Source organism: Psychrobacter sp. DWR1-2-3 (assembly GCF_049896465.1).
Lineage (GTDB): Bacteria > Pseudomonadota > Gammaproteobacteria > Pseudomonadales > Moraxellaceae > Psychrobacter > Psychrobacter maritimus.
In genome coordinates this window covers 1-57,671 of sequence record NZ_JAFCUJ010000005.1, presented here as the reverse complement: position 1 = coordinate 57,671, position 57,671 = coordinate 1, and the positions used below count along the sequence as shown (strand labels likewise).

The 57,671-nt window shown below is 44.0% G+C and carries 45 protein-coding genes and 2 pseudogenes; 31 read left to right on the top strand and 16 right to left on the bottom strand.

Annotation, left to right across the window (positions count from 1 at the left end):
* Positions 1 to 224 precede the first annotated feature (224 nt).
* Positions 225 to 1,880: pseudogene (locus ACP7AA_RS09800) on the top strand (BCCT family transporter).
* Between the two features lie 201 nt (positions 1,881 to 2,081).
* Here the strand turns inward: ACP7AA_RS09800 and ACP7AA_RS09795 are convergent.
* The 9 genes from ACP7AA_RS09795 to dnaQ form a co-directional block, all read right to left on the bottom strand.
* The gene (locus ACP7AA_RS09795; protein ID WP_426223447.1) at positions 2,082 to 2,447 is read right to left on the bottom strand and encodes a hypothetical protein; all 366 of its coding nucleotides are present in this window, start codon (positions 2,445 to 2,447) and stop codon (positions 2,082 to 2,084) included.
* Between the two features lie 253 nt (positions 2,448 to 2,700).
* Positions 2,701 to 3,054: a DUF3144 domain-containing protein gene (locus ACP7AA_RS09790; RefSeq protein WP_426223526.1), complete on the bottom strand. Its 354-nt coding sequence runs from the start codon at positions 3,052 to 3,054 to the stop codon at positions 2,701 to 2,703.
* A gap of 136 nt (positions 3,055 to 3,190) precedes the next feature.
* Positions 3,191 to 4,357, bottom strand: coding sequence for a methionine adenosyltransferase (gene metK / locus ACP7AA_RS09785; protein WP_201563554.1), 1,167 nt, complete (start codon positions 4,355 to 4,357; stop codon positions 3,191 to 3,193).
* A 144-nt stretch (positions 4,358 to 4,501) separates the two neighbouring features.
* Positions 4,502 to 5,098 (bottom strand): DJ-1/PfpI family protein, encoded by a 597-nt coding sequence (locus ACP7AA_RS09780; protein WP_426223446.1) that lies wholly within the window; start codon positions 5,096 to 5,098, stop codon positions 4,502 to 4,504.
* Positions 5,099 to 5,203: 105 nt separating this feature from the next.
* Complete coding sequence (gene nth / locus ACP7AA_RS09775; RefSeq protein ID WP_296175675.1) at positions 5,204 to 5,899, bottom strand: endonuclease III; 696 nt, start codon at positions 5,897 to 5,899, stop codon at positions 5,204 to 5,206.
* 53 nt (positions 5,900 to 5,952) lie between these two features.
* On the bottom strand, positions 5,953 to 6,804 hold the full coding sequence (locus ACP7AA_RS09770; protein WP_426223445.1) for an RnfABCDGE type electron transport complex subunit B: 852 nt from the start codon (positions 6,802 to 6,804) through the stop codon (positions 5,953 to 5,955).
* A 123-nt stretch (positions 6,805 to 6,927) separates the two neighbouring features.
* The gene (gene nudC, locus ACP7AA_RS09765) at positions 6,928 to 7,971 is read right to left on the bottom strand and encodes an NAD(+) diphosphatase (RefSeq protein ID WP_426223444.1); all 1,044 of its coding nucleotides are present in this window, start codon (positions 7,969 to 7,971) and stop codon (positions 6,928 to 6,930) included.
* Between the two features lie 132 nt (positions 7,972 to 8,103).
* Positions 8,104 to 9,786, bottom strand: coding sequence for a hypothetical protein (locus ACP7AA_RS09760; RefSeq protein ID WP_426223443.1), 1,683 nt, complete (start codon positions 9,784 to 9,786; stop codon positions 8,104 to 8,106).
* A 177-nt stretch (positions 9,787 to 9,963) separates the two neighbouring features.
* Positions 9,964 to 11,568 carry a DNA polymerase III subunit epsilon gene (gene dnaQ / locus ACP7AA_RS09755; RefSeq protein WP_426223442.1) on the bottom strand — a complete coding sequence of 535 codons (1,605 nt, stop codon included), beginning with the start codon at positions 11,566 to 11,568 and terminating at the stop codon, positions 9,964 to 9,966.
* A 317-nt stretch (positions 11,569 to 11,885) separates the two neighbouring features.
* Between dnaQ and ACP7AA_RS09750 the strand changes: the two genes are divergently transcribed.
* Both ACP7AA_RS09750 and ACP7AA_RS09745 read left to right on the top strand, forming a co-directional pair.
* Entirely contained in the window at positions 11,886 to 12,446 is a 561-nt protein-coding gene (locus tag ACP7AA_RS09750; protein ID WP_426223441.1) for a hypothetical protein, read from the top strand.
* 121 nt (positions 12,447 to 12,567) lie between these two features.
* The gene (locus ACP7AA_RS09745; protein WP_201565338.1) at positions 12,568 to 12,873 is read left to right on the top strand and encodes a hypothetical protein; all 306 of its coding nucleotides are present in this window, start codon (positions 12,568 to 12,570) and stop codon (positions 12,871 to 12,873) included.
* Between the two features lie 108 nt (positions 12,874 to 12,981).
* On the opposite strand, the gene ACP7AA_RS09740 is transcribed toward ACP7AA_RS09745, so the two are convergent.
* On the bottom strand, positions 12,982 to 13,392 hold the full coding sequence (locus ACP7AA_RS09740; RefSeq protein WP_201565337.1) for a YkvA family protein: 411 nt from the start codon (positions 13,390 to 13,392) through the stop codon (positions 12,982 to 12,984).
* Between the two features lie 283 nt (positions 13,393 to 13,675).
* On the opposite strand from ACP7AA_RS09740, the gene ACP7AA_RS09735 reads away from it, so the two are divergent.
* Positions 13,676 to 14,959 (top strand): LD-carboxypeptidase, encoded by a 1,284-nt coding sequence (locus ACP7AA_RS09735; RefSeq protein WP_426223440.1) that lies wholly within the window; start codon positions 13,676 to 13,678, stop codon positions 14,957 to 14,959.
* 79 nt (positions 14,960 to 15,038) lie between these two features.
* Here ACP7AA_RS09735 and ACP7AA_RS09730 read toward each other — a convergent pair whose 3' ends face one another.
* Positions 15,039 to 16,061 (bottom strand): GlxA family transcriptional regulator, encoded by a 1,023-nt coding sequence (locus ACP7AA_RS09730; protein ID WP_426223439.1) that lies wholly within the window; start codon positions 16,059 to 16,061, stop codon positions 15,039 to 15,041.
* Positions 16,062 to 16,242: 181 nt separating this feature from the next.
* Between ACP7AA_RS09730 and ACP7AA_RS09725 the strand changes: the two genes are divergently transcribed.
* From ACP7AA_RS09725 to ACP7AA_RS09710, 4 genes are all read left to right on the top strand, one after another.
* On the top strand, positions 16,243 to 18,048 hold the full coding sequence (locus ACP7AA_RS09725; RefSeq protein WP_426223438.1) for an acyl-CoA dehydrogenase: 1,806 nt from the start codon (positions 16,243 to 16,245) through the stop codon (positions 18,046 to 18,048).
* 220 nt (positions 18,049 to 18,268) lie between these two features.
* On the top strand, positions 18,269 to 19,288 hold the full coding sequence (locus ACP7AA_RS09720; protein WP_426223437.1) for an NADP-dependent oxidoreductase: 1,020 nt from the start codon (positions 18,269 to 18,271) through the stop codon (positions 19,286 to 19,288).
* A 3-nt stretch (positions 19,289 to 19,291) separates the two neighbouring features.
* A complete protein-coding gene (locus tag ACP7AA_RS09715) occupies positions 19,292 to 20,074 on the top strand; it encodes an SDR family NAD(P)-dependent oxidoreductase (protein WP_426223436.1) in 783 nt (260 codons plus the stop codon).
* Positions 20,075 to 20,192: 118 nt separating this feature from the next.
* A complete protein-coding gene (locus ACP7AA_RS09710; protein WP_426223435.1) occupies positions 20,193 to 20,957 on the top strand; it encodes an SDR family oxidoreductase in 765 nt (254 codons plus the stop codon).
* Positions 20,958 to 21,076: 119 nt separating this feature from the next.
* Here ACP7AA_RS09710 and uvrA read toward each other — a convergent pair whose 3' ends face one another.
* Positions 21,077 to 23,689 carry an excinuclease ABC subunit UvrA gene (gene uvrA, locus ACP7AA_RS09705; protein WP_426223434.1) on the bottom strand — a complete coding sequence of 871 codons (2,613 nt, stop codon included), beginning with the start codon at positions 23,687 to 23,689 and terminating at the stop codon, positions 21,077 to 21,079.
* Positions 23,690 to 24,019: 330 nt separating this feature from the next.
* Here uvrA and arfB point away from each other — a divergent pair, with 330 nt between their 5' ends.
* Positions 24,020 to 24,433 carry an alternative ribosome rescue aminoacyl-tRNA hydrolase ArfB gene (gene arfB, locus ACP7AA_RS09700; protein ID WP_426223433.1) on the top strand — a complete coding sequence of 138 codons (414 nt, stop codon included), beginning with the start codon at positions 24,020 to 24,022 and terminating at the stop codon, positions 24,431 to 24,433.
* 105 nt (positions 24,434 to 24,538) lie between these two features.
* Here the strand turns inward: arfB and ACP7AA_RS09695 are convergent, their stop codons facing one another.
* Entirely contained in the window at positions 24,539 to 25,738 is a 1,200-nt protein-coding gene (locus ACP7AA_RS09695) for a sugar transporter (RefSeq protein ID WP_201565330.1), read from the bottom strand.
* 416 nt (positions 25,739 to 26,154) lie between these two features.
* Between ACP7AA_RS09695 and ACP7AA_RS09690 the strand changes: the two genes are divergently transcribed.
* From ACP7AA_RS09690 to ACP7AA_RS09665, 6 genes are all read left to right on the top strand, one after another.
* Positions 26,155 to 27,120, top strand: a complete 966-nt coding sequence (locus tag ACP7AA_RS09690; protein ID WP_426223432.1) for a LysR substrate-binding domain-containing protein — start codon at positions 26,155 to 26,157, stop codon at positions 27,118 to 27,120.
* A gap of 269 nt (positions 27,121 to 27,389) precedes the next feature.
* A complete protein-coding gene (locus ACP7AA_RS09685) occupies positions 27,390 to 28,661 on the top strand; it encodes a 2-aminoadipate transaminase (RefSeq protein WP_426223431.1) in 1,272 nt (423 codons plus the stop codon).
* A 179-nt stretch (positions 28,662 to 28,840) separates the two neighbouring features.
* A complete protein-coding gene (gene hglS / locus ACP7AA_RS09680; protein WP_426223525.1) occupies positions 28,841 to 30,241 on the top strand; it encodes a 2-oxoadipate dioxygenase/decarboxylase HglS in 1,401 nt (466 codons plus the stop codon).
* 170 nt (positions 30,242 to 30,411) lie between these two features.
* Positions 30,412 to 31,902 (top strand): L-piperidine-6-carboxylate dehydrogenase, encoded by a 1,491-nt coding sequence (locus ACP7AA_RS09675; RefSeq protein WP_201565327.1) that lies wholly within the window; start codon positions 30,412 to 30,414, stop codon positions 31,900 to 31,902.
* Positions 31,903 to 32,192: 290 nt separating this feature from the next.
* Positions 32,193 to 33,653: a Na+/H+ antiporter NhaC gene (gene nhaC / locus ACP7AA_RS09670; protein WP_426223430.1), complete on the top strand. Its 1,461-nt coding sequence runs from the start codon at positions 32,193 to 32,195 to the stop codon at positions 33,651 to 33,653.
* A gap of 17 nt (positions 33,654 to 33,670) precedes the next feature.
* Complete coding sequence (locus tag ACP7AA_RS09665; RefSeq protein ID WP_201543901.1) at positions 33,671 to 34,957, top strand: L-pipecolate oxidase; 1,287 nt, start codon at positions 33,671 to 33,673, stop codon at positions 34,955 to 34,957.
* Between the two features lie 137 nt (positions 34,958 to 35,094).
* Here ACP7AA_RS09665 and ACP7AA_RS09660 read toward each other — a convergent pair whose 3' ends face one another.
* Positions 35,095 to 36,030 (bottom strand): LysR substrate-binding domain-containing protein, encoded by a 936-nt coding sequence (locus tag ACP7AA_RS09660; protein ID WP_426223429.1) that lies wholly within the window; start codon positions 36,028 to 36,030, stop codon positions 35,095 to 35,097.
* A 106-nt stretch (positions 36,031 to 36,136) separates the two neighbouring features.
* Between ACP7AA_RS09660 and ACP7AA_RS09655 the strand changes: the two genes are divergently transcribed.
* From ACP7AA_RS09655 to ACP7AA_RS09590, 14 genes and pseudogenes are all read left to right on the top strand, one after another.
* A complete protein-coding gene (locus tag ACP7AA_RS09655; protein ID WP_426223428.1) occupies positions 36,137 to 36,865 on the top strand; it encodes a cupin domain-containing protein in 729 nt (242 codons plus the stop codon).
* A gap of 1 nt (position 36,866) precedes the next feature.
* Positions 36,867 to 38,030: a flavin monoamine oxidase family protein gene (locus tag ACP7AA_RS09650; protein ID WP_426223427.1), complete on the top strand. Its 1,164-nt coding sequence runs from the start codon at positions 36,867 to 36,869 to the stop codon at positions 38,028 to 38,030.
* 606 nt (positions 38,031 to 38,636) lie between these two features.
* On the top strand, positions 38,637 to 39,209 hold the full coding sequence (locus ACP7AA_RS09645; RefSeq protein ID WP_201565322.1) for a TetR/AcrR family transcriptional regulator: 573 nt from the start codon (positions 38,637 to 38,639) through the stop codon (positions 39,207 to 39,209).
* A 190-nt stretch (positions 39,210 to 39,399) separates the two neighbouring features.
* Entirely contained in the window at positions 39,400 to 40,917 is a 1,518-nt protein-coding gene (betB, locus tag ACP7AA_RS09640) for a betaine-aldehyde dehydrogenase (RefSeq protein WP_426223426.1), read from the top strand.
* A gap of 118 nt (positions 40,918 to 41,035) precedes the next feature.
* Positions 41,036 to 42,736 carry a choline dehydrogenase gene (gene betA, locus ACP7AA_RS09635; protein WP_426223425.1) on the top strand — a complete coding sequence of 567 codons (1,701 nt, stop codon included), beginning with the start codon at positions 41,036 to 41,038 and terminating at the stop codon, positions 42,734 to 42,736.
* A 353-nt stretch (positions 42,737 to 43,089) separates the two neighbouring features.
* Positions 43,090 to 45,135 (top strand): choline BCCT transporter BetT, encoded by a 2,046-nt coding sequence (gene betT, locus ACP7AA_RS09630; RefSeq protein WP_426223424.1) that lies wholly within the window; start codon positions 43,090 to 43,092, stop codon positions 45,133 to 45,135.
* Positions 45,136 to 45,894: 759 nt separating this feature from the next.
* The gene (locus tag ACP7AA_RS09625) at positions 45,895 to 46,809 is read left to right on the top strand and encodes a hypothetical protein (protein WP_426223423.1); all 915 of its coding nucleotides are present in this window, start codon (positions 45,895 to 45,897) and stop codon (positions 46,807 to 46,809) included.
* Between the two features lie 57 nt (positions 46,810 to 46,866).
* Positions 46,867 to 47,451 (top strand): YqiA/YcfP family alpha/beta fold hydrolase, encoded by a 585-nt coding sequence (locus ACP7AA_RS09620; protein ID WP_426223422.1) that lies wholly within the window; start codon positions 46,867 to 46,869, stop codon positions 47,449 to 47,451.
* A gap of 436 nt (positions 47,452 to 47,887) precedes the next feature.
* Complete coding sequence (locus ACP7AA_RS09615; protein ID WP_426223421.1) at positions 47,888 to 48,523, top strand: hypothetical protein; 636 nt, start codon at positions 47,888 to 47,890, stop codon at positions 48,521 to 48,523.
* Positions 48,524 to 48,820: 297 nt separating this feature from the next.
* A complete protein-coding gene (locus ACP7AA_RS09610) occupies positions 48,821 to 49,471 on the top strand; it encodes a glutathione S-transferase (RefSeq protein ID WP_426223420.1) in 651 nt (216 codons plus the stop codon).
* A gap of 190 nt (positions 49,472 to 49,661) precedes the next feature.
* Positions 49,662 to 49,863: pseudogene (locus ACP7AA_RS09605) on the top strand (IS1595 family transposase); the annotation flags it as partial.
* Between the two features lie 46 nt (positions 49,864 to 49,909).
* Positions 49,910 to 51,229 carry a short-chain fatty acid transporter gene (locus tag ACP7AA_RS09600; protein ID WP_426223419.1) on the top strand — a complete coding sequence of 440 codons (1,320 nt, stop codon included), beginning with the start codon at positions 49,910 to 49,912 and terminating at the stop codon, positions 51,227 to 51,229.
* Positions 51,230 to 51,674: 445 nt separating this feature from the next.
* A complete protein-coding gene (locus ACP7AA_RS09595) occupies positions 51,675 to 52,277 on the top strand; it encodes a hypothetical protein (protein WP_426223418.1) in 603 nt (200 codons plus the stop codon).
* Positions 52,278 to 52,362: 85 nt separating this feature from the next.
* A complete protein-coding gene (locus tag ACP7AA_RS09590; protein WP_426223524.1) occupies positions 52,363 to 53,076 on the top strand; it encodes a DarT1-associated NADAR antitoxin family protein in 714 nt (237 codons plus the stop codon).
* A gap of 214 nt (positions 53,077 to 53,290) precedes the next feature.
* Here the strand turns inward: ACP7AA_RS09590 and ACP7AA_RS09585 are convergent, their stop codons facing one another.
* The gene (locus ACP7AA_RS09585) at positions 53,291 to 54,286 is read right to left on the bottom strand and encodes a diaminopimelate dehydrogenase (protein WP_426223417.1); all 996 of its coding nucleotides are present in this window, start codon (positions 54,284 to 54,286) and stop codon (positions 53,291 to 53,293) included.
* 534 nt (positions 54,287 to 54,820) lie between these two features.
* On the opposite strand from ACP7AA_RS09585, the gene rluF reads away from it, so the two are divergent.
* Both rluF and ppiC read left to right on the top strand, forming a co-directional pair.
* Complete coding sequence (gene rluF / locus ACP7AA_RS09580; protein WP_426223416.1) at positions 54,821 to 55,819, top strand: 23S rRNA pseudouridine(2604) synthase RluF; 999 nt, start codon at positions 54,821 to 54,823, stop codon at positions 55,817 to 55,819.
* 165 nt (positions 55,820 to 55,984) lie between these two features.
* Positions 55,985 to 56,263: a peptidylprolyl isomerase PpiC gene (gene ppiC, locus ACP7AA_RS09575; protein ID WP_426223415.1), complete on the top strand. Its 279-nt coding sequence runs from the start codon at positions 55,985 to 55,987 to the stop codon at positions 56,261 to 56,263.
* A gap of 310 nt (positions 56,264 to 56,573) precedes the next feature.
* Here the strand turns inward: ppiC and ACP7AA_RS09570 are convergent, their stop codons facing one another.
* Positions 56,574 to 57,101, bottom strand: coding sequence for a peroxiredoxin (locus ACP7AA_RS09570; protein ID WP_426223414.1), 528 nt, complete (start codon positions 57,099 to 57,101; stop codon positions 56,574 to 56,576).
* Positions 57,102 to 57,671 lie beyond the last annotated feature (570 nt).

Sequence of the window (57,671 nt, the reverse complement as noted above, 5' to 3'; positions counted from 1 at the left end):
AGGCTGAATATCGCCGTATCAAAGATATTTTTTATACGTTGAATCATATAGTTAGCTTATATTTATTTTACCTAAATAAACAATATAATAATTGTCATTTAAAATCCTAAGATGCATCGTTATCTTAGGATTTTTAATTTTGCCCATTAACAGATGACTGACCGGATTTGATGGTTTGTAAATATCTCGTTAAGGTTGGCGTCCTAAAAAATTGAGACGACTGACTGGATCACGTTAAAGTTGGCCGATTGGGCCCTTTCCCGCGGGTAAGTAAACCTGTTTTTTTAACCTCAGCGATTTTACTCCTCGCGTTTATTATCTTCGGTGCCTTTTTTAATGAATTGGCAAGCGAAGTGTTTGGCCAAGCGAAGGCATTTGTATCGATGCGCTTTGGTTGGTTTTTTATCATGGTGGTCAACTTAACGTTGGTGATGAGTATCTATCTGATATTTAGCCGCTATGGTGATATTAGGTTGGGTCACTAAAACGAGACCCCAGAGTACAATATTGTTTCTTGGATTGGCATGCTGTTTTCGGCAGGCATTGGTATTGGCTTGCTCTACTGGGGGACAGCTGAGCCGCTATATCACTTTATGGCACCGATCTTAGGTGAGTCTGAAAGCATTGCCGCGGCCAAGCAAGCGATGAACATCTCGTTCTTGCATTATGGTCTGCATGTCTGGGCAATTTACGGCATGGTGGCGTTATCGTTGGCATATTTTCATTATCGCCGTGGTTTGCCATTGGCCATTCGCTCAACCTTATATCCATTGCTGGGCAAAAAAATCTATGGTCCTATGGGTCATATCGTTGATACGCTGGCGGTATTTGGCACCATGTTTGGTGTGGTCACGACTTTAGGTCTTGGGGTACTACAGATTAACTCAGGGCTTGAGAGTTTATTTGGTATTCCAAATAACATCACCGTGCAGATTATCTTGATTGCTTTTATCACTATGCTGGCAGGATTGTCACTATTGATGGGGCTTGATAAAGGCATTAAGCGTTTAAGTGATATCAATATTTTCTTTACCATTGTGCTATTAAGCTTTGTGATTATTTTGGGTCCAACCCAGTTTATCTTTAACAGCTTCTTTGAGAATATCGGTAACTATTTACATCAAGTGATTCCGCTTGGGCTGTGGACGGAATCGTATGAAGGTGAAGCAAACTGGCAATTATCATGGACAGTATTCTATTGGGCATGGTGGATTAGTTGGTCACCATTCGTTGGGGTATTTGTTGCCCGTATTTCTCGTGGTCGTACCATTCGTGAGTTTATCTTAGGGGTATTATTAATCCCTATTACCATTTTGTTTTTATGGTTCACCGCCTTTGGTGGTTCAGCAGTGCATATGGAGCTGATGGCGGCAGTTGACCCAAATATGGTAAGTCCTGGACTGGTTGAAGCAGTGCGTGCGGATACCGGTAGTGCTATTTTCAAATTAATGGAGTCGTATCCGCTGACGGCAGCGCTGAACGGGCTTATCGTGGTGATGATTGTCCTTTGGTTTGTCACCTCATCAGATTCTGCCAGTTTTGTGATTGATATGCTGACCTCAGGCGGCGATACCAATCCACCAAAAATCCAGCGCTTATTCTGGGCAGGTACGGAAGGGGTTATCGCGGCGGTGCTATTAGCTGCAGGCGGTTTGGGTGCGCTACAAGCTGCTTCTATTGTCTCGGGCTTTCCATTTGCCGTGGTCATTGTCATTATGATGTATTCATTACTGCGGGGCTTGAGCCGTGATAGATTGATACTTTATCGTAATCAGCAGTGGTTTATCACTGAAGAATCTGCCGAGCATAACTCAGCCAATGAGTTCCGCGATGAGGAATTATTAACCGGACCACCAAGTCTAAAGCCGACTGATGACTAGTGATGAGTAATAGCTATAATTAAAAGCTATGTAGCAAATGTTCATAGCAAGCTTGCTAACAGACAGTCGCAGTAAAAATATAAAAAATCCCAGTGTTAAGCTGGGATTTTTTATGGGCGTTTAATAATTTATGCGTGTCTAGAGAATGATAGGTATTTAACGATATGATTTGAAAATCAGCGTTACTGTTTTAGACATTGACTATGAACATTCGCCTTTTACATAGCTGATTGCTTCAGGGGTGCTGCAAGCGGAGCAGGCATTGCCCGCCGTGCGATAGCTTATCACTGAGCCCACTTGTGTTTTTACGCAGACCGGATCGTATTGCGCCGTACACATGGTTTTTTCGGGATCAAAGGTTGGACACTGGGCAACGATTCCTTTTGGAGGTTGGCTGGTATTAGAAGCGGGCGGCTGAATAGCTGTGTTATCAGGCATAGGGCTTGAGTTAGAGTTAGGGCTGATATTGTTGCAACCCGCTAAGCCGAGCGTAAAGGTTATGGCTACTGATAGGGCGAGGGTAGAAGGCTTTAATAGAGATAGCCATGGTTTAGATAGAGCGCTCATAATAAATATCCTTATATTTTATGTATACGTGCTTTTAATTATTCATTTTGCATCAAAAGTTTGTGTTAAAAAAGTCTATCATCAATGCAAAGGTTAGTATTTAATCATAGAACATTTGCTCGTAAGATATTTGATAGTAAAGGATTTATGCTCAGTCATCTAGTGCAAAACAGATAAAAAAACCCAAGCTTATAAGGCTTGGGTTATTTATGTTACTTCTTAATAAAATTACTTGAGTGAGCTTTTAGAAAGCTTACTGCGCAGGTTTATCATCTTTATTAAGCTGTACGTACTTATCAAAGTTTTGTGCGTAGTCGGTCAAGTTGTCGCTTAGCATTTGGCGATATTGTTTGGTATAAAACTCAACGATATCGTCTTTTTCTTTAGCGAAATCATCACCCTTTACAAAGCCAATCGAGGCAACTGACGCACTATAACGTGCCGCCGCATAAAGCAGTGACGCACCTACTTGACCTGAATGCGCTTCAGGACCTAGTTGACTGTTTGCCACGCCAATAATCGCATCGGCACGCTGATAAAACGCTTGCATCTCAGGGGTGATTTCAAGAGCGGAATCAATATCATCATTTTGGGCATTGTTTGGCATATTGTCTTGAGACATAAGCGACTCCTAATAAGGGTAAGTAAATTTAAATATATCACGCCAGTCTTTAAACTTAATAAGGGTAAAGACTGGATAAATCTAAAAAATGGATAAAATAGTAAAAAGTCTAACGTCAGGCTTATAAACCTGCATCTGCTTTTAAGATTTCCGCTTTGTCAGTCTTTTCCCACGTAAAAGCGGTTTCAGAACCTTGGCGACCAAAGTGACCAAAGGTTGCCGTTTGCTGGTACATCGGCTGCAATAAGTTCAGCATACGCGTAATACCATAAGGACGTAGGTCAAAATGCTTACGAATCAAGCTAATGATTTCATCGTTGCTGATTTTGTTAGTACCAAAGGTATTAATTGAAATCGAAGTCGGTTCAGCAACCCCAATCGCATAGCTCACTTGTAACTCACAGCGATCTGCAATACCGGCAGCGACGATGTTTTTGGCCACATAACGTACTGCATAGGCAGCGCTGCGATCCACTTTTGAAGGATCTTTACCACTAAATGCACCGCCACCATGACGTGCCATACCGCCGTAAGTATCAACGATGATTTTACGACCGGTAAGACCAGCATCACCGACAGGACCACCAATGACAAATTTGCCCGTTGGATTGATATGATAGCGTGTACCGGCATGCAATAACTCTGCTGGCAATACTTGCTTAATAATGGATTCCATTACCGCTTCTTGCAGGTCTGCTTGCGAGATGCTTGGATCATGTTGCGTTGATAAAACCACGGCGTCAATGGCAACCGGTTTATTACCGTCGTATTTGAGGGTAACTTGGGCTTTGGCATCGGGACGTAACCAAGGCAGCTCACCGCCGCGGCGCAGCTCAGATTGACGCTCCATCAAGCGATGGGCATATTCGATAGGCGCTGGCATCAATACTTCGGTCTCATTGCTGGCATAACCAAACATTAAGCCTTGGTCGCCGGCACCTTGTTCTTCAGGATCGCTACGATCGACACCTTGAGCAATTTCAGGAGATTGCTTACCGAGCATATTAATAACGGCGCAGGTCTCGCCATCAAAGCCCAAGTCTGAGTGATGATAACCGATGCCATTTACCGTATCACGGACGATACGTTCAACGTCGATATTGGCAGTCGTGGTGACTTCGCCTGCTAGTATGACCGCGCCTGTCTTAACCAGCGTTTCACACGCCACACGGGCATGTAAATCTTGGCGTAAAATGGCATCAAGGATAGCATCTGAGATTTGGTCAGCCATTTTATCTGGATGGCCTTCGCTCACAGACTCTGAGGTAAATAAATTATATTCGCGCATAGTGGGATCGCTTAATTGCAGGGACTGTAATATATAAAATCAGTCATTATTAAATGTTAACGGAAAATAGAAGGTAAAAGTGAATCAAAAAATTATGATATTTTACCGTGAATCGAGGTAAAACTCTAGTGTCAGCCATGACGGCTAACAATTGTAGAAATCATCGAGGCGGCTGTCTTCTTGCCAGCGGTATTCTGTATAGTCAGCGACTTCTTTTGCGCTATCGCGACCTTGTCTATCAGCAATAAAACCAAGCGCCATATCCATGCCAGCCGTGACACCTGAAGAAGTATAAAACTTGCCATCTACCACCCAGCGCGCCTGCTTTATCCAATCAACCTGATCTGATTGTTCGGTTACCCATTGCCAAGCACGCTTGTTTGACGTGGCTCGTTTATGGTCTAAAATGCCTGCCTTCGCCAATAAAGCACTACCCGTACAGACGCTAAGTACCCAGTCAGCGTTATCAGCAAGCACAGTCAGGGTCTGCAAAAACTTACTATCATTGATAAGTGCACGTGTACCTTTACCGCCGACGACCAATAATATATCCGTTTGCTGGGCTAACTTTGCTACTGCGACAGTTTGTAAGGCAACACCATGATGGTTATGAATGATACCACCTTTCATTGACGCAAACTGAATGCGAAAATCGTTAGGTAAACTACCAAATAGCTCAATAGGTCCAAATAAGTCCAAGGTTTCAAAGTCGTCAAATACGAGTGCGGTCAGGGTCTGCATTCTGCTTCCTTAAATTAAAGTATTAAGCCGAAGTGTTTAGAAAGGAGATGTTTAAAAGTTTTTAAGGCTCTAAAAGTCTTTAAAGCTCTAAATATTTAAAAGCCTTTAAAGCTCTAAAAACGCCGCTTTATCCTTAAACATACATTCTTCATAAACAGGACAAGCGCCGCATTTTGGGGTGCGAGCTTGACAAGTATAGCGCCCATGCAAAATCAAGTAATGGTGTGCATCAACGATAAAGTCATCTGGGATACGTTCGAGCAGTTTTTTTTCAACGATTAAGACATTTTTACCCGTGGCAAGTCCCGTACGGTTGCCGACGCGAAAGATATGGGTATCAACCGCCATCGTCGGCTGCCCAAAGGCGGTATTTAACACCACATTCGCCGTCTTCCGCCCGACACCCGCTAGAGACTCTAAGTCTTTACGGTTATCAGGGACGGTGCTATCAAATTTCTCAATCAAGTCACGGCAGGTTTTAATGACGTTTTTGGCTTTGGCATTAAATAAGCCGATATTCTTAATATATGCTTTTAGTCCTTCTTCGCCTAATGCCAAAATGGACTCAGGCGTATTCGCTACCGGATAAAGCTGGTTGGTGGCAATATTGACGCTGACATCGGTCGCCTGTGCCGATAATATGACCGCGATAAGCAGCTCAAAGTTACTGTTATAATTGAGCTCAGTTACTGGCTCATCAATCGTCGCAGCCAACTTCTCAAAAAACGGACGCACATCACGATTGGGCATACGCCTCGATGGCGGGGTATCGGCAGTTTTATGCTTAACGGTTTTACTCATGGTATTGTTACCATTATTTTTTTCATTGGTTAGTCAGGAGTAGATATTGGCTATTAAAGTTGTGCAAGCTCAGCTTTTAATTCATTAAGCTCTGCTTGTTTGCTCTCATTTGGACGCAGGCTAAGCTGCTTTTCTAACTTCTTGATTTTACTGCGTAGCTTTGCCGCTGCAATGGTGTTTTTTGCTTGTGCTTCACTGATATTCAACGATTGACTGGCGGCATTATTCAGTTTTGCCTCCACCATGCTGACCACAGGTTTGCTATTGCTGCTATCCGCCAATTGCTCACTGACGCGTCTTAAATGGGTATGATAACGCTGGCGCAAATCCTCTTGTTCAAGCGTGCGCTCAGCTGTTGATAGGGTACGCTCAACGGTGACCAAGTCAATGCAATCAACCGGGCAGGGCGCGATACATAGCTCACAGCCTGTGCATAAATCCGTAAAAATAGTATGCATATGCTTGCCAGTCCCGACGATGGCGTCAACAGGGCAAGCAGGGATGCATTTGGTACAGCCGATACAATCATCTTCTCGAATCACCGCGCGCACTTCTACTGGACGCTGCGAGCTTACATCTATTGGCCATTTTGACGGCTCAGCGCTAAAGGTTTGTGTATCGCTACTATCTTGATTGATGATTTGTGCAATCGCATCGGTCACCGGCTGACCACCGGGTACACATTTATTATGAGGCTCATTGTCGATAACAATTGCCACCGCGTACGGCAAGCAGCCATCAGCATGGTCACAAAGTCCGCATTGGGTTTGCGGTAAGCAGGCGTCAATGCGCGCAATCTTTGCTTGGGTGGCGGCAGGCAAGCTCTCTATGTTCAAGCTATCGAACAAAATAGGTAGATTAGTGAGACGGATATGACTGCTGTTTTTATTCATGGTGCTTTGCATTTAATGTAAAACCTTTATATCAATGCTAGATGCTGATATTAAAATAAATAGGGTAATAGCGCTATTTATTAAGAACATCTATATTTATAAAAAGACATCTTGCCCTTATGAATTAAATATCCATTAAAGTGAGATGCCTTGTTCATGAGCAATTTGGGCAATCAGCGCATAAGCAATGCTGCCTTTTGACGGTATTTTTGGCAAATCTGACAGGTCAAAAAAATCGGCATGTGACAGCTCATCTTCTTGTATCACGATTTCACCGCCAGCATGAGAGGCTCGAAAACCAAGCATTAAATTAGACGGAAACGGCCAAGGTTGACTGCTGACATAGCGAATATCTTTGAGGCTAATATTCACCTCTTCTGCCACTTCGCGTACCACCGCATGCTCTAAGCTTTCACCGACTTCTACAAAACCGGCAATCAAACCATATTGTAGCGCTTGTTGAGGCGTTTTTTGCTGCCCATAACGGTGATGGTGCGCCAATAATATTTGCATTTCACCCGTTTGCGGATTCGGTCGGGTAATGGCAGTAATAACGCACGGCTGCACACGTGGATACTGACGTAAGCGGCAAGCTTGGCAGACCATCGCGCGCTCAGCGCTTGCGGCATGTACCACGGGAGCGGCGCAGCGACTACAAAACTGCGTATCTGCTTGCCAACGTAATAACTGTATGGCTTGGCTAAGTTGGTCAGATAACGCGAATGGCAGCTGCGTGATAAGCAGACGATACGCAATAAAAGCGCAAGTATCAGTGTCTGGACTGCTATTTTCTACATGATGACTTTCTAAAATTCTAGATAAGTCAATATGATGGCCGATGGCGTAGTCATAAGTGATGGCAATGGCCGCTTGTGATGTAAAGGTATTGGCAGTATCGGTTTCAAAATCAGCCAAACTATCGCTATCTGTACTATCAATGCTGAGCGTGCTGCTTTTTACCTCATCATTAGGTAACCAATGAGTCGGCGCTAAGCTTTCAAGGAGCGTGACTCGTCCAACTTGATAAGCTGGCTGCATGTTATGACTGTTATGAATGTCATGAGTGTTTAACGCTGTATCATTAACCGAATCTGGTAACTGAACCTGTACAGGCCACCAGCCATTGGGCGTTTGACGACATAAAACCGTCTCGTCACGAAGTATAAAGGCGTGGGTCATAGGATAAGTTTCCAAACAATCAAAGACAGACTCATATCCGTATCGATATGAGTCTGTTTAAAGTGGACAGTTAAATGATAACTCAGTAAGTAAATAAACTAGCTACCTATCTACTACCGAATAAACGAGCTATTAGGCAGCAAGCAACTGGCTTAAGCTTTGTTGCCCGACATCTAGCGCCTGTTTACTCACGGGACGATTATTCTCAAAGCCATCTAAATGATGGTCAACGGCCATGATGACATCGGCGATATAAGCCAAGGTACCATCATCAATCCGTGCGCCACTATCAATACGCTGCTGCAAATAACTCGCTAATTGGCTGAGCATGCTAGCGGGGGTTGGCAATTGTAAAAAGCGCACCGCACCTGACACTTGACGCAGCATTTCAGGAATGTTTTGAATATTAAGGATATCACGCTCAGGTTCAGCCAAATAGTCATTGACGGCTTGTTCGGCACTGGCAATGGCGGTACGGCTTTCTTGTATCAGCGTATCATAGGCGGTATTCAGCTGATGTAATGAGATATGTGGATTGTTCAAAGGCAAATAAATTGCCCCTGGGGTGTGCATTTCTGCCATGGCGATAGTGGCATTTTCAGCGTGCATCAATGCCAATAATAAATGGTCAAAATCTTCTGGCGTAGGCGCGCGCCATTTGCTCACTGCCTCCGCTGCGGTACTCAAGCTGTTTGCAGCATTTGCTAAGCCTAATAAGCGGAACGCTGAACTCAGCTCGGTCAGCTGCTCAGTGATTTGCGAGGTTTGCATATCGGCAGGATTGATAGAATCACCGCGTGCGTAGCTATCGACATTCTCTTTGATATTATTGATTTGTGCTTGAATAATGGTGTTTAAAGTGTCCGTCAAAGCACGATTAGGGCCAAATAAGAAGCGCGCCATTTGCTCAAGTTGCGGTGTTTCTAACTGATTGGCAGCATATTGTTCACGTAGGATTTTAGCCTCTGCTGTATCGCGCTGGCAAGCAAAGCTGACCAAGTCTGCAAAGCGTGTATCCATTACGGGCAGATAGCTTTGGAACTGCTGCTCTAAATAAATAAGCGTGTGTTTTTGGCTTAAGTTCAGCGGTAAGATGCTGGCAATATCCGCCACGGCAGCAGTTGCTGCTTGCCAAAACAAACGGTTAGAGTTTGCGGCTATCAAAGCGCAAGCTGCAGACATGGCATCGAGTTTTTTCTGCTCATCGTCGCTCACGTTGCCGTCTTGATTTAACAACGCAACACCAAGTCCACTACGATAAGCGTAAGTCAATAATTCGCTATCAAGATTGAGCTCTTGCAGCGATTGAAAGTTGTTTTCAGGGTTGGCAATAATGACGCTGCTGCTACCAAAGGTTGAAAAATAATCAGCGGCGATTGGGGCTTCTTGCCCGTGAGCATTGAGCTTATTAATAATAGGCAGTAGTAAAGTCGGCTCTACTGACTCAGTCAATAAGACAAACTCAATATAACGATCAAGCGTCATAATGGCTTCTGATAAGTCCATAATCAACGCCGTATCGCTATTATCACCGCTATCATAAAGCTGCTGTAAACCATGCGCGATAGCGGTGTTGAGCGCCTCTGCACCTGCCAGAGCAATCAGCTCAAAAATGCAAGACAGCTGTTTTAACACAATAATAGAGTCTAATAATAAAGGTGCTTGGCTATTATCATCATTAAATTCGCCCAAATGAATCTCAGTATCTTTTAAGATGACTTTAATTTCATCGTGCAATAAATGCAGTGATGGCAGGTTAAAATCAGTCACACTCAAGGTTGGGGCGGTTAATTTCATTTGCGTAGAATGGTTCATAGTTGTTTTTTTCCATGACGTACTGATGAAAATAGCAATGGTTTATGATCAATTAAAAATAATATCAATAAGGTTTTAACGCTTATTGTCATAATAATCAAGACTAACTTACTTAACCGCTAGTATAATAGGTTATTTTAATAATAAAAACGATTTTAATGATGGGGATTATAACGGCTACATTTTATCTTTAAGCGCAGGATAATCCTCTGCAAGCGCCGCATACCAGCTTTGATTGGCGCTCTCATTGCTGCTTGACGTCATTAATAAACTGGCCAAATCAGCAAAGCTTGCATGGGCGGTATGTCCGCCATCGGCTTGGGTGTCGTCCTCGATAGCAAGGGTGACTTGGCCGCCGGTCATTGCCAAATAAACTTCAGCTAAAATCTCTGAGTCAAGTAATGCCCCGTGGAAAGTACGGTCTTGCTTACCGACATCTAGGCGGCGCACGAGGGCATCTAGGGTGTTTTTCTGCCCCGGATATTGCTGCTTGGCCATCACCAGTGAGTCGGTCACTTGGACGCGCTCCGCAAAGTCATGCATGCCAACTTTGGCGAACTCCATATTTAAGAAGTTCATATCAAAGGTGGCGTTATGAGCGATGATTTCGGCACCGTCCATAAAGTCATACAGCGCCTGAGCCACTTGATCGAAAGTTGGTTTATCGGTTAAAAACGCCTCAGAGATACCATGAATGCGGATAACTTCTTCATCCATACCGCGCTGCGGGTTGATATAGACGTGGAGCTTTTCACCGGTAAATTTACGCCCGACCATCTCTACAATACCGACTTCAATAATACGGTCACCCTTCATTGGATCAAGACCTGTGGTCTCGGTATCCATAATAAGCTGGCGGTCAGATTCATGACGATGGATAGGTTTGGGTAGCAGCGGTATAAAATACGGGTTGGCACGGCTGGTGTCACCATCAAATTTTGGCGTATCGGCTTCGCTACTGGTTTCTATATCAGCTGTTATATCTGCTATTTGGTTATTTGTGCTGGTGTCTGGCATCACTGTATCGCTTATTGGTTTGGTAGCATGGTGCTCATTGCTATTTTCTGCAGCTAAAGCATCTGTAGTTATCATCGTATCATGATGGTTTTGACTGTCTGTTTGACTGTCTAATAACTCTGCATCAAGCTCATCATCCATCATATCAAAACCTAATGGATCAAATTTTAGCCAATCATCGCTAGCGTTCAGGGTATTATCGGTCACTATTTGCTCTTTTTTTTTAGCAGTCTCTTGCGAGTTGATTAGGGCAGCACTTTCACTGTTAGAGGTCACGCCTAAATTTGCTAGCTCATCCGCTTTTTCGTTGCCCGCGTGTCCGGCGTGACCCTTAACCCAATGCCAATCAACATCACGCTGCTGGCACAGCTCATCTAGTCGCTGCCAAAGGTCTTGGTTGGCGACGGGTTTATTGCTTGCCGTTTTCCAACCTCTTTTTTTCCAACCCTCAATCCATTCGGTAATGCCTTTTTTGACATAGCTTGAGTCTGTCCAAATCTCAAGGTTGTGCTCATGCGGACTGTGGGTCAGTGCTTGTATCGCGCCCATCAGCTCCATGCGATTATTGGTCGTTTCTTTATCACCACCATATAAATCCTGCGTACAACCATCGCTAAATATCAGGTGCGCGCCCCAGCCGCCGGCACCCGGATTGCCTTTACAAGCACCGTCGGTATAAGCAACTGTCGTATTGGGTTTCGCGGCCAACGGATTTATGGCGTTATTAATATTAAATGACTGCGCTGAAGTAGAAGTGTCTGACATAAAAGCGTATTGACCTAATAAATGGTAAACGTGGAGCAGGGCGGTTTCGGTAGTGCTATTTTTACACCAGCTAGCCCGATATATTTTAGGTTTGAGTATAGCAAATCTATCCCAGCTATAGGCAGCTGGCATGCACAAAATCGTAAAAGCACAGATGATAGTAGTGATGATAATAATAACGCGGTGGTTTTCTGTTAAAATGGCTGCGATTGTAGTGCGATTGTAGTGCGATGGCACGATTTGATTATTTTTTTTGATTATTTTTAACAGTCAGACGCTCAATATCAGCTTTTTATATGCAAATGCAGGATAACCCTATGATGTCCGTACGCCCAAACGTGTTTTATAAAAAATGGCCGCCCTTGATGGTCGCTATCACAGTCAGTAGCGCACTGTTTTTAAGTGCTTGCAATGATAGCAATACGCCAGCTGATACTAAACAGATGCAGCCGGCAGCGGATTTATCCATATTTGAAGGCTGCTATACTGTCAGTCATGACGAGCCTGCGCAGATAAAAGTCAGCCAACAGGATGGGGCGTGGGTGATGCAGATGAAAGAGCCGGCAAGCGCTAAGCGCGTTTGGGATGATGCTGAGCCGTTAGAGCTGATTGCAAATAGCGATATACCCACGTATTTCTCTATTGACCCTGACAATGTCGATGCGGTCATTGGGCGTCCAGACAGAGTGTTGGTACTGGCGCATGTGAAGCCTGTCTATGCCAATATCGATCCGCTACTTGATAGTGAGTATTTGTCCTATATTTATCGCGGTGCCAATACCATTTATCGTGTCGAGTGTGACGAGGTTAATACGGATATTTTAGCCAATCCTCATTCAAATATTGTAATTGATAATGTGAATGAGAGTAGCCAGTAAAACTATAGAGAAGCCTTTATATAAATAGCCCGTTATCGGGTATGATAATAAGCGAATAAAGTTATTTATAAACCATTAAAGCTTTCTGTAATCAACAAATACGTCATTAGAGTCAGGCAATATGAATTTTTTTAGTTATGTGGTGTTGGGCGGATTTTCTTATGCAGCGGGTTGGGCAGTCAGAACCTATATCTTAGATAAACAGCCAAAACCTGAGCAGCCTTATAATCTTAAGCATCCAGCAATCTTAGCCTATCTTGGCGGATTTTTTATTATTATGCTGATTATTTCATGGCTTATCGGTCGCTATTTGCTTGGACACGTTGCCGTTGACTTGCCTTTTATTATTGTGAATAGCTTGGTTGCTACCTTTGTGTATTCATTTGGTCTGAATCCAGAAAAAGCCAATTATGAAGTGCCAGATTAACCCGTATAGATAAATTGCTAGCGGTTAATAAAAAGCCACGGCTGATAAATGCATTATCGGTCGTGGCTTTTTCTCATTTATATTTTCAGTAGCATAGCTTATCAGCAGTTAATTCTTTTTCTTTAAGTTGGTAGCGGTTTTAACCGCTGTTTGGCTTTGCTTCCACGTCTGATATTTCTGCAAATCTTTTTCGATAAGTTTTAAGCAAAAGGTGAGTACCAGCGCATCGTCGATATGCCCGATAAAAGGGATAAAATCTGGGATAATATCAATCGGGTTGAGAGTATAAAGCAGCCCGACGACGCCCGCTGAAATGGTTTTGTAGGGAATATCGCGATAATTGCCTTTGTAATAATCTTTAATCAAGCTCATAAATAGCATCAAATCCTTGGCAAAACGCTCAAGATGGCTGCTATCTTTTAGCTTTTCTTGCAGTTTTTCTTCCTCATGAATGAGGTACTCTAAATCGGCATCTAAGATGTCATCTTTTTCCTGCTTATCAGTCGCTTTGTCAGCCATTATTATTATCCTTATTTAAGCGCAATTAATGTCTTTATGTGATGTCTTCATACTACAACAAAGTCGTGGCATGCGCCAATATTGCGTATTATGGATAGGTTTAATTTGCTTGAGTTTTTAGTGTATAGAGTAGCGAAAAAGTAAATATGGGCAAGGGTTAGGCAACTATTTTTACTTGCAAACCGTTTACAATACGCAGCTGTGATGTTTAAGCAAATAGGTTGCAAAGATAAAGATAATTCAAAAGTAGATTAATATAAAAAAGATAAGGTAGCAGCGAGCGATGGTTTCCAAGAGTGAGTTATTAAAAAATGCTAAAAGTAAAGATGCTCATACAGCGAATGACACGACGTCTGGATTAAATCGTCGCCAGTTTTTACGTCAAGTCGGTATCAGTGCCGGGGCAGGACTATTGGCAACTCAAAGCATGACTCAGGCGCTTGCTGCCAATACTATTCAGCAAGATAAAAGTACGCAGCTTACCAAAGATGATCTGCCAACGGCGCTGACGTCACAAGAAGCCGCACAAAACGTATCGCCCGAAATATTGCAACCGAATACCCGCTGTATTACGCCAAGTATAGAAACGCGGCTTTTTGCCAGCTCCAATGTCGGTGGTAGTGACGAGCGTAATGAATTGGCGTTAGAGCGCTTGGCCTGTGCAGGTTTTAAAGTTGATAATCCTGCGATTACCAAACGGCAGTATTTACGTTTTGCGGGTACAGATTCGCAGCGCGCGAGTGATTTGCAAAACATTGCTACGGGTGCTATTACCGCGCCAAAATTACTGCTCGGGGTGCGCGGTGGCTATGGTGCTGTGCGTCTATTACCAATGGTTGATTGGTCGACGCTGGGGCGCATTATGAAGGAGCGCGGCAGCATACTTGCAGGGTTTAGTGATGTGACGGCGATTCAGTGCGCATTATTGGCAAAAGGAGAGATGAGCGCGCTTGCCGCGCCGATGCTCTATAGTGAGTTTGGTAAAAACAAACCCGACCAAGTCAGCTGCCGACAGTTTGCAGAAGCATTAACCAATCCCAATTTGGCTATCAATATACAAGATGCGTCGTTAACCAGTCCGAATTTACCGAGTGTCTTGGCAAGCTCTGAGCCAAAAACTTTAACGGGCACTATTTGGGGCGGCAATCTAAGTGTGGTGTCAGCGCTGGCAGGTAGTGAATATTTGCCACGTATTGACGGCGGTATTGTATTTTTAGAAGATGTCGGCGAGCAAGCCTATCGTATCGAGCGCATGCTATATGATTTGTATTTAGCAGGTGTGTTTAAAGGTCAGCAAGCGATTGTGTTTGGTGCGTTATCAGGCAGCGGTGAGGACAGTTATGACAAGCGTTATGATGTCGCCACCGTGATTCGTCAATTGCATCAGCTGACAGGGTTACCGATTTATAATGGCATGCACTTTGGTCATATTGGTCAAAAGCACAGTTTTCCATTAGGTGCGACGTGTCAAATCAGCGCCAATAACTTCGGTGGCTATCAGTTAGTATTTAGTGGTTATCCAACGATTAAAGCAGATGCCATTCATATGGAAGGCTTGTGGCAATAAAATTTAGGTCTATAAAAATTTTTGCTGTGATAAAGTTGCTGCAGCAACGTATTACTTTCAAAAGACATCTACTATAGAGTTAAATCGCCAAGCGTGAAAATTTATCCTGATATTCTTTCGGCGTCAGTTCAGTAGCGCGTTTAAACAAGCGAGTAAATGATGAAATATCATCGTAGCCAACTTGTTCAGCGAGTGATTTAATCGTCACATCTCCTAATTCTAACAAACGCTTTGCCTGTTCAATTCTCACCGCTTGAATATACTCAATCGGGCGCATAGCAACACAAGATTGAAAGCGTCTATTTAAGGTGCGCGGGGTGATATTCACCATGTCTGCTAACTGGCTCACCTGCATAGATTGCCTAAAATTCTCTTCGATAAATTCTTGTACCTGTTTAACCAGCTGGTCTGAATGCGGTTTATGCAACGTCACATTGGTATAGCTGTTTTGATTGCCCCGTTTGCTATCGATAATCTGAGTTTTTGCCACTTGGGTAGAAATCTCGCGCCCGCAATAACGCTCGATTAATAATAGTCCCAAGTCATAAAAGGCGCTTCCTCCTGCCGCACAGAATATATTGCCAGATTGGTCTTTTGACTGGCTTTTTGACTGAGTGACAAATTGATTCTCTTGCAAATCAACCAATGGAAAATCCGCCTTAAACTTACTGGCATAGCCCCAATGGGTGGTCGCTACTTTGCCATCGAGCAAGCCTGCTTTTGCTAAAAAGAACGCGCCGCTACAATTGCTGGCGATATCCGCTTTGGTATTCGCCAGTCGCTGCAAATGCGGAATTAAATCACTATTTTGACTCAATACTTTATCGATTGAATCGCCAATCGTTGGGATTAATAGTAAGTCGCACTCTGTGACTTCCTGAATATCGCAATGCGCTTGCATAATTAAGCGATTGCTACATCTGATATCAACGCTGCCAAGACTGGCAATCTGCACATTAAATCTAGGCTCTACTTCCTCATCCAAAAAGCGCTGCCAGCTGACGCCAGTAAATGAAAATAAATCTAGCGCTCCTGTCAAAGCGCTGCCAAGTACACCATCGAAGCCGACAATGATGACTTTAAAAGGTTTGAAGTAGGGCATGATTGTGTGATTTCCTTTAGAAACGCTTATTAAAAATAACGTTTTTCATCTAATTTTTCTAAGAATAAGTGTTATTTATGTCTTATTTGACCATAATTATGTCATAAATGACAATACGGCAAGGCAATAAATTAGCTTAATATCAATGCATCACTAAATTTCATAAGTTAACGAGAACACTATGGCAGCAGATACACTTATCAATGACTTTGAATTACCGTTTCAATTATATGATGTATTGGGCACTGAGCATTTAACCGAGCATCCAAAATTTGCAGAACACAGCCGCGAAACTTTCGATGCAGTATTGGACACCGCCAATAAAATCGCGACCAATTTATTCTTGCCCCATAACCATGTGGCAGATAAAAACGAGCCCCAGTTTGACGGCAAAAAAGTCAGCATGATAAGTGACGTAAAAGTCGCCTTTGATGCATTTCGTGAGTCGGGCTTTATCGCTGGTCGTTATAGTTTTGACGATGGCGGCATGCAATTACCTGAAACGGTTATGACGGCGGTAGCAGGCTATTTTATGGCGGCCAATCCATCAACGACGGCTTATCCGTTTTTGACCACGGCGGCGATTAATGTTATCTCACATTTCGCTAGTGATGAGATTAAACAGGCCTTTATGCCGCGCATGCTAACGGGTGAATTTACCGGCACCATGGCATTAACCGAACCACATGCCGGCTCATCGCTTGCCGATATCAAAACCACGGCAGTAAAGCAGGACGACGGCAGCTATCGCGTCAAAGGCAGCAAAATTTATATCTCAGCAGGCGATCACGAATTGTCTGATAATATTGTGCATTTGGTCTTAGCCAAAGTGCCGGGTGGTCCTGGTGGTGTCAAAGGCATCTCGTTATTTGCCGTACCAAAATACCGTTTAAATGATGATTTATCGGTTGGCGAGCGCAATGATGTGCATTTAACGGGTTTTATTCATAAGCTGGGCTATCGAGGCGCGACTTCCACGGCGTTAAGTTTCGGTGATGTAGGCGAGTGCTATGGCTACCTTATCGGCGAAGAGCATTTCGGCTTGCGCTACATGTTTAAGATGATGAACGAAGCGCGTATCGCAGTTGGCTTTGGTGCGGCGATGATTGGCTATCGCGGTTATCAATATTCGCTCGATTATGCCAAAGACAGAACGCAAGGCAGAATCGCACCGAATAATAAGCCCGAAGATGCGGCAACGGCAATCATTCAGCATGGTGATGTCAAACGTATGCTCCTTGCGCAAAAAGCCTATAGCGAGGGCGGTATTTCACTCTGTCTATATGGCTCAAATCTGATTGACCGTATCAACACCTGTGAAGATGCCACGTTAAAAAATGAATTGACAGAGTTGCTAGACCTGCTGACGCCAGTACTCAAAGCATGGCCGTCTGAATATGGCCCCAAAGCCAATGATTTAGGTATTCAAGTATTGGGCGGCGCAGGCTATACACGTGAATATCAAGCCGAGCAGTTTTGGCGTGATAACCGTCTCAATCCCATTCATGAAGGCACAAATGGCGTACAGGCACTAGATTTGTCATTTCGTAAGTTATGGCAAAAAGGCGGACTCGGTATTCAAATTCTCAAACGTGAAATTACCGAAGATTTAGAAAGTATCAGTACACCCGAAACCGCCAAACTTGCTGGCAAACTGATGCCTTATATGGGTCATTTACATGAAGTGCTCGTGCATTTAAGCAAAATTCTACAAACGGAAAAAGCCATGACGCTGACGGGTAATGCGCAGGCCTTGATGAATATCTTTGCCTCCATCGTAGTGAGTTGGATTTGGATTCGCCAAGCGAGTAAAGCTGAGCAATTATTAAATGATACGGCCGACGTCGATAAGCAAAACTTCTATCATGGAAAAATCCAAGCAGCAAAATACTTTATCGACTGGGAATTGCCGTTAATCAAGCGCGATATTGAGCTGCTAAATAATGACAATGCGGTCTGTACCAATATGCAAGCAGAATGGTTTTAAGAGACTGTTTGGTAAGTTTTTAACATAACAATATCTACTAATAGGATGCTAAAAGTGATGCTGGGGTAAATTTTTCGAAGCCTCTAGAGTGCAAAGCGCACAGCAAGCGAGAAAAATTTATCCCAGAAGAACGCTTTTTAATATATTTGGCTTATTTTAAACAAACGATTTTCGAGCAAACGATACCAATAACTTTTATACAATTTTAAAGGAATAAATAATGACAGCTGATAACAAACAGATTAATAAACAATGGCGCTTAAAAGCAAGACCTGTTGGCGCGCCGAGTGCGGATACTTGGGATTATACTGAGTCAGAACTACTGACTATCACAGACGGTGAGCTACTGATAAAAATTGAATATATTTCGATGGATCCGGCAATGCGTGGTTGGCTGAACGATGCCAAATCTTATATACCACCGGTACAGATTGGCGAGGTAATGCGCGCAGGAACGGTGGGTAAAGTCATCGAAAGTAAGCATGAAAAGTTTGCCGTCGGCGATTATGTCGTAGGACATAATGGCGTGCAGTCCTATGCAGTCAGCGATGGCACAGGACTACATAAAGTCGATCCAAACCTTGCACCCTCATCTTATTACTTAGGCGTGCTCGGTATGCCGGGTATGACCGGTTACTTTGGCTTATTAAAAACTGGTCAACCAAAAGCTGGCGAGACCGTCGTCGTCTCTGGTGCTGCTGGTGCGGTTGGTAGCTTGGTTGGACAAATTGCCAAACTAAAAGGCTGCCGCGTCGTCGGTATCGCAGGTGGTAGCGAGAAATGCAAATTCTTAGTCGATGAGCTGGGTTTTGATGCGGCTATAGATTATAAAAATGAGAATGTCAAAAAAGGCTTAAAACAAGCGTGTCCAAATGGTGTTGATGTCTTCTTTGACAACGTAGGCGGCGATATTTTAAATGACGTCCTCACGCAAATTAATCTGCATGCGCGTATCGTCATTTGCGGTGCAATTAGCCAATATAACAACACCACAGAAGTCAAAGGGCCATCGAACTATTTGTCCTTATTGGTCAATCGTGCACGTATGGAAGGCATCGTCGTCTTTGATAATATCAAAGAGTATCCGGTAGCGATGAAAGACATCGCAGGCTGGATTCAAGCGGGCGACATTAAAGTGAAAGACCATATCGTTGAAGGTATAGAGACTTTCCCTGATACCTTGATTATGCTATTTAAAGGTGAGAATTTCGGTAAACTGGTACTTAAGGTAGAGGGATAAATCATGACACTGAATACAAATGGAATTGCATCAGACGTCACTGGTAAACGTATTTTAATCACCGGCGGTGCATCTGGTATCGGTGCGGCAAGTGCGTTATTGTTAGCCAGTCGCGGTGCGAAAGTTGTCATTGGCGATTTGGCGGAAGAGATGGGCGCTACTGTTGCTCAGCAAGGGCAAGATGCTGGTAATAGTATCGTCTTTAAAAAAGTCGATGTGACTAACGGCGATGAAGTGCGGGCGCTATTTGCTTTTGCTATGGAAACGCTTGGCGGTCTTGATGTGGTGATAAATAATGCCGGTATTGACCATAAACCGGCACCGATGCATGAGCTAAGCGACGATGATTTTGATCGTAATATCGCGGTTAATCTAAAAGGCGTCTGGCATTGTATGCGCGCTGCGGTTACTTGTATGGCGCCCAATGGCAGCGGTCATGTGATTAATGTCGCCTCCATTGCTGGTTTACGTTCAGCGCCACTGCTGACAGCTTATAGCGCGGCCAAGCATGGCGTGATGGGGCTGACCAAGTCTGCTGCTCATGAATATGCCCGTGTCAATATCCGCTTTAATGCGGTATGTCCAAGCTTTATCGATACGCCAATGGTGCGTAATACCATGGCAAAAATGGACGAGCGTGCCCAGCAAGCCACCATCAAAGCCAGCCCAATGCGCCGTTTGGGAGATGTCGATGAAGTATCTGGCGCGATTGCATGGCTAGCTAGCGATGAGAGCAGCTTTATGAATGGTCATGCGTTTACCCTTGATGGTGGGATGTTGGCTTAGTTAACTTAATATATTTTATTAAAACGATTGATATGAAGTTTCTAATTTAAATTTCTAAGCTAAGCTCTCTCAGAGCTGGTAAAAATGTATAAATAATATATGTAAAATATAAGGAATAATGATGAAAGACTTATTTGATTTAACGGGTAAGATTGCTTTAGTGACGGGTGCGAGCCGCGGTATTGGTGAGTCTATCGCTCGTCTATTGGCATCTAGAGGCGCGCATGTGATTGTCTCTAGCCGTAAGATTGATGCTTGCCAAGCGGTCGCGGATAGCATCATCGCTGATGGTCATAAAGCCAGCGCTTTTGCTTGTCATGTCGGAGATATGGATCAGATTGAGGCGATTTTTGAGCACATCAAAAGCGAATTTGGTCAAATCGATATTTTAGTCAATAACGCCGCTGCCAACCCTTATTATGGTCATATTTTAGATACGGATTTAGCGGCTTTTGATAAAACAGTCGAAGTTAACATTCGCGGTTATTTCTTTATGTCGACAGCTGCTGGTAAGATGATGCGTGAGCAGGGCGGCGGAGTGATTTTAAACACCGCATCGGTCAATGGCTTGGTCGCAGGTGATAAGCAAGGTATCTATTCAATTACTAAAGCGGCAGTGATTAGCATGACAAAATCTTTCGCCAAAGAATGTGGCCCACTAAATATTCGCGTTAATGCGTTATTACCGGGTCTGACCGATACCAAGTTTGCTTCGGCATTGACCACCAATGATAAAGTCTTAAAGATGGCATTACATGCGATACCGTTAGGGCGCGTGGCTAATCCTGACGAGATGGCAGGCACGGTATTGTACCTAGTCTCTGACGCCTCAAGTTATACCACGGGTGCAACCGTGGTCGTCGATGGCGGTATGCTTGCTTAGTTAGCAATGCATGTTTAAAAAACCGATGTTTAAAAATAGAAAACCGCATGACTTTAATAGTAATGCGGTTTTTTTATACTGATGTTTTTATTAAGTTATTTTTATATTCTATATCAATACTAAGTCAATAAAAAAGGCGCGGTACGACTCTCTTTGGATTTCGCCACCTCTTTAGGCGTGCCCGTGGCGACAATAAGACCCCCTTCATCGCCAGCACCCGGACCCATATCGATAATCCAATCGCTGTTGCTCGCGACTTGCATATCATGCTCAACCATAATCACTGTATTACCGGTTGCGACCAGCCCATTTAACTGTGCCATCAGCAGCGCGACATCAGAAGGATGTAAGCCAGTCGTTGGTTCATCGAGCACATACAGCGTATCGCCGCGCTGGGTACGCTGCAGTTCGGTAGCAAGTTTGATGCGCTGTGCTTCGCCACCAGACAACTCGGTCGCTGGTTGCCCAAGTCTTAGGTAGCCAAGCCCAACTTTTAGCAAGGCGTCTAAGGCGCGCATTATTGGGGCATCATCAATGAAAAATTCAGAAGCCGATTCGACCGTTAAATCAAGTACTTCAGCGATGTTTTTACCTTGATAAGTAATTTCTAAGGTTTCGTCATTGTAGCGCTGACCATGGCACACTTGGCAAGGCGAGTAAACACTTGGCAGAAATAGCAGCTCAACACTGACAAAACCGACGCCTTCACAATTTGGGCAACGGCCTTTTTTAACGTTAAATGAAAAACGTCCAGCATCATAGTGCCTTGCTTTTGCTTCTTTAGTGGCGGCAAATAACTTGCGCACATGGTCAAACAGTCCAGTATAAGTGGCCAGATTTGAGCGCGGTGTGCGCCCGATGGCTTTTTGGTCAACGGTGACTAAGCGCTTGATGTGCTCCATACCACTGACTATCTCTCCGCCTATTGGCGTTTCTTGTTCTTGCTCCAGTAAAGCCGCTTCATCGGTGGGTGCTTCAATCAAGGTTTTTTGCCCTAGCGCATTGTAGACCAGTTCAACCAACGCTTGACTGACCAAACTCGATTTTCCCGAACCTGAAACACCCGTCACTGTGGTTAATACCCCTAAAGGAAATGCCGCATCTAACCCTTGTAGATTATTACGCTCGATATTGGCAAGTTTTAGCCAATGATTAGGTTGTCTTGACTGCTGGCTTGTTAATTGCTGGCTTGTTAATTGCTGGGCTTTTGGTTGCTGGGTTTTTGATTTTTTATTTTTGGAATCCCCATTAAAAAGATATTGTCCAGTATAAGAATCAGAGATATCTTGCAAGCCTGCGACAGGGCCGCTATAGATGATTTCACCGCCGTGACTGCCCGCTTTTGGTCCGACATCGACTATCCAATCGGCGTGGCGAATGACGCTGACATCATGCTCGACAATGAATAATGAATTACCCGCGGCTACCAGTTCATCTAGAGCGCCTAATAGCGCCTGAGTATCGGCAGGATGCAGGCCAGCGGACGGTTCATCGAGTACATAAACCACGCCAAATAGTTTAGAGCGAATTTGAGTGCCAAGTCTTAGGCGCTGTAGCTCACCGGGCGATAAGGTAGGTGTGGTGCGTTCAAGTGATAAGTAACCTAGCCCAAGTCTGGTTAACGCTTCTACACGCGATAAAATATCGCTGGTAATACGCTTGGCAACAATGGCTTTTTCACGGTCGGGCATATCATCGCTGAGTTTTTTATTGGCAGCATCTTGAAGTTTTAGCGCCAGTTCAGTCAAGGTTAATTGTGACAACTCGCCAATATCAAGCCCTGCAAATTTAACCGACAGCGATTCTTGTTTTAACTTTTTGCCATGGCAGCTTGGGCATTCTGAAATTTGCATGAACTGCGCCACGCGTTTTTTGGTACGTGGACTTTGGGTCGTAGCAAAAGAATGTAAGACGAAATTTTTTGCACTGGTAAAAGTGCCTTTATAATTGGGTTTTTCACCTTTTTTAATCGCCTCGCGTACTTGCTCGAGATTGTATTCTGGGTAAACCGGCACTTCTGGGGTTTCATTGGTAAATAAAATCCAATCGCGGGTTTCCTTGGGTAAGGTGTTCCAAGGTTTGTCAATATCGTAGCCCAGTGTGGTCAATATCCGGCTCAGATTTTGCCCTTGCCATGCCGGTGGCCAAGCAGCAATGGCGCGTTCTCGAATGGTTTTCGTCTTGTCAGGCACGAGCAAATCTTCTGTGACCTCAAACACGCGACCAATACCTGAGCAAGTAGGGCAGGCACCTTCTGGCGTATTTGGCGAAAAGGCATCGGCATACAACATGTCTTGCCCAGCAGGATATTCGCCCGCTCGCGAGTACAGCATACGCAGACCATTTGAAATCGTCGTCACGCTACCAACCGATGAACGTACCGACGGCGTACCGCGCTGCTGTTGCAGGGCGACGGCGGGCGGTAAGCCTTCTATCGAATCGACATCAGGCTCGCCAACTTGGTCAATCAAGCGCCGTGCATAAGGCGATACCGAATCAAGGTAGCGGCGTTGCGACTCAGCAAACAAAGTACCAAATGCCAGTGACGATTTGCCTGAGCCTGATATACCGGTAAAAACGACCAACGTATTACGCGGTAAATCTACATCGACATTTTTGAGATTGTGCACCCGCGCGCCCCTGACCTGAATGCTTTGTGCAGCGGTAAGGTTGTGATTTTTGAGAGAAGTGTTAGATTTTTTATGATTAGATTTCTTATTATTGGTCGTCATACAACGCTTATTCCTTTGACTAAAATCGGCTTGTTAACGCTTTGATTCAACAATACCGTGTCTATTTGATACTGTGTTCTTTTAATATCGTAACTGCTTAATGTCATCCTACCACCTTAAAATCAAAACCCTGCGCAGGCTTACGCTTTATAGACAGAGGATAGACACAGCAACGTCAAACGATAACATTTATAAGGTTTACCCGATAAATTGCAGATTATAGAGGTTAAGAAATACGGCGTTTTGGCCGCCATTAAGCGGGCAAGTGGCGTGTCAACTGCGAATGCTTTATCATTAAGCTTATCTATTAATCATTTATAAAAGTATTTTATGATTTTTATCAGCAATAATATCAGTCTGAATGACAGCGAAGTAGACATTAGCGCTATACGTGCGCAAGGGGCAGGCGGGCAAAACGTCAATAAAGTCTCTTCTGCGATTCATCTGCGTTTTGATATTCCCGCTTCAAGCTTAAGCGATGTGATCAAGCAGCGCTTATTGGACAGTAAAGACAGCCGAATCACCAAAGAAGGCGTACTTATTATTAAAGCGCAGCAGTTTCGTACCCAAGAACGTAATCGAATTGATGCGCTTGAGCGGCTGCAAAGCTTTATTATTCAAGCCACTCATGTCAATAAAACCCGCAGGCCGACCAAACCGAGTAGAAATGCCAAACGTAAACGTGTTGATAAAAAAACCCAGCGCGGTAAGACCAAAGCGTTACGCGGTAAGGTGGATTTTTAAATAAGCGGCTTAATTTTTTAATAAAGCAAACAGCAAAATGCCAGCCCATTTAATTGGCTGGCATTTTTTTGTGCGTTGAATGAACTTTGGTTAATCTGCCCTTAGCTAACCAAGTCTTCTGCTTAATTCAGGAAAGCGCTTTATCATAAATAACATCAGTAGCAGTGACACACTGGCGATAGCGGCACCAACATAGCCGACGCTTGATATTGAAATATGCGTCACCGCATAACCACCAAACAGCGCACCGGCGCCAATTCCTAAATTAATAATCCCTGAGAACATCGACATCAGCATGTCTTGCGCCGTGACATCGACCATGATGACTTTGGCTTGCATAGAGATAATCAGCAGCATCAGCGCCGCGCCCCACAGTAACGCAATGAAACTCAGCGCCCAGATAGAGGTCACGGCAAACAATAGCACCAGCATAGATATCAGCATTAATATGATCGATATCAGCATCAATCTGGTATTAAAACGATCACCCCAGCGACTGAATATCACACTGCCTGCAATCCCTGCCACCCCAAATAATAGCAAGACAACCGTCGCGGCGTTTTCACTGATGGCGCCAACCTGTCGCATAAAGGGTTCGATATAAGAATAAGCGGTATAGTGAGCGGTAAAGACCAGTAAAATGAGTAGATACAAACAGACCAATAAGGGATTTTTAAGCAATTCTGGAATTTTTCTAAACGAACCTTCAAACATACTGGGCAGCGTTGGCAATAGCCTTGCTTGCAAGATAAAGACGATAAAAGCAATCACGCCAATACCGCCAAAGGTCGCCCGCCAGCCAAACCATTGACCAACTAAGCGCCCTAGTGGCACGCCAAGCACCATCGCCAATGAAGTACCGGTCGCAAGTACACTAAGTGCCAGTGCTTTTTTGCCTTCTGGTGCTACGCGTATCGCAATCGCTGCGGTGATTGACCAAAATATCGCGTGTGATAGCGCAATACCAACACGGCTAATCAGCAATACATCAAAGCTCCAAGCAAATACGGACAATACATGACTGGCAATAAATACCACAAACAAGCCCAAAAGTAAGCTTTTACGCTCAAAGCGGCTGGTAAGCAGCATCAATGGTAATGACATGGCCGCGACAATCCACGCATACAGCGTCAACATCCAGCCAGTCTCAGCCGTAGTGATGGAAAAATCTTGGGCGATGTCACTTAATAGGGCAACGGGGACAAATTCGGTAGTATTCATAATAAAGGCGCTGACGCCCATTAAGAATACTTGGAAATACTGAGTTCGGCGAGCATTTGCGCTCACCTCAAGGTTATGTTTCATATGATCCAATACAAATAAAGAAGGCGCTAATAGTGCAAATTAGCTGAAAAATAATTCATGAGTTTAAGCGTGATGTCGGAAATACATGGCGGCATAGGTCGTAATGATGAAAAAGAGGAGGGCAAGATAGCAAATCAGTTGCGGTATGTCAGAGCCTATCATCAGACCCTACTATTTTATCAGGAATCGACAGTGTTTTTGTAGGAGAGTCTTTAAAATTGGCGACCGAGTAACTGGTTGAATGGTTAAGTAAATCCGATGATGGCATCAGTGTCAGTTACATAGTGTTTATAGTGAGGTATCGCTATTTACGCTTGAATATAGGTATGATGACGCCATAGGCTAAGAATGCCTGATAACGTGATTTTAAATAATCATTGATATTTTACTAAGATGGGATAAAAGAAAAGCAATCTATGAAAACCGACACCAATAAACCATTAGCCTTTAGACGATATCCTTCAACGACGGCGCTGCAATGTTTTGAGACCGCTGCTCGTCATTTGAGTTTTACCAATGCCGCGCAAGAGATGCACATGACCCAAAGCGCCATCAGTAAGCAAGTGGCGCAGTTGGAGGAGATGCTAAACCTGTCTTTGTTTTATCGGACGCCGCACCGGATTTCATTGACCCCTGCTGGTAAGTCATATTATCTTGAAGTATTAGAGATTTTAAAACATATCGAGGTGGCGACCACCAATTTGATGTCGCATAGCAGTAATACCGAGCTGCTAAAAATCGTCTCGCATCCCACATTTTGCGCCCGTTGGTTGATTCCAGCACTCAGTGGCTTTAGTCAAGAATATCCCCTTATTAACTTGGATATTAAAGAGCTGGCGGGGCCATTTTTTTCTGAAGACCAAAATGTCGATATTGCTTTTTTGTATGGTGATGGCATGTGGAGCAATATGGAGTCTATAAAACTGTTCGATGAATACTGCGTTGCGGTCTGTCAGCCGCAGTATTTGCGAGATAAAACACTGAGTACTGAGTGTTTGACAAGTAGGGAGTGTTTGGATGACTATGTGTTATTGCAAATAAGCTCGCGCTTAAGTGCGTGGTATGAGTATTTTAAGCAACAAGATATCAGCGTCGATGGCACCTTTGTAGGTCCACGTTTTGAGACTTTTCATGCCTGCATTTCTGCCGCCTTACTGGGTTATGGTATAGCCTTAGTGCCGTTACGTTTGGTTGAGCCCGAGCTACAATCAGGCGCTTTAGTGATGGCGTGGGATTATGCGGCAAAGGGTCGCGGCAGCTACTATGTGACTTATCCTGTCTCTTCAGGGCAATCGCATAAGGTCAAAGCGGTTTTAGAATGGATTACGGCTTATTTAGCAATCTTAGATGAACGTGAAAAGGCGTTAGGGTTGGTTTTATAATGTCACTTACGTTTATTTATAACCTAAAGTATTTTTTATAGCACTGGTCTTGTGGTTTTTATCCTACAAAGTTGTTTGCTTTGAGAATTTAACAAGCTAAACAAAAAAACTGCCTTGATACGCAGTTTTTTTGTTTTTAAAAGATTCGTTTAGGAAGCTAATTTACTGGTAATGACAAAAAGGAATGCCACCACAACTATTATTCGTTTGCTGCCGGAATGATGTTTTGTTGAAATGAGTCTAACTCAAGGAAGAGATAGAGATTCATCATGGACAAGCTTTATAATGTGACCGATGCCTTTACGATGGTGCATCCGCTCACGCTCGTCAAAGGCAAAAATGCCAGAGTTTGGGACGACAATGACCGCAGCTATATCGATTTTGTCGGCGGTATCGGCGTTTTAAACTTTGGTCACTGCAATCCTCACATCGTTGACGCCATCATCCAGCAAGCCCAGTCGCTGATTCACTATGCCTACAATGCGGCAGCGCATCAGCCGTATCAAAGCTTTATGCCGCGATTATGTGAGCTTGTACCTATCAGCGGCGATCTGGCAGGAATGCTCACCAACTGCGGTGCAGAAGCAACTGAAAACGCTATAAAGATAGCACGCATGAAGACGGGTCGCACAGGCGTCATTGCATTTGATGGTGGCTTTCATGGGCGCACACTGGCTGCGGTCAATCTCAATGGTAAGGTCGCCCCGTATAAGCGCGGGCTTGGTGCCTTGGCCAGCGGCGTTTATCACATTCCTTTCCCCAGTCCTGATAACAATATCGGAGACGAGCAAGCGATTGACGCGCTCCAGCGTTTATTTATGGTAGAAACCGATATCGATAATATCGGTGCCATTATCGTCGAACCCGTACAAGGGGAAGGCGGCTTTCAGTTGTTGTCGCCCACCTTTGCGCAATATCTACGTAAGTTTTGTGATGAGCACGGCATGTTACTTATCATGGACGAAATTCAATCTGGTTATGGTCGTACGGGTACGCCGTTTGCTTTTACTCATTTAGGGATTGAGCCTGACCTTATTTTACTTGGCAAAAGTATTGCAGGTGGCTTGCCTTTAGGCGCAGTCATCGGCAAGGCTAATGTGGTCAATGGTTTGCCTAAAGGCAGTTTGGGCGGTACTTATTCTGGCAATCCAGTTGCTTGCGCCGCTGCCAATGCCACGCTCGATATCATGCAAGCCGATGACGTTTGGCAGTCAGCCAAGCATTATGCCCAGACGATTGAGACGACCATCAGCCAATGGCAGCAAGAAGGTATCTCGCCTTGGTTATTTGGACTTACTGGTATCGGTGCGATGCGTGGTATCGAGCTGCGCCATCCTGAGCATGATGTGCATCCAAGTGTGATGGCGCAAGTATTAACCAAAGCCCGCGAGCGTGGTCTATTGCTCATGCCAAGTGGGCAACATCGCCATATCATTCGCTTATTGCCACCACTTACCATAGAGCCTGACACCCTAAAAGAAGGGTTGGATATTCTAAAAGAGGTGCTTATCGCGCTTCCTGATGGATTGCCTGCCGCTTAATGTTTAGGAGTGCTTAGGATTGATAGTGCATCGTCATAAGCAAATGCTCGAAATCAAATACTTATTATTAAGCTAAAGATTTATTAACTCTATTACAAGGATGTTTATTTGTGAAAAATAGTAGCGTCAGTCCAGATAAGGATTTTATCTGCAGCGATGATATCCGCCATCATTTCTCTATGGCCATGTCAGCGATGTACCAAGATGAGGTGCCGCTATACGGCGACTTGGTTGATTTGGTCAGTGATGTCAATGCCGAAGTATTAACCTCACATCCCGATATTAAATCACAACTGCTGCATACGGGCGAGATTGAACGTCTAAGCATGGAGCGCCATGGGGCAATTAGGCTAGGTACCGCAGCAGAGCTGAGCATGATGCGCCGTCTTTTTGCCGTGATGGGTATGCACCCTGTCGGCTACTACGATTTAGCGCCTGCTGGCGTGCCGGTACATTCAACAGCTTTTCGCGCACTTGACTCGCATTCATTGCATAAAAGCCCCTTTCGCGTCTTTACCTCGTTATTGCGTTTAGATTTGATTGCCGATGAAAATTTACAACAAGAAGCCACGGCCACACTGGCGCAGCGTCAGATATTCACTGCTGGCGTTATTGAGCTCATTGAGATTTTTGAGGCGCAAGGTGGCTTGACTACTGAGCAAGCAGAGCAATTTGTCCAAGAAGCGCTAGAGACATTTCGTTGGCATGATAAAACGCCGGTGGCAAAAGCGCTCTATCAGCGTCTATTAAATCAGCATCCGCTGGTCGCTGATGTGGTTGGCTTTAAGGGTCCGCATATCAATCATTTAACGCCTAGAACCTTGGATATTGATGCCGTACAACAAGGCATGCAAGCCCGCGGCATACCCTCAAAAGCCATCATCGAAGGGCCACCGCGTAGAGCGTGTCCTATCTTATTAAGGCAAACCAGTTTTAAGGCGCTACAAGAAGCGGTTGGCTTTAAAGTTGCTAATAATTCAGACGCTAGCCATGAAGAGTACGAGCAAGGGCATCATACCGCGCGCTTTGGAGAGATTGAGCAACGCGGTGTGGCGTTAACGCAAAAGGGCCGCGTGCTTTATGATGAATTATTGGCCGCAGCTCGCCGCCAGCTTGGTGCTACCCCAAATGAGGACAATGCGGCTCAATACAATCAAATTTTGACTGAGATATTTACCGCTTTCCCTGATGATTATCAAACTCTACACGATGAGGGGCTGGCGTATTTTTATTACCAGTTGACGGATAGCACCCTTGATTCTGAAGACGGTCAAGCGTTGTTGGCCGCGACCTTAAGCACTGATGATTTGAATAAACTGCCTAATGCTAAGCTGACTGCTCTGATTAATGATGAAGTGCTTCGCATTGAACCCATCGTTTATGAGGACTTTTTGCCTGTCAGTGCCGCTGGTATCTTTCAATCGAATCTGCAACAGGCGCAGCCAAGCCAATATGACGGTTACTCAAGCCAACAAGAGTTTGAACGTGATTTGGGGGCAGTCATTTACGATGAGATGGCATTGTATGAAGCGATGCAGGCGCAAAGCCTTGAGCAGTGCCTGTCCAGCGTCAGTATTTAGTAAAATTTAGGCTAAAAATAGCCAGCTTATAGCCGACTTATTAGCACATCATTCCAAAAAGGAATGACTGCAAGAAATTTATTATTTTGCAACTTAGTAGGTAGCAGGGTAATTTTATAAGTCAGTCAAGGACGTAGTAAACCATTATACCAATATGCAAGGGATTGATTATGATTAAGCAATATATGTCTGCAATGGGCGTAGAAGAAGCACACTATCAAAATGGCGACTTTGAAGTCACCACCCCAATTGATGGCTCAGTCATCGGTAAAGTTACGTTAGATACAGTGGCCGACGTCGATACTAAAATCCAAAATGCCAAACAAGCCTTTCAAGAATGGCGTGTCGTTCCTGCCCCTAAACGTGGTGAGTTGATTCGTCTGTTGGGTGAAGTCCTGCGTGAGCACAAAGAAGATTTAGGTATCTTAGTATCGCTAGAAGCCGGAAAAATTAAAGAAGAAGGTCTTGGCGAAGTCCAAGAAATGATTGATATTTGTGACTTTGCCGTGGGCGTATCGCGTCAGCTTTATGGTCTAACTATCGCCTCAGAACGCCCAGGTCACCACATGCGTGAGACATGGCATCCACTTGGCGTCATCGGCGTCATCTCGGCCTTTAACTTCCCCGTTGCCGTTTGGTCTTGGAATACGGCACTGGCCATCGTTTGTGGCAACCCTGTCATCTGGAAACCTTCAGAAAAAACCCCACTTGTCGCCTTAGCATGCCAAGCGTTATTTGAAAAAGCCTTGGCAAAATTTGGTGAAGCACCAGCACATTTATCGCAAATTATATTGGGCAAAACCGATATCGGTAATGCGTTGGTTGAAAACAAAGACATCGCTTTAGTCAGTGCCACCGGCAGTACGCGCATGGGCCGAGAAGTCGGGCCAAAAGTCGCTGAGCGTTTTGGTAAATGCTTGCTTGAGCTCGGTGGTAATAACGCCATGATTTTGGCACCCACTGCCGATTTGGATTTGGCGCTACGAGGTATTCTATTCTCAGCAGTAGGAACGGCAGGTCAGCGCTGCACCACCTTACGCCGTCTGTTCGTTCATGAGTCGGTCAAAGACGATATCTTACCGCGCGTTAAGTCTGCATACGAGACGGTGAGCATCGGCCATCCGCTTGAAGGCAATTTGGTCGGACCACTGATTGATGAAGACAGCTTTAATAATATGCAAGCGGCGTTAGAAAAAGCCCGCAATACTGGCGGTAAAGTCACAGGCGGCGAACGTGTACTAATGGATAAATTCCCCGATGCTTATTATGTGACCCCTGCGATTGTTGAGCTTGATGAGCAAAATGACGTGGCACGTAGTGAGACGTTTGCACCGATTTTATATGTCATGCCTTATAAAGAATTTGACGATGCGCTAGCGATGCAAAACGATGTGCCACAAGGGCTGTCATCTTGTATCTTTACCAATGACTTACGTGAAGCTGAAACTTTCCTCAGCGACCGCGGTAGTGATTGCGGTATCGCTAACGTCAATATCGGCACCAGCGGTGCTGAGATTGGTGGTGCATTCGGCGGCGAAAAAGAAACCGGCGGTGGTCGTGAATCAGGTTCAGACGCATGGAAAGCTTATATGCGTCGTCAGACCAATACGGTCAACTACTCAACCGAGCTGCCACTGGCGCAAGGCATCAACTTTGGCTAATAACAATGTGATGTGATGTGACGTGATGCTTGTTAAGTAGGCTCAGCGCCTATTTAGCAAGCCAGTTATTAGCTATTTTGGTCGCCAATTATTAAGTATTTATTGTTTTAGTATGAAAGCCTGCGGAAGTGATGAATAACCATTCATGATTTCAAAAACAGGCTTTTTACTCCCTTTGCCGTAACCTTTTTCGCACTTTTTTCAGCATTATCAGCAGCCATGGATTGGTTGTTTCCACTACTGTTATATCCATGACAGCAGTATCCACTACTAAGGAAGGTAGGTATCTTATGATGGATGATAAACCTTATGACGAAGCTAAAGATGGCTATGGCCCGTCTTCTAGTTTTTTATTAGATATTGCACCTCTGGTGTTGACTGCCATTATTCTGATGGTTCAGTTTTTTGTATTCAAAGATTTTACCCCTCACATTCCCTTGGCTTGCGGTATTTTAATCACCGGCTTGTTTATGAAGCTGCGTGGCCGTGACTGGGATGGCATGGAACAACGCTTTTTAAAGGTTGTCAAAATTGGTCTGCCGGCCATGATTATCTTGATGGGCGTTGGTATGCTCATCGGTGCTTGGATTATCGCTGGTACGGTTCCCACGATTTTATACTACGGTTTTAGCGTTTTTTCTCCTTCATCATTCCTAGTCTCTGTCTGTCTAATTTGCGCCATTATTTCTGTTGCAACCGGTACCTCTTGGGGCACGGTTGGTACGGTCGGTCTTGCCATGATGGGTATTGGGCTAGGCTTGGGCATTCCGCCGTCACTAACAGGCGGCGCCATTGTTTCCGGTGCTTTTTTCGGCGACAAAATGTCCCCTTTATCTGACACCACCAACTTAACCCCAGCCGCTGCCGGTATTGACCTTTGGGAGCACATCCGCGGTATGTTGCCAACCACCGTACCTGCCATGGTGACTGCATTGATTATCTATGCTTGGATTGGGATGGGTTACGGCGCAGAAAATGTCGATTTATCTTCAATCAGAGACATTCAAGCCTCACTAGCCGCCAACTATAACTTGAGCATCATTACTTTATTACCGGCTGTGGTCGTTGTCATTGCGGCAGTAATGAAAATGCCTGCCATTCCAACGGTATTATCAGGTGTGGTGGTTGCAGGCTTAGTCGCGTTCTTTATGCAAGGCGTGGGTGTGCACGACATTTTTACTGTCTTACAAAATGGCTTTGTCAGTGAAACAGGCTTTGCTGTCGTCGACCAACTGCTGTCTAAAGGCGGCATCATGTCGATGACATGGGTTGTGACCTTGACCATATTTGCTTTAGCTTTCGTCGGCTCAATTGAGCATTACGGTACGCTCAAAGCCATCATGGCAAAAATCAATAAGATGGTGAAATCAAGATTTGGTTTGGTAATTACCACGTATGCCAGCACACTTGGTGTCGGTACGCTCATCGGTGACGTCTATACCACACTGGTATTGCCAGGTCGTCTACTCAAAGACAAATATCAAGAAATGGGTTACAAGCGCACAACGCTTACCCGCTCTATTGAAGATACCGGCACCCTGTTATCTCCCCTGATTCCTTGGAACATGGGTGGTAGTTTCGTCGCGGCAACCTTAGGTATTGCAACGCTTACTTATGCGCCATTTGCTTTTGCCTGCTGGTTATCGCCGCTATTTGGCTTGCTATGGGTATTCTTAGATAAATTCATTCCCCGTGAAGAACCTACTGTAAATAACGACATAAGCACGCTCTCCACTGTAGACAACGTGTAATTTAGAAGGAATATAAGATGTTGCAAGAGCAATGTTTGTGGAATATGACCGCACCTATTATTGATACCTACAGCCAGATGAATAGCGATACTGAAGCGACTATCTGCATCATAGGTGGCGGTTATACAGGGTTATCGGCGGCGATTCATTTGGCAGAAAAAGGCGTCAAAGTTATCTTACTTGAGAGCCATACGATAGGCAGTGGTGGCTCCGGTAAAAGCGTAGGGCTCGTCAATGCAGGTACTTGGGCGCGCCCTGATGATTTGAATATTGCGCTAGGCGAAGCGGCAGGTGAGCGTTTAACTGAGGCCCTCGGACAAGCGCCAAGCTTAGTATTTGACTTAATCAAACGTTATAATATCGACGCCCAAGCCACTCAAGCCGGTAATATCCACATGGCACATAACGCTAAAGGTGAAGTCGATGTCGATATTAGGTACGAGCAGCTTAGCCGCCGCGGTGCGAATGTTGAAGTGTTAACCGGCAGTAAATGCCATGAGTATTGTGGTACTAAAAATATCAATAAGGCACTACTCGATCACCGTGCTGGTACCATCAATCCCTTGGCTTATGTCAGAGGGCTGGCCAAAGTGGCAAAAGATCTTGGCGTTACCATCTATGAGCATTCCGCTGTTGAAGCCTTAGAAAAGGTGGATGGCTATTGGTATGCAAGGACTTCTAAAGCGCGCGTGAAATCTGAGCGCGTCATTATTGCGACCAACGCTTATACCGAAGGCGAGTGGACAGAAATTAAAAAGACCTTTTATCTGGTTTATTATTATCAGATTGCATCTGAGCCGCTCAGCGGAGAGGCGGCAGATCGTATTTTGCCATACAAAACAGGGGCATGGGATACACGCTTGGCCTTGTCTAGCTTTCGCCGTGATGACGATGATCGCCTATTATTGGGAACGGTGGGTGGTACACAGCTTAAACCAAAATCCTTTTATCAATCATGGGCCAATGCGGTGCAAAAAAGCTATTATCCAGATTTGCCAGCATTTAAATGGCAGTATGAATGGACGGGTAGCTTTGGCTTTACGCAAGATCATATTTTTCGAGTCATGGAGCCCGCTGAGGGTTTGCTGACCGCAACGGCTTATAACGGTCGCGGCATTACCACAGGCACACTAATGGGTAAGTGCTTTGCCGATTATATAATGACCGGTAATAGAGACAGTATTCCCTTACCATTTAAAACTTTAGAAGAGGCAAAAGTTTCTTTTGGAAGCATTAAGTCTGGCTTTACTGAGCTGGGACTGACTTTGTATCACGCTGGTCAATGCCTAAGAATCATTGGGTAGGGAATTTGGGCAGGGAATAAGGACAAGCCTTAGTCTGATAGAAATGTTGAACTTTGCCTAAACCGCTGAGTCAGTTTAGGCAGTATTTTCCTTTAAATTGAATCGGCTATTCATTTTTTATGTTGAGCCGACTATACCTAAATAAAGTTGCTCTCATGAGTGGACGACACTTCTGCAAACAGCCAATCACGAAAGGCTTTAAGCGTTGCCATATGGGCAGATTCTGCTTGATAAACGACGTAATAAGCCAGTGGCGAGCTAAAGGTAATTTCAGGAAATAATCGTACCAAGCGTCCGGCAGCCACGTCATCACGTGCCATCACACTACGCGCCAACGCAACCCCATGACCATTGATGACCGCTTGGAGCACCGCTGCTGAGTTATTGATTTGCATCCCTCGCGAGGTATCTACTTTGCTGAGCGCAGCATTGGTTAAACGTGCTTGTACAAGCCAATCATCCCACGAAGGAAAACCGATAAAACCATCCATGGAGCGGTCATGGATAAGCATTTCTTGGGTCAAATCAAGCGCGTTTTTTCCTTGTAACAATTGCGGCGAGCAAACCGGATAAATCTCTTCTTCCATCAGCTTTTCGCTAACTAATCCTGCCCAAACTCCAGCACCATAGCGCACGCCGATATCGACGTCTTGGACGGCAAAGTCGATTGATTTAGCGCTAGTGTCAAGCCTTACATCGATATCTGGTTGCAGGCTTTGGAATCGATCAATGCGCGGTAACAGCCATTTAGCGGCAAAGGCAGGGCTGACCGTCACCGTGAGTACGCCGCTATTTGAGCCTGCTTGTAACTGCGCCAATCCTTGTGCCAAGCTGTCTAAGCCTGCTCGAATATGAGGCAATGCCAACTCGACTGCTTTTGTGGGGATTAAGCGCGATTTACCGCTAGGTTTGCGATAAAACAGCGGCAATCCCACTGCATCCTCCAAACTACGTACCAGTTGACCGACGGCAGCAGGAGTCACGTTTAGCTCGTCTGCCGCCGCAGAAAAACTTTGATGACGGGCGCTTGCTTCCAAGGCACGTAGGGCGTTTAAATGCACGGCTTTCTTCATAGTGGCAAACATTTTCTTTTAGAGAGATGAATATTATCTCGTTTGTCAGCCGATGTAAATCAGCGGATAATTGACGGCATCAAACCTTATCTTTGGAAAATATTCTATGCTTATCAATGCAGATTTTACCTGCCGTGCTTCATTAGCGCCCGAACACTATCAATGGGTGTCATCACCGCAAAATGGCGTCGAGCGCGTGATGCTCGACCGCGTCGGCGCAGAAAAAGCCCGTGCCACCAGTATCGTGCGCTATGCCCCTGACTCCTATTTCCCCCATCATTTGCACCCGGGCGGCGAAGAGATTTTGGTGTTGTCGGGTACTTTTTCGGCAGATAATATCGATTATCCAGCAGGTTGGTACTTACGCAATCCACCAAACTCTGGTCATCAGCCGTATAGTAAAGAGGGGGCAGTTATTTTTGTCAAACTTTGGCAAATGCCAGCAGCAGAGGCGCGTTATGTCGCCATCGATACCAATGATGCGGAAAATTGGCAAAAACAAGGCAATCGTGATGTCTGTCATTTATTCTCAGACGCCAGCGAGCAGGTCAGCTTACAACGCTTAGATGCTAATGAAGTGCTATTTACTGAAGCTGTCAAAGGCGGCGCAGAGATACTGGTACTAGACGGTGAATTGATAGACGGCGAGCTAATAGATGTCGAATTAATAGAAGAAAGGATAATAGATAACGCTCAAATTTATACTCGCGGTGGTTGGATACGCTTGCCAGTAGGTGCGCTGCCACCAATAAAGGCAGGCGAGTACGGCGCTACGGTTTATCTTAAAACTGGTCATCTATCTCACATCATCGGCGCTGACGTGGAAGGAGCATAATATGCAAACAGTACCTGTAGCGATTATCGGTGGTGGCTTAAGTGGTTTGTATGCGGCTTATTTATTAGAGAAAAAAGGCGTTGATTATGTGCTGTTAGAAGCGCGTCCAACCTTGGGTGGTCGTATTGTGACAGCACGGGCAACTGACCCAAATACTGCACAAATAACAGATAACACCAGTGGCTTTGATTTGGGACCATCATGGTTTTGGCCAGAGTATCAGCAGCAGTTGGCGCGTCTGATTGATGAGTTGCAGTTAGAGAGTTTTGCGCAATTCGAAGAGGGCGATATGTTGGTTGAGCGCTCACCTAATGAGCCTGCTATGCGTACGCACAGCTATAAAAGTGCGCCGCCGTCTATGCGACTTAAGGGTGGTATGGCGACATTGATTGACGCGCTCTATCAGCGTTTAGATGCCACGCGGATTTTGACCAATCAAAAAGTGTGTCAGCTGCATAATACTGGGCACTATATTGAAATCACTAGCGAAACTGAGTCTGGGCAAGAGGCTGTTTTTCAGAAACAGCAGTGGCAAGCGCAGCACGTACTACTTGCGCTACCGCCTCGATTGGCAGAAGAAAGCATAATATTCGAGCCTGCTTTACCGACCAATCTTACGACTCAGTGGCGAGGGACGGCCACTTGGATGGCGCCGCATGCCAAATACCTCGCTGTTTATGACAGTCCATTTTGGCAACAACAAGGATTATCAGGCTCGGCACGCAGCGGACAAGGACCGATGGTTGAGATTCATGATGCATCGGTGGCAGATGGTAATGGGGCATTATTTGGTTTTATAGGCGTACCTGCAGCCGCACGCCAAACTGTTTCTGCAGACGTATTAAAGCAGCATTGCCGTGCGCAACTGGTGCGTTTATTTGGGGCACAAGCAGAATCACCTCAGGCTGAATATCTTAAGGACTGGGCGCAAGAGCCATTTACGGCAACCGCCACCGATGCTAATAGTGATGGTCAGCATGCCACAGCCCCTATCTCTAAAGCGCTATCTGGCATCTGGGCAAACAGTCTGAGCGGTATTGGTAGCGAGTGGTCAGCGCAGTTTCCCGGTTATATCGCGGGCGCTATCGATGCAGCAAGCATCGGCGTTAAAAATTTACCTGAGTCGATAGCACAGTCAGTTCAAAATAAAAGCGCTACGTTATAGCTATGTGCGACTGTTCTAAATTTTCCTTGCTTGCTGTTATCAAGTGCCACCATATTGATACTTAATAATCTCCATCAGTCTACTTGACTTAAAACTTCAACATTCATTTCTCTGCCTATTTAGACCATGCAGCTTTATCTAAGCCAATGTGGTCTAAATCAGCCTCTTCTAAAATAGAATTTTTTAACACAACTTTCTCTAGAATAATGTTCTATAAAACCCAGATACATACTAGCCCTTCACATTACTGTATTATTTCTATAAAATACCGACCGTGTGGTTTCTTTTATGAGGTAGATAACTTTATCCTTATAAAACTGCTTTTTAAGCTTTGGATAAATAAATAATCCCTATCTTCTTTAAGGCAGAAACCTCATATCTGCGTCTTAGCATCATGGCTAAGAGCTTATGATGAGCTTGCAAGAGTCATCATTTTTAGGTGCTTGGCGTGAGGTATTTAGTAAAGACTGGTTATATGGCGGTAGTTGCCATCACTAGCATTGCCAAAATTGTCAGAATTATTGGTGGTATAGATAGCGGCAATAGTAGCAATAGTGGCGACAAACTTATTCTCAAACTCTTTGGTGCATGAACATCGAGATAAAAATGAAAACAGAAAATGCTTATAAACGTAAAAAACAGCCAGAAATCGTTCGTCGTGCTCTGCTTGATCAGGCAGCACGCATCACGCTAGAGCAAGGGTTGTCTAAAGTCACTTTTCAAGCTGTCGCCGATGCGGTTGGGGTGACCAAAGGTGGGGTGATGCATCATTTCACCACTAAGAATGCGTTGATTTTGGAAGTATTCCATGACGCGATGAAAAAGTTTGAAACAGAGGTCGATACGGCGATGGCCAAAGACCCAGTGCGTTATGGTTCGTTTACCCGTGCCTATATCAATGCCACGATTAGCTTAGGCGAAAAAGGGCAGGAAGAGTTTGATAATCAGGCAACCTTATATGTATTGATGCTGGCGGACAGCGAGCTGCGCAAGCTGTGGGCTGAGTGGTCAAATGCGCAGTTAGACAAGCATAAACCAACTGACAATACCGAAACCCTATGCATGGTGCGTCTGGTCGCTGATGGTATTTGGCTTTCTGATTTTTCCGGCATTAATATATCCGATAAAAAATCATTACGTGAGCGTTTGCTAAAAATGACCCAGCCTGAGCATGAGTAAAACGCTATTTTTGTTTTGATTTAAACACAATACTTTAAACACAGCGCTTTAAGCGTTTATCAAAGAAGCATATAAAGAAAAAATTTTAGAAATAAACGATATAAATTTATTTTAAATACTTAACCCATGACGACATTAGTTGCTATTGGCTTTTTTATAAAGCCTTTACCAGTCGTCGATAGGAGAACCTATGACAGATTCAAACATAAGCAACCCAAACAACTTAAAAGACCTCATCGATTTAGAGCATATCCAAACCGCTTATATCAACGGTCGTTATTTGGCGGTCGATGAATCATTAGCGACATTTGAAGATATTAATCCGGCGACAGGTGAGGTGCTCGCCACCATTCAGCAAACCACCGATGAGCAGATTAATGAAGCGGTAAAAGCGGCGCAACAAGGTCAAAAAGTGTGGGCGGCGATGACAGCGGTTGAGCGCAGTCGGATTTTATTAAAGGCGGTTACGATATTGCGCGAACGCAATGATGTGCTGGCATTGCTCGAAACCAAAGACACGGGTAAAGCGCTTTCTGAAACCAAATATGTTGATATCGTCACCGGTGCCGATGTCGTTGAGTATTATGCCGGTCTTGCACCAATGCTTGAAGGTCGTCAGATTCCGCTGCGTGATAGCAGCTTTGTTTATACCCGCCGCGAACCGCTTGGCGTGGTCGCAGGTATCGGCGCGTGGAATTATCCGATTCAAATCGCGATGTGGAAGGCAGCGCCAGCATTGGCCGCTGGTAATGCGATGATTTTTAAACCCTCAGAAGTCACGCCGTTAACAGCCTTAAAACTGGCGGAAATATTTACCGAAGCAGGCTTACCAGACGGTGTCTTTAACGTTGTGCAAGGGGATTATAAAGTTGGCGAAGCATTAACCCAGCATCCTGATATCGCCAAGGTCTCATTCACAGGCGGCGTGCCAACAGGTAAAAAAGTCATGGCAAGCGCCGCATCATCGTCGCTTAAAGACGTAACCTTGGAGCTTGGTGGTAAATCACCATTGATCATTTTCGACGATGCCGATATCGATACCGCTGCTGATATTGCCATGATGGCGAACTTTTACAGTACAGGTCAGGTCTGTACCAATGGCACGCGCGTCTTTATCCCAAAAGCGCTACAATCCAAGTTTGAAGAGGCAATCTTGACGCGTGTTAAGCGTATCAAGCTCGGCAATCCGCTGGACGAGAGCATCAATATGGGGCCATTGGTTAGCTTCCCGCATATGGAGCGAGTGCTTGGTTATATCGAGCAAGGTAAAGCGGGCGGTGCGCGTTTATTGGTGGGCGGCGAACGTATCACGGCAGGCGAGCTTGCCAATGGGGCATTCGTTGCACCGACCGTGTTTAGCGATTGCAGCGATGATATGACCATCGTACGTGAGGAAATATTTGGTCCAGTCATGTCGATATTGACCTACGAGCTTGAGGAAGAAGTGATTCGCCGTGCCAATGATACCGAGTACGGTTTGGCAGCAGGAGTGGTAACTGCTGATTTGACCCGCGCGCATCGCGTTATTGGGCAGATAGAGGCGGGTATCTGCTGGCTAAATACGTGGGGCGAGTCGCCTGCGCAAATGCCAGTAGGCGGTTATAAGCATTCTGGTATTGGCCGCGAAAACGGCATCGAAGCCCTTGAGCACTATACGCAGACCAAATCTATCCAAGTAGAGCTTGGCAAGTTTGAATCGGTATTTTAAGCAATTGTACGGTAAGAATTTTTAAACAGTAAGGTTAAGGCGAGAGGAATAATTTTTCCTTTTCGCGCCGCCTTACTGCTATGAAATGATGGATATTTTTAATTTTATGGAGCGTTTTATGATATCAACCACACCTGAATATGACTACATCATCGTCGGCGCAGGCTCAGCAGGCAACGTGCTAGCCACGCGCTTGACCGAAGATGCCAACATTAAGGTGTTGCTGTTAGAGGCAGGTCGTCCAGACCATCGCTTAGACTTTCGCACCCAGATGCCAGCGGCACTCGCCATGCCGCTACAAGGCACCACGTATAACTGGGGCTACAAAACAGATCCCGAACCCTATATGAATAACCGCGTCATGGACTGTGGCCGCGGTAAAGGGCTGGGCGGCTCATCATTGATTAATGGGATGTGCTATATCCGTGGTAACGCGCTCGATTTTGATGATTGGGCAAAAATTAAAGGCTTAGAGAACTGGACGTATCTCGACTGCTTACCCTACTTTAAAAAGTCAGAAAACTGCGATGCAGGCGAAAATGACTATCATGGCGTCGGTGGTCCGGTTGAAATGACTACCTCAAAACCTGGCGTCAATCCATTATTTGAAGCGATGATTGAAGCGGGCGTGCAAGCTGGCTATCCGCGTACAGAGGATCTAAACGGCTATCAACAAGAGGGCTTTGGGCCGATGGATCGCTTTGTAACCCCTAATGGTCGCCGTGCTTCCACCGCGCGTGGGTATCTTGACCGTGCTAAACCGCGTAGCAATATCACTATTTTGACTGGCGCATTGACCGATGTCATCTTGTTCGATGGCAAACGTGCTGTCGGCGTTAAAGTCGCACATCAAGGTCAAACTAAAAACTTCTACGCGTCTCGTGAAGTGATTGTTTCATCGGGTGCGATTGCCTCGCCGCAACTGCTACAGCGTTCAGGGATTGGTCCTGGTCAATGGCTTAAAGATGTGGGCGTGACTGAAATTCTAGATTTACCGGGTGTCGGTAATAACCTACAAGACCATTTAGAGCTGTATATGCAGTATGAATGTAAGCTACCGGTCTCAATTGCGCCTGCCAATAAATGGTGGAATAAGCCAGCGATTGGTGCGGAATGGTTGTTTAATGGCACCGGACTTGGGGCATCAAATCAGTTTGAAGGCGGCGGCTTTATCCGTACCGATGAGAAGTTTACCCATCCTAATATTCAGTATCATTTCTTGCCGCTAGCGGTGCGTTACGATGGCCGCAGCGCGGTGAAAGCTCATAGCTTCCAAGCGCATGTGGGCTCATTACGTTCGCCAAGTCGCGGTCGCGTCAAGCTAACCTCGAAAGACCCAAGCGCGCATCCTAGTATCTTATTTAACTATATGTCGCATGAGCAAGACTGGCAAGAGTTCCGCGCCGCCATGCGTATCACTCGCGAGATTATGCATCAGCCAGCGCTTGACCCTTATCGTGGTCGAGCCATTGCGCCGACCGATGATTTGGTGGCCGATGCGCAGTTGGACGAATATGTCCGTAACCATAGTGAGACGGCTTATCATCCATCATGTACTTGTGCGATGGGCGAAGGCAATGATTCGGTGGTTAATGGCGAAGGTCTGGTACACGGTATCGATGGCTTGCGCGTCGTCGATGCGTCGATTATGCCAAATATCATCAGTGGTAATCTAAATGCGACCACTATTATGCTCGCCGAAAAAATCGTCGATAAGATGAAAGGTAAGCAATTACCACGCTCGACGGTAGATTATTACGTTGCCAATGGCGCACCGCTCAGAGCCGAGCCGATGCGCGATTACAGTTTTGTTGTTTAAATGGCTGTCTAAACGACGGCATAAGCTATTGGGCAATAAACAATATAAGACTATTTCAAAAAAGAAGGCCTTTCACAGTAAAGGTCTTTTTTATCAGCGCTTATGTTAAGCAAATAAAGCCTTTAAGGCGGCCTCTGTTTAGCATTTGCTTTGCTATTTTAATAACAGTCTATATCTAGCAAATTTTATTTATTGGTACTGCTTTGTGCGTCATGCGGTGATTCGTATTTTATGTGACTATTAGTCATAAAACTATTAGTCATAAAACTATTAGTCATAAAACTATGCAGTCATAAGACTATGACGGACAAAGCAATATCAGACCCTGTTTAATTTACCTATTGAGGTCTTTTATGTACAGCTCGCCATCAGAAGATGCGACGAAACCCCTGACTCTAAATAAGACGGTTTTTTTAGGTTCAGCTATTATTTCTATTTTATTGATTATCTGGACGATTGTGTTTCCAGATTATAGTGAGACATTATTAAGCTCAAGCATGGCATGGGTATCAGAGAGTTTTGGCTGGTATTATATGCTGGTGGTTGCCGCTTATAGTATTTTTGCCTTGTTTGTTGGTTTTTCTAAATACGGCGATATCAAGCTTGGGCAAGACCACGAAAAAGCCCAGTTCCCGTTTTTAGCATGGGCGGCGATGTTGTTCTCCGCGGGTATCGGAATTGATTTACTCTTCTTTGGTGCCTCTGAGCCGTTGATGCATTATTTGACACCGCATACTGGTTTAGAGCCTGCCAGTGCCGAAGCCATGCGTGAAGCACTGTCGCAGACTTTTTTACACTGGGGTATTCATGGTTGGGGCATTTATGCCTTAATCGGTATGGCATTGGCGTATTTTGCTTATCGTAAAAATATGCCACTTGCGCTACGTTCACCGCTGACACCTATCTTTGGCGAGCGCTTAATCAAAGGCTGGCTTGGTGATGGTATTGATACCTTTGGCGTCGTCTGTACCTTAATGGGTATTGCCACCAGTTTAGGTATTGGGGTATTGCAGGCCAATGCCGGCTTGACTCATGTTTTCGGTATCGAATCTAGCAAAATGGTGCAGAGCCTGATTATCTTAGGCGTGGTTATTGCTGCCGCTATTTCTGCCATGACCGGCGTTGAAAAAGGCGTACGCCGTTTATCCGAATTTAATATGCTGTCGTCGATATTGCTACTATTGGCCATATTGGTACTGGGTAATACCGTTTATTTGCTCAATACCTTTACTCAAAATATTGGTCAATACTTTCAGACTATTATTTTTAAAACCTTTGATGTCTATGCTTATGATGGTACGGCTGGTGCTGACTGGAAGTCAGGTTGGACGATATTTTTCTGGGCATGGTGGGTTGCTTGGGCACCCTTTGTAGGATTATTTATCGCGCGTATTAGCCGTGGTCGTACTTTGCGAGAGTTTGTCTTTGGCGTGATGTTTATTCCACTTGGTTTTATCTTTGCATGGTTCTCTATCTTTGGTAATTCAGCGATAGATTTGGTCGCCAATGGTGCCACCGAACTTGGTGAAATCGCCGTCAATGACGCGGCGATGGGTATGTTTGCCTTGTTTGAATACTTCCCTTATAGCGATGCTTTTTCATTGGCGGGCGTGGTTATTGGCCTGATATTTTTTGTGACGTCTGCTGACTCAGGCGCTTTAGTCCTCGCGAACCTAAGCTCAAGAGGTATGACCAATGATACCGACGCACCTGTTTGGTTGCGCCTATTTTGGGCAGCAGCCACGGGCTTGATTACTTTAGGCTTACTGTTTGCGGGTGGTTTCGCCTCGTTACAATCGGTGTCTGTGATTGCCGGTTTACCGTTCTCACTTATTTTAGTGCTTTACATGATGGCTATGTGGAAGTCATTAAAAGAAGAGGGCAATAAGCGCAAAGCCAGTACCGTTGGCACAGCAAACGTGCTCGATAGTGGTAAAGGTTGGAAGGCGCGCTTGCAACGTATCGTCAGTTTCCCAAGCCATAAACAAGTCGAACGCTTTTTACAAACGGTGGTTAAACCTGCCATGATTGAAGTTGAAAAAGAGCTAAAAGATGGTGGCCTTAAGACGGCATTGGATATCCGCAATCTGGCCAGCATTGGCAAAGATATAGACGCTGGAATGGATGAAGATGACGGTCAGATAGATGGGGTAAAACTGCGTGTCGGTCATGGTGATGAAGATGACTTTATTTATGAAGTCAACCTCATCAAAGCTGAGCGACCAAACTTTACGCTCAACACTTCAAGCAAGCAGGCCGAGTTTTATTACCGTGCTGAGGTATTTTTAAGTGATGGCTCGCAAGAGTATGACTTGGTTGGCTACACCAAAGAGCAAGTGCTGGTTGATATCTTGCATCAGTACGAATGTCATATGCAGTATCTGCATTTAGAACGTTAATTCATTTATTAAATCATTCATCAAACGCCAGTATATGGCTTGCTAGATTTTAGATATCTGATTCACAATTTGGCAAAAGATAACCCCGTAAGTTGCATATGGCTTATGGGGTTTTTTATATGAATTGGATCAATAAATAATAAGCTTAATGATAAATTTAGTGATAAATCTAGTAATAAGTGATTGGGCGACAGCAGTTGTCGCACAGCTTTTTTTAGCCTCTTTATTTTTATAAGGTTTTATATTATAGTTATTGAGTCAGGCAAAAATAACATGGCAAACAGTTAACCCTCGGGGCGCAACGCTTCACTTTTTAACTGAGTTGTCTTTAGCAAGCATTTTAATAATGTCCTTTGAACAGTATTTTTTAAACAGTATTATTTTCGTTTACTCCTAAACCACTTCGCCTGTACAAATCCAAACCTAAACCCCAAAAAACATATTGATTGATAATCAGAAAAACTGAACAGAGAACGCTCGTTAATTTTAATTCTTAAGAGTAATAACGATGAAAAAAGCAGCTTCATGATAATGACCAGCTACGGCTAAACAATTAGAAAAAACACCGAATCCTACATTCTAAAACCGATTAACTTACTTAACTTTATAGCTAATAACGTCATTCGATAAAATGGCGAATAGACTCGGCTGGCTTAAAATTGCGCTTAATAAACCCCAAAAAATAAGAAAACAATACGAAAAACAATACGAAAAATACTGCAACGAACAAACTAAAATCAAAATAATAAGGATATAACAATGACAAAGTTAACCTATCAATTTGAGCAAAAACGCATAGACGATATGCAGTGGTCAGATGGCGCAAAACTGTCTGGAATAACGGCACTGGCGAATGATGAGAAAGAGCGGGTACGAAACAGCCCATTGTTTTATCTTGAGACAGTTTCGATAAACAATTATGAAGATGATGTGTATTTTGTCAATAATACCGATGATACCTTAAGTTTTGTCGCGCCGTTTAGGCTGTGCCGAAACATAAATGATGCAAGGGCTAAGCTTGGTGATGTCAGTGCTGAAAACGTAGAAAAAATAAAGCTTTATAGCGATGATATAGACCGTTTATACACGGATGTTTTACCCAAGCAAGGGGTGCGTATTGGCAGTATTCATATCATTTATGATAGCGATGCGCTGATGCAATGGTTTATCAATGTGCCTTATAAGGGCGTTAATACGCATTATGGCATTTGGTGCTTTAACGTAGTGAAGAAGGGCGGTATTGGCGGATCTTATCCATTGCTTTTGCAGGACTTTAGTAAGCCCTCAAACGTGGTGGGTGCTGATTGTTTGACTGAGCGCGATGAGATGCCGATAGAGCCTTTGCTCTATGACGAGCGCTGCTCGGTGTTAGAACAATTTATCGCTCAGTATGGCGTGGCTGACGCCATATTTATCTTGGCCATTAATGATGTGCTTTATCGCTATTGTGTGGGCTGGAGTGCGCCCTACAATGAGTCGGATATTCAGGCAAAAGATATTGCGCGTAAATTAACAGAGCAAAAGCCAAAAGATACTGAGGCGGTAAAAGCCATTGTCCAAGCCGTTTACGATTTTTGGTTTAATAAAGGTTTTGCAAAAAATATCTCAATGCAAGCTTGTGAGGAGATTTTAAGTTTATACCAAGCGCAGATTGCCAATCAAAAAGCGGTTTAAATAACAGACCAGATTAATAACAATAACTCTAAAGAATAATGATAAAAGGAGAGAGCTATGATGTTTCCTATCGAAAATAACGAGACGTTTTTACTGTTTTTTCATGGTCTTGATTCAAGTTGTGAAACCAGTAAGTATACTTGTATCAAACGTGAGCCGAAGTATTGTCAAACGGTAAATTACCGCGAAAATTTTGCAGAAATGTTTGAGATTTACGATGCTTTAATTCAAAAAAAGATGCAAGAATATCCACGCGTGGTGCTGGCAGGGCATTCGCTTGGTGGTTGGTTTGCCAATCATTTTGCTCATAAATATAACTTACGCGCGCTCTTGATTGCGCCTTGTATTTATCCAAGTGACGTTTTAGCCGACCGTATTCCGGCAGTGGCCGATATGAAACTGTCTTTTCCGACCTCAAACATTGAGATGGTACGAGTTATGGTGGAAGTCGACGATGAAAGCTTGGATGTGGCGGTCGCTAGACGAACCCTGGTTAATCTGCCTGAAAGCTGGGAAGTTGATTGTTTCGACGGCGGTCATCACCGTATCGCTCGCAGTAGTGATATTTGGTATCACTTGGTTCATTTGTGTGAAGACCCTATTGTTTGGATGGATGAAGCGACGTATCATGGTGAAGATTAAGATATTTCTTTAAAAAAGAAGCATTGATATCAGTATTTATTTTCTATGAGCTGATGTGCTATCATTATTAAACGATCTAATCATCTATGGCCGATTCGATTTAAAAAGAATGCAGTGCTGCTGAGATAAATTTTTCGAAGCCTCTGGAGTGCGAAGCGCACAGCAAGCTAGGAAAATTTATCTCAGCAGAACGTTATTTTGAACGTATCTCTTTTATATTGAACTGACTATATCGTGGGTTTAACAGTTTTGTCGTTACCAATTGCTATTGCAAATTATCATGACTGCAATGGGTGGTGGCGTACAAACCTTGCAACTTCCAGCACGATATAAAACAATCCTGGTAAAGCGCATGAGCCTGTACTCCGACATCCTCATTTGTGCCTGATTTTATACTTTTTCGTCGGAGTTATAGGAATCTAAGGTCTTCACTATCATGAGCCAATCTGCCAATCCATCCAAATATACTCGCCGTTATCATCCGCGTCATCCTTTAGCACAATATGCAATCACTCAAATAGATAGCCTCGAGCTGTGCGCGCAAGATATTGTCAAAGCCATGGGTTATTCTATTAAGTACACGATTCCTGCCTGTGATCGTTTGCGTCATGTATTGTCTAATAAACATCTTGGTCTCGATGGTAGCTATATGGATAAATGCTTTACCGCCGATGAGTTTTTAGCCAAGCTGTTTTTGGTACTAGAATTGCCTTATGAGCGCTTTGCCGAAGATATTGCCCAGATTAAATATGAGTTGGCGCATTGTCCTCAGCCGCAACCTCGATATCGCTTACAAGCCGATGTCGATTATAAATTTACTGGCGGCGCAAATTGGATGTCGCGTTGGGGAGTCTCGTTTTTAGAGCAGGTACGTTTGCCAAGTGGATTTGCTAAATTGGATGAAGCTGCGCGTAAGGCCATTATTAAACAAGGTATCCGCGATCATTATCGGCAGCATGATGGTCAACTGCCTTATGATGGGATTATTAAAGGCTATCGCTTGATTGTTGAGCAGCAAGATGAAGTGGTCGACAAAATAGAATATGGATTGCCAAAATCTAGCAGTGTTTAATAGCCTAAGCATTATTAGTCTTATAGTTCTAAAAAAAGCCTCACTATTTTGAATAATAGTGAGGCTTTTTTTTATTGGGTAACTATTATTTTAAAATTGAACGAACGTTTTTTAAGCGGGCTCGCCACCATATCCTTAAACATCAAACCTAGCCTTGAGGGCAAGTACTAGCATTGTTATCATGAATAGGTGAAGGTATGGTCATAACCACTGCTAAAATACGCACATACCTTAGCCATAAAATTATAGCTTTTGTGTCTATACTTATTAATCTTAATTTAACGGCGAACCCTATCTATGACTTCCTCTTATCCGTGTCTGTACTCTTTTCGTCGCTGCCCTTATGCCATGCGCGCCCGCCTTGGCATATTGTTTGCCGAGCTGCAGGTAGAGCTGCGCGAGATAACGCTGAAAAATAAGCCGCCACAGATGCTAGCGATTAGCCCAAAAGGTACGGTGCCTGTGTTGCAGCTTTTGGATGGCACGGTGATTGAAGAGAGTAGAGAGATAATGATATGGGCGCTTGAGCAGCAAGATCCGCAAGGATTGCTTCATGATGCAGCTCTGCATGAAGCGAATGTATTGATTGATAAAAACGATAATGAGTTTAAATATTGGCTCGATCGCTATAAATACGCTGACCGTCATCTCGAGATGACCCAAACAGAATATCGACAGAAGGGTGAAGTATTTTTACAGCTTTTAGAGGAATTACTAACTAAAAATCCTTATTTGCTAGGGAAGGGTATCACGCTTGCTGATATTGGGATTATGCCTTTTGTCCGTCAATTCGCTCATGTAAATCGCGATGTTTTTTACAATCTCCCTTATCCAAATTTGCAGCGTTGGCTACAAGATTGGCTTCAGCATCCACTTTTTTTGCAAGCGATGACCAAGTTTCAGCCGTGGCAAGATGGGGATGAGGTGGTGGTTTTTCCGGTAATCTAATCTCGAAGATTGGTAAATGAACATCTAAGCTGGATTGTCTTGTATACAATTTTTTCCAGCCAAAAAAATATTCACTAAGGGCTTAAAGGCAAGCCTTCCTCTCGCTATTTAGCCTATTTGGTTTCTGTAGGGTTAACGAGATAGCTGAACTAGAGACTGTAGTAGATGGGCACTACGCTAGACTACTTTTATGAAGATAACCCATTGTAAAATAAGTAAAAAAGCACAGCGAAAGCTCTTAGAGTTTTTTGCGGCTGAAGTAACTGCAAGAACAGCGTTAGATTTGCTCAATACCCAGGCTAACACTGCTGCGCTTTTTTATCATAAAATAAGACTCGTTATAGAGTATTATTTATCATCTTGAAGCAGATGAAATCTTTGACCGTGAAGTCTAATTAGACATTCAGGGGATACTTATATACAAAAGGGAGTTATAAAATGAAAGGAATCACACGTTTCTCGAACAGCTTGATGGAAAAGTATCTACCAGATCCATTTTTGTTCGTCATTATTTTAACCTTGGTTATTTTTGCCATGGGTCTAGGTTTAACCGATTCTTCACCGGTACAAATGGTGGCGTTTTGGGGTGAAGGGTTCTGGGCATTGCTTGCATTCTCCATGCAAATGGTCTTGGTATTGGTCACGGGTTACGTATTGGCAAGCAGTCCAATATTTAAAAAAGGTTTAGGGAAGCTGGCAAGTTTGGCCAAATCGCCAGGCAGCGCGATTATCTTGGTAACCTTAGTGTCGCTTGCGGCAAGCTGGATCAACTGGGGATTTGGGCTGGTCATTGGGGCATTATTTGCCAAAGAATTGGCAAAGCGTGTCGAATATGTCGATTATCGTTTATTGATTGCCAGTGCTTATTCTGGCTTTATTATTTGGCATGCTGGGTTTTCGGGTTCCATTCCCTTATCCATTGCCACAGCAGGCCATCCATTTGTTGATAAAATTGGCGTCATTCCAACCAGTGCCACTATTTTTGCGAGCTATAACTTAATTATCTTGGCGGCATTAGTTATTATTGTCCCTTTATTAAATCGTATAATGATGCCAACAAAAGAAGATACGATTACGGTCGACCCTAAGCTTTTAGTAGATCCTATCATTGAGGTGCTGCCAGCCAAATCGGATATGACACCAGCAGAGCGATTGGAAAACAGCTGGATTTTGTCAATGGTCATCGGCATCTTGGGCATTGCTTTTATTATCTATTATTTCGTGCAAAACGGTTTTGCTTTAACGCTCGACCTAGTTAACTTTATGTTTTTATTCCTTGGCATTATATTCCATGGCACACCTCGCAATTATTTGATTGCTATTCAAGAGGCGGTCAAAGGTGCAGGCGGTATTATCGTTCAATTCCCGTTTTATGCCGGTATTATGGGAATGATGACGGCATCTGGTTTGGCAGGGGTGATGTCAGAAGCGTTTGTCAACGTTTCGACAGCAGAGACGTTGCCACTTTTCGCTTTTCTAAGTGCAGGACTCGTCAATTTCTTTGTTCCTTCAGGTGGCGGGCAGTGGGCGGTACAAGCACCAATTATGTTAGAGGCGGCAGAAATGCTAGGCAGTGACCCTGCAAAAGTTGCTATGGCAGTAGCATGGGGTGATGCATGGACAAATATGATTCAGCCTTTTTGGGCGTTGCCGGCACTAGCAATTGCGGGACTTAAAGCCAAAGATATTATGGGATTTTGTGTCATCGTATTGATTGTCAGTGGCGTTGTGATTGGTTTAGGACTATTGTTTTTATAATTTAAATCTAGATCTAGATTTTCGGCCTCGTCTGCATTTTGTAGACGAGGGCTTTTTTATGCGTGGCAGTATAAGGTAAACTTGCAATCTGAGGTTTAAATAGCGCGTCGATTATTATTGACAGGCTATCATTTAGGATGTTTATTTTCCTACTCTAAAAACCTCTTATTTGTTAATCATAATATTAAACCACTTCTCATCTCTATCCGCTCTTTAGTCATTGGTCATTGGTCATGGATAAGTCATATCATCTATGCCGAAGAAAGCGTACAGCTCGACAAATATTTTTATCCTTGCTAATATACAAGCACATCGTGGGTTTAACGCTACTTCCAGCACGATGAAAAACAATAACTGGTAAAACGCACAACTCCTTTTTCTCTGTAAAGTTAAAGCGACTGTGCTGAATCATTTTGGCATAAACAGAGTAACAGGAGCGCCTCATATGACTATTTCTAGTCTATCGACAACGACACTGCAATCTATCATTCTAAAATGCATCGAGCAAAAAAAACTATCCCATCATGAAATACTGACGCTAATGGGGTATCATAATCATCCTAAAACGACAGACAAAGCCATTAATCGCTTGCAAACAGTTCTATCTAGCCCTGCGTTGGGACTGAATAATAAAATCTACGATTTTAAGTATGCTGCCTCGGAATTTGTTGAAAAGTTATGTGGCGTTTTGGGTATCGATAAAGCGGTATACCAACCACTTTTAACAGAGTTAGAGCGCGATGCCAGTCATTCATTAAATGCTATCACACCGATTGTTTATGCTGATATTACCTTTAATGAAGACTTTAGATCGTCATTCAATTCATATATGGCGGTGGACAGATTTAAACGCATCTCATTAGATGATGAAGTCAGGCTATTACCGCGTCAAAAGCAGCTAGACATCATTAATGAGCGCATCACTGCACACTATAAGGCGATGCAGGGTAAAATTCCATTTGCTGGGGTGATTAAAGGATATAAAGTAGTATTCAATAATGGCCACGACGATGAAGCACGACTTTATATTGCACATCACCAGCTATAAAAGACGCGTTATAAAAACACATTTATACAAGACTATTGATAATTAAGATATAAGGCATATTGCAATGCAAGAAACACAGAACCCTATGGAACAAGCGCAAAACGCGGTAGAACACAGACCGGTATTCATGCCTAGAGTCAATAGTGACAATTTGGTCAAAACGGACATGGTAAGGTTTGAGCGGCACGTGGGGTTTGCCAGTAGACAAAAGAAAAAATCCATCAATGATATGCATCAAGTCATTCGCAAAAAATATGGCTTTAGTCACGTCTTAGAGCTATCGAGTAAGTCTGGCAATAAATTGAGTTTTCCGCTCAGTCCATTGAGCTTAAAGCTTACCAATGAGCATGATGGTCAAGCGTATAGTGTCGAAAACGCCTTTCAGAGCAGCATGATTTTTGAGGATGGTGGTCCGTATACTGACTTGCTGACAGTCCCGCCAAGACAAGCCAAAAAGGATGAGCGTTTAACAACCTCAGGTGAACTGATTGGCTATAATTATTTTGGCATGGAGTGGAGTGTAGAGCCATTGACTACATTTTATGACTGGCTGTATGTGAATGCTCTCAAGCAAAATATTCATCTGCATGAGGAAGTCATGCAATATCAAGCTTTTACGGATCGTGAGTTTAATCCTAAGAAATCTATCCATTGTGCGGCTTATGCGCTAGCGATGTTTGTCGCGCTCAATAAACGTGGGTTGCTCGATAATGTTGAAGATCCAACGGTGTTTTTTAACTTATACCATGAGTTTAAAGTGAGTAACACCGAGCATCTTTTGGAAGAGGGTTGGGTCTGAATGATTTATAAAGCAAAATCCTTATACATCGTCAATGGGCTTTAAATCACGTAGAAAGATTTCTACTGTTTATTTAGCATATAGCCATAACGTAGCGCTTTTATTTTGAACTGATTCTAGCTCACCAAAAACCAGATTATAAAAAAAGCACCAAGCCATTAAGGTTCGGTGCTTTTTTGAGCTCAGTTTTTTATTTCTAGTCTAGCGCAGACGTTTACAGTAGCTCTTTACGCAGCTGAGCTGGAGTCTTAGGAGATAATAAGCTAGGTGCGACGTCGAGTACGGTTTTCGCACCGGTCTCACCTGCCAAGTTCATTTTATAGGCGGCGCGGGCATAGGCTACGAGTACGCTAGAGGTAAACTCAGGATTACTGCCAAGCTTTAATGAAAACTCCAACACTTGGTTGTTCTGCTCATTATTGATACCGCTCACACCACTGCGAATCACAAAACCGCCATGGGGCATTTTTTGGTGTTCATGATCAAACGTTGATTGGTCGATAAAGTGCACCTTGGTATCGTAGTCGGCAAAGTAGTCCGGCATGGTCACGATGGTGTTGCGTACGGTATCGGCATCTGCGCCATCTGCTAAGACGATATAGCATTCGCGGGTGTGCTTTTCGCGGGTACTCAGCGTTGGCTGCTCGCCATTTCGTACCCGTGCCATGGCAGGTTCTGACGGAATGGTATATTGCACGCCTGATTTCACACCATCTACGCGGCGTACCGCATCTGAGTGGCCCTGACTTAAGCCCTTGCCCCAAAAGGTATAGGTTTCGCCAACCGGTAAAATGGCTTCGCCGTATAAGCGGTTGATGGAAAACAAACCGGGATCCCAACCGACGGACAACATGGCGACTTTGTTGGCTTGCTTGGCAGGTGTATCAAGTGCTGCAAAGTACTCAGGAATCTTAGCGTGAGTATCGAAGCTATCGACAATATTAAATAAACCAGCCAACGCTGGACCTTGCTCAGGCAAATCAGACTTAGAGCCGCCACATAAGATCAGCACATCTATCTCGTCTTTATATTGGGCAATATCGTCCATGGCGTACACGGGCACGCTGTCGTCAATCAGGGTGACGGAGGCAGGATCTCGGCGGCTGAATACACAGACTAACTGCATGTCTGGGCTTTGTTTGATGGCGGCTTGCGCGCCGCGGCCAAGGTTGCCGTAACCGGCGATGGCGACTCTAATTATTGGGGTCATTATGATTAGCCTTACGTTGGTGTAGCGGACAGTCCGTTACTTAGCTACTGCTGGTGTGATAAGTATCAAGTAGCACATGCTATCTAATTAGTACTTGTTGTGCAATAAGGCTTTGCAGTAAGCTGAACGGTAATAAACGGATGGTTTACAGAAATGGTATCTATTTTAGAGGATTACTATAACAAGTGATAGGGTACTGTCATACTAAACTTGAACTGCGTTTTAGATGCTCACAAAGATGTATGGCGTAGGGTGGGGCGAAATTTTCTGGTGAAATTAAATCAGAATCTCTCCAAACTGACATCGATTAACGTTCATTACTATAACTTAAGCGAAGCAATGGTCACGGCCATGAGACTACTTGTACCTTTAAACAATGAGCAATAAACAATGAGCAATAGGTTTTTGCCCATCTCTCCTGAAACGTGAACTGAATTTACTATATAATGTCAGCCATCTCGTTGTTGATAATCCATTCAGTTGAGGTCTTTTTCTTAGCAAGAAAGACTTTTTATTAGGTAAAAACGGTGCTTTATGTTTAACGCTTCTTCGACTCGCTTAAATAAATACATTAGCGAAAGCGGTATTTGCTCCAGGCGCGACGCTGATCGCTTTATTGAACAAGGTAATGTATACGTCAATGGCAAGCGTGCTCAAGTAGGCGCGCAAGTAGTTGCTGGAGATGTAGTAAAAGTTAATGGCCAGCTTATTGAGCCACGGGAAGCAGATGATTTCGTTTTTATTGCGTTGAATAAACCAGTAGGCATTGTGAGCACCACAGAAAGCTCTGAGAAAAACAATATCGTTGATTTTGTGAGACATAGCGTACGTATTTTTCCGATTGGGCGTTTGGATAAAGATTCCCAAGGTTTAATCTTTTTAACGAGCAATGGCGATTTGGTTAATAAGGTGTTACGTGCTGGTAATAACCACGAAAAAGATTATGTGGTGACGGTAAATAAGCCGATAACGGATAGTTTTATTGAAGGTTTAGCCGGTGGCGTGCCTATTTTGGGCAGGATGACGAAAAAATGTCCGGTCACTAAGGTGTCGCCTAACGTGTTTAACATCACGCTAGTGCAAGGTTTAAACCGTCAAATTCGCCGTATGTGTGAGCATTTTGGCTATGAAGTCGTGAAGCTTGAGCGCACACGTATTATGAATGTGAGTCTTAAGGGTCTTCCCGTTGGAGACTGGCGAGATTTAACCCCAAAAGAGATGGCTGTTTTACTTAAATCTATAGAAGACTCTTCTTCGGAAGACAGTACTGCTGCTAAGAAATCTCGTAAGGCGCCACGAAAAAAACCTCGTACTGATACTTCGTCAAAGTCAAAAGAATCTTCAAAACCAACGGGCGCAGCAAAGGGAAATGCGAAACATCCCAAAGATGGTGCTAGAAAACCAGCGGGTTCTAAAGGTAAAGACAGACGTCCTTTTGGTGATAGCAAGAAGCCTGGTGGCAAGGGCAAACCTGCTGCAAATGGCAAGCGCCCTGCAAAAGGTCGAGGTTCTTCGCGGTCCTCAAAACGATAGATAGGTAGTGGCAGCGCCACTTAAAAGGCACCGATTTTCATCCAAAGAGTAGCGCCTGTGGGGATAATGACTTTTGATGCAGTAGCGAATAAAAGTGAGGTCAGTAACCAAGGTAAGTAGTGATATAATGCCCGGATAATCGATATTTTATAAAGGGTTTACATTATGGCTCGTACCGCTAGCGCATTACACATTTTAGTAAAAGACAAAGAGCTGGCTGACGACATTATTACCAAGCTTAAAAAAGGCGCCCAGTTTGATGTGTTGGCTAAGAAACACTCAACCTGCCCATCAGGTAAAAAAGGCGGCAGCTTAGGTGAGTTTAAACAAGGTCAAATGGTACCGGCATTCGATAAAGTCTGCTTCAACGGCGAACTCTTTACCCCGCATTTAGTGAAAACCAAGTTTGGTTGGCATGTGGTTAAAGTGCTTTATAGGACGTAAGCGTTAAAGCCTGTAATGGTATAGAAGCTTTGAGCTGTTTTTAATAGATAATACACAAAAAGCTAGACAGCTTGAGTTGTCTAGCTTTTCTTATGGTTAATACTTATCTGTCTGCCAAAAATTATACTCACATTGTCACTATCCCTAAAAATAACACCGCTCAGCGATAGAAATTTTTATAAAAAACATAAAAAAACTGCGTAGCCCTTATATTTAAGGACTTGGCAGTTCTACAGTTTTTAAATATCCGTATTTGATCATCTATCGATGCTTGATAACGCTTAATAACAACAGTCAACAGTCAATGTGGTTAAGCATTACTTTTCAAATAATCTAACATAGTATCTGCATCTGATACTTCAAAAGGGTCTGTTGGACAGTTGTCGTCAAAACCAGCTTCCTTAAACACTTTTTTGATGGCTTTATTGTCGACATACATCGAATAACGCCATGAACGCATACCAAAGCCAAGATTGCTCTTATCAACGAGCATGCCCATTTTACGAGTGAACTCACCATTACCATCAGGAAGCAAGAAAACGTTTTCACGGTTTTGCTTTAGGCCCCATTGGTACATGACGAAGGCATCATTGACAGAAACACAAACGATTTCATCTACGCCTAACGCCTTAAACTCATTGTAAAGTTCTTCATAACGCGGTAGATGGCTGGTCGAACACGTTGGTGTAAAGGCACCTGGTAGTGAGAACACAACCACTTTTTTATTGGCAAATAGCTCATCTGTGGTCAAGTCTTGCCATTTAAATGGATTGTCTCCTTCGATAGATTCATCACGAACACGGGTTTTGAAAGTCACATCAGGTACATGGGTAATCATTATTTACTCCGATTTAGGTTATTGTCTTTTTGTTTTTAAAATGCTTCATTTATATGATAATAGTTATAGCACTCCATAAGCAAATCTTTAAGCTGATAGTCACTATATAAGCTATCAAAATAAATGGAAAGAGAAGCCAAGCCTAAGAGTTGTTTATCCTAAAGTTCTTATCTTTATTGACAATATGATATATCTCACAGGCTTTAATTCTACTGATGACCGTATTTATGATAGAGTAAACCCCCAGACCACGATTACTTTTTATGGTAGTAAAGAGCGTCCAGAAGTTGCCGTAATAGAGTTTCGTACATGGGGAGCGGGCAATACTCAGAACTCAAAATTTGTTAGACTAGATAAACTAAAAGGTAATACTCCATTAAAAAGTAACTGTAATTTTAAAGATGTCTCTACTAGAGACAGAGATGATGACGTCGAAACAGGAGCATCAGTATGACCCCTGCCGTCAAATCCGTACAGTTAAACTTGGGAGATTTTAATTACGCAGCTTGACGATAATAGTCAAACCACACCTGTCTTGGCGATCTATAGCCTAAACTCTTTTGAATCCTC

What these genes read in the sequence shown, in the direction of transcription:
- ACP7AA_RS09795 (WP_426223447.1), bottom strand. Translation starts at nt 2,447, where the DNA reads ATGAGCGCTCTATCTAAACCATGGCTATCTCTATTAAAGCCTTCTACC.
- ACP7AA_RS09790 (WP_426223526.1), bottom strand. Translation starts at nt 3,054, where the DNA reads ATGCCAAACAATGCCCAAAATGATGATATTGATTCCGCTCTTGAAATC.
- metK (WP_201563554.1), bottom strand. Translation starts at nt 4,357, where the DNA reads ATGCGCGAATATAATTTATTTACCTCAGAGTCTGTGAGCGAAGGCCAT.
- ACP7AA_RS09780 (WP_426223446.1), bottom strand. Translation starts at nt 5,098, where the DNA reads ATGCAGACCCTGACCGCACTCGTATTTGACGACTTTGAAACCTTGGAC.
- nth (WP_296175675.1), bottom strand. Translation starts at nt 5,899, where the DNA reads ATGAGTAAAACCGTTAAGCATAAAACTGCCGATACCCCGCCATCGAGG.
- ACP7AA_RS09770 (WP_426223445.1), bottom strand. Translation starts at nt 6,804, where the DNA reads ATGCAAAGCACCATGAATAAAAACAGCAGTCATATCCGTCTCACTAAT.
- nudC (WP_426223444.1), bottom strand. Translation starts at nt 7,971, where the DNA reads ATGACCCACGCCTTTATACTTCGTGACGAGACGGTTTTATGTCGTCAA.
- ACP7AA_RS09760 (WP_426223443.1), bottom strand. Translation starts at nt 9,786, where the DNA reads ATGAACCATTCTACGCAAATGAAATTAACCGCCCCAACCTTGAGTGTG.
- dnaQ (WP_426223442.1), bottom strand. Translation starts at nt 11,568, where the DNA reads ATGTCAGACACTTCTACTTCAGCGCAGTCATTTAATATTAATAACGCC.
- ACP7AA_RS09750 (WP_426223441.1), top strand. Translation starts at nt 11,886, where the DNA reads ATGATGTCCGTACGCCCAAACGTGTTTTATAAAAAATGGCCGCCCTTG.
- ACP7AA_RS09745 (WP_201565338.1), top strand. Translation starts at nt 12,568, where the DNA reads ATGAATTTTTTTAGTTATGTGGTGTTGGGCGGATTTTCTTATGCAGCG.
- ACP7AA_RS09740 (WP_201565337.1), bottom strand. Translation starts at nt 13,392, where the DNA reads ATGGCTGACAAAGCGACTGATAAGCAGGAAAAAGATGACATCTTAGAT.
- ACP7AA_RS09735 (WP_426223440.1), top strand. Translation starts at nt 13,676, where the DNA reads ATGGTTTCCAAGAGTGAGTTATTAAAAAATGCTAAAAGTAAAGATGCT.
- ACP7AA_RS09730 (WP_426223439.1), bottom strand. Translation starts at nt 16,061, where the DNA reads ATGCCCTACTTCAAACCTTTTAAAGTCATCATTGTCGGCTTCGATGGT.
- ACP7AA_RS09725 (WP_426223438.1), top strand. Translation starts at nt 16,243, where the DNA reads ATGGCAGCAGATACACTTATCAATGACTTTGAATTACCGTTTCAATTA.
- ACP7AA_RS09720 (WP_426223437.1), top strand. Translation starts at nt 18,269, where the DNA reads ATGACAGCTGATAACAAACAGATTAATAAACAATGGCGCTTAAAAGCA.
- ACP7AA_RS09715 (WP_426223436.1), top strand. Translation starts at nt 19,292, where the DNA reads ATGACACTGAATACAAATGGAATTGCATCAGACGTCACTGGTAAACGT.
- ACP7AA_RS09710 (WP_426223435.1), top strand. Translation starts at nt 20,193, where the DNA reads ATGATGAAAGACTTATTTGATTTAACGGGTAAGATTGCTTTAGTGACG.
- uvrA (WP_426223434.1), bottom strand. Translation starts at nt 23,689, where the DNA reads ATGACGACCAATAATAAGAAATCTAATCATAAAAAATCTAACACTTCT.
- arfB (WP_426223433.1), top strand. Translation starts at nt 24,020, where the DNA reads ATGATTTTTATCAGCAATAATATCAGTCTGAATGACAGCGAAGTAGAC.
- ACP7AA_RS09695 (WP_201565330.1), bottom strand. Translation starts at nt 25,738, where the DNA reads ATGAAACATAACCTTGAGGTGAGCGCAAATGCTCGCCGAACTCAGTAT.
- ACP7AA_RS09690 (WP_426223432.1), top strand. Translation starts at nt 26,155, where the DNA reads ATGAAAACCGACACCAATAAACCATTAGCCTTTAGACGATATCCTTCA.
- ACP7AA_RS09685 (WP_426223431.1), top strand. Translation starts at nt 27,390, where the DNA reads ATGGACAAGCTTTATAATGTGACCGATGCCTTTACGATGGTGCATCCG.
- hglS (WP_426223525.1), top strand. Translation starts at nt 28,841, where the DNA reads ATGGCCATGTCAGCGATGTACCAAGATGAGGTGCCGCTATACGGCGAC.
- ACP7AA_RS09675 (WP_201565327.1), top strand. Translation starts at nt 30,412, where the DNA reads ATGATTAAGCAATATATGTCTGCAATGGGCGTAGAAGAAGCACACTAT.
- nhaC (WP_426223430.1), top strand. Translation starts at nt 32,193, where the DNA reads ATGATGGATGATAAACCTTATGACGAAGCTAAAGATGGCTATGGCCCG.
- ACP7AA_RS09665 (WP_201543901.1), top strand. Translation starts at nt 33,671, where the DNA reads ATGTTGCAAGAGCAATGTTTGTGGAATATGACCGCACCTATTATTGAT.
- ACP7AA_RS09660 (WP_426223429.1), bottom strand. Translation starts at nt 36,030, where the DNA reads ATGAAGAAAGCCGTGCATTTAAACGCCCTACGTGCCTTGGAAGCAAGC.
- ACP7AA_RS09655 (WP_426223428.1), top strand. Translation starts at nt 36,137, where the DNA reads ATGCTTATCAATGCAGATTTTACCTGCCGTGCTTCATTAGCGCCCGAA.
- ACP7AA_RS09650 (WP_426223427.1), top strand. Translation starts at nt 36,867, where the DNA reads ATGCAAACAGTACCTGTAGCGATTATCGGTGGTGGCTTAAGTGGTTTG.
- ACP7AA_RS09645 (WP_201565322.1), top strand. Translation starts at nt 38,637, where the DNA reads ATGAAAACAGAAAATGCTTATAAACGTAAAAAACAGCCAGAAATCGTT.
- betB (WP_426223426.1), top strand. Translation starts at nt 39,400, where the DNA reads ATGACAGATTCAAACATAAGCAACCCAAACAACTTAAAAGACCTCATC.
- betA (WP_426223425.1), top strand. Translation starts at nt 41,036, where the DNA reads ATGATATCAACCACACCTGAATATGACTACATCATCGTCGGCGCAGGC.
- betT (WP_426223424.1), top strand. Translation starts at nt 43,090, where the DNA reads ATGTACAGCTCGCCATCAGAAGATGCGACGAAACCCCTGACTCTAAAT.
- ACP7AA_RS09625 (WP_426223423.1), top strand. Translation starts at nt 45,895, where the DNA reads ATGACAAAGTTAACCTATCAATTTGAGCAAAAACGCATAGACGATATG.
- ACP7AA_RS09620 (WP_426223422.1), top strand. Translation starts at nt 46,867, where the DNA reads ATGATGTTTCCTATCGAAAATAACGAGACGTTTTTACTGTTTTTTCAT.
- ACP7AA_RS09615 (WP_426223421.1), top strand. Translation starts at nt 47,888, where the DNA reads ATGAGCCAATCTGCCAATCCATCCAAATATACTCGCCGTTATCATCCG.
- ACP7AA_RS09610 (WP_426223420.1), top strand. Translation starts at nt 48,821, where the DNA reads ATGACTTCCTCTTATCCGTGTCTGTACTCTTTTCGTCGCTGCCCTTAT.
- ACP7AA_RS09600 (WP_426223419.1), top strand. Translation starts at nt 49,910, where the DNA reads ATGAAAGGAATCACACGTTTCTCGAACAGCTTGATGGAAAAGTATCTA.
- ACP7AA_RS09595 (WP_426223418.1), top strand. Translation starts at nt 51,675, where the DNA reads ATGACTATTTCTAGTCTATCGACAACGACACTGCAATCTATCATTCTA.
- ACP7AA_RS09590 (WP_426223524.1), top strand. Translation starts at nt 52,363, where the DNA reads ATGGAACAAGCGCAAAACGCGGTAGAACACAGACCGGTATTCATGCCT.
- ACP7AA_RS09585 (WP_426223417.1), bottom strand. Translation starts at nt 54,286, where the DNA reads ATGACCCCAATAATTAGAGTCGCCATCGCCGGTTACGGCAACCTTGGC.
- rluF (WP_426223416.1), top strand. Translation starts at nt 54,821, where the DNA reads ATGTTTAACGCTTCTTCGACTCGCTTAAATAAATACATTAGCGAAAGC.
- ppiC (WP_426223415.1), top strand. Translation starts at nt 55,985, where the DNA reads ATGGCTCGTACCGCTAGCGCATTACACATTTTAGTAAAAGACAAAGAG.
- ACP7AA_RS09570 (WP_426223414.1), bottom strand. Translation starts at nt 57,101, where the DNA reads ATGATTACCCATGTACCTGATGTGACTTTCAAAACCCGTGTTCGTGAT.